This window comes from Solilutibacter silvestris (assembly GCF_050574925.1).
Classification (GTDB): domain Bacteria; phylum Pseudomonadota; class Gammaproteobacteria; order Xanthomonadales; family Xanthomonadaceae; genus Solilutibacter; species Solilutibacter silvestris_A.
In genome coordinates this window covers 972267-1026517 of record NZ_JBCMOO010000002.1, presented here as the reverse complement: position 1 = coordinate 1026517, position 54251 = coordinate 972267, and the positions used below count along the sequence as shown (strand labels likewise).

Genomic DNA, 54251 nt, shown 5'->3' with positions numbered 1-54251 from the left:
CCGGGTCGTTGCGATACAGCAGGATCGCCAGGCACGCACCGACGACCGCCAACGCCGACAGCCCCCACGCGCGTCGCGCGGAGGGCTGTTTGAACAGCGTGGCCGCAGTGGCGGTCACTTGCCGCTGGCCGCCTGCATCGCCTGGATCTGCTGCATGTAGGCCTGCATGCCGCCGTGCGAGTAGAACCAGATATTGAGCAGCAGGCCGATCGCGCCCAGCACCGTGGCGACGATCGCCCAGGTCTTGGCGTTGCCGGAAGCGCTCTGCGCGGCGGCGACGTCATCGGCATTGGCGAGGCGATCGACCTTGGACGAATACACGATGCCGACGATGCCGAGCAGGCCCAGCGGACAGCACAGCAAGGTGCCGAGGACGGTCGAGATGATCGTCCACGCCAGATGGTTCGGGATGTTCCTGGAATTCGCCACGGTCTCGCCCTCACGTTGGATTTCGGGCGAGCATAACAGGCGAGGTTGGCCTCAGGCCGCGTCCCCGCGCAGTTCGCGCACCTTGGCTTCCAGCGTTTCGCTGGTCACGCCATGGCCGTCGATCGGCGCGTCTGCAACGACATCCACGTGGGCGCGAAAGCGGCGTGGCAGCCGCGCGCGATGCAGCTTGGAATCGCGACGGCTCCACATGCTCGACCACATTCCCCGCAGCGCCATCGGGATCACCGGGACCGGCCGTTGTTCGAGGATCTTCTCGACGCCGGATTTGAACGGCGCGATCTCGCCGTCCTTCGTCAATGCGCCTTCCGGGAAGATGCCGACCAGTTCGCCTTCGGCCAGCGCGGCGTCGATTTCCGCGAACGCACGCTTCATCAGTTCAGGATTTTCCCTGGCGCCGGCGATCGGGATCGCCTTGGAGATCCTGAAGATCCAGCGCAGCACCGGAATGTTGAAGATCTTGTAGTACATGACGAAGCGCACCGGGCGCGGGATCGATGCCGAAAGGATCAGCGCATCCATGAAGCTGACGTGGTTGCAGACGATCAGTGCCGCGCCTTCGTCCGGGATGTGGTCGATGCCGCGTGCGCGCAACCGGTACAAGGTGCGCACCAGCACCCAGCTGAGGAAGCGCATCAGGAATTCCGGCACGATCGTGAAGATCCAGATCGCGACCAGGGTGTTGGCGACAGCGAGTGCCAGGAAAATCTGCGGAATGGTCCAGTGCAGGTATTCGCGCAAGGCGAGGCAGATCAGCGACGCCGCGACCACGAAGCCCGAGTTCTGAATGTTCAGTGCACCAATCACCCGCGACAGCTCGTCCTTGGGCGTGCGACTCTGGATCAGCGCGAACAGCGGCACCACGAAGAAGCCGGTGAACAGGCCGATGCCGACAAGATCGATCGCGATGCGCCAGCTGCCGGGCTGGTGCATGAAGCCGAGGATGTCGAGGCCACCGACGGGTGCGGCGCCCGATCGCGCAAAGTAGAGATCGAACAGGAAGACGCTGATGCCGAAGGCACCGAGTGGCACCAGGCCGATTTCGACCGTGCGCGCCGAGAGTTTTTCGCACAACACGGCGCCGAGGCCGGTGCCGATCGAGAACAGTGCCAGCACGAAGACGTAAAGTGTGTTGCCGCCGCCAAGATTGAGCGGTGCGTAGTCCGGCAGTTCCGCCGCGAACACCGTACCGACGAACCAGAACCACGACACGCCCAGCACCGCATTGCGTACGGCCAGCTGCTTGCGCGCCAGCTTCATCACGCCGACGGTTTCGGTGACCGGATTCCAGTTGATGCGGAGATCCGGCGCGCTGGCGCCGACGACGGGGATGAGCTTGGCGGCGATCCAGGCTGCGGTCGCGATCGCCAGCACCGCGGCGGCGGCCAGCCACGGCGAATACGCGCCGCCGATGCTGAAGATCAGTCCGCCGACGATCATGCCGACCAGGATCGAGATCGACGTACCCATCTCGACCAGGCCATTGCCGCCGGTGAGTTCGCGCGGATGCAGCACCGCCGGCAGGATCGAATATTTCACCGGCCCGAACAGCGTCGAATGCACGCCGGTCGCGAACAACGCGATCAGCAGCAGCGGCAGGTGATGGGTGACGAAGCCGAGCGCCGCGACCAGCATGATCGCCACGCCGAGCAACATCGCGAGGCGGATCAGTTTCGCCTTCTCCATCTTCTCGGCGATCTGGCCCGCGGTGGCCGAGAACAGGAAGTAGGGAAGGATGAAGATGGCCGGCGCCAGCTGCGTGTAGAGGCCGCGCTCGGACTCCGGCACCTGCAGCCAGAACAGCAGGCCGATGATGCCCTGGCGGAACACGTTGTCGTTGAAGGCGTTGAGGCATTGCACCGTGAAGAACGGCGCGAAGCGGCGCTGGCGCAGCAGGGCGAATTGGGAATGGGACATGCGGGCTCCCCGGGGTTGGAGGGAGGGTAGCAGACGCAATCCGGCGTTTCGCTACCAGCCAGCTTCCCGCGATTACCCTGCAGGCGGAACCCCGTACAGGAGATCACCATGTCCGCGGATACCAAGACTCCGCTCGATCACGTCAACGACACGCTGGCGCAGCTCAAGGAGATGCGTCACTACTCGAAGAACAATGTCGAACGCCTGACGGCGCAATGGCTGTTGTTCGACGGCGAATTGAAGAAACTCAAGCAGGCGGATCAGATCGAGGCCCTGATGACGCGTCAGGGCGAATTGCACGACGCCTTGGAGGCAGAGATCGCCGAGCTGGAAGAGTTGACGGCGCAGTTGCAACCGGTGCCCGAAGAAGACGCATCGGGCACGATGCATTAGTTCCGTTCGATTGCGCGCCAGCCGATGTCGCCGCGATGGAATTCGCCATCCCAGTGGATGCGGTCGACTTCGGCGTAAGCCTTGCGCTGGGCATCGGCGACCGAATTGCCGAGCGCGCACACGCAGAGCACGCGACCGCCGGCGGTGACGGTGTTGCCGTCGGCGTCGAAGGCGGTGCCGGCCTGGAAGACCTTGCAGTCGGGATCGCTCGCGGCATCGAGCCCGTGGATGACGTCGCCGGTGCGCGGCGCATCCGGATAGCGTTCGGCGGCCATCACCACGCCCAGTGAGACCTGTGGATTCCAGTGCGCTTCGACTTCATCGAGACGGCCATCGATCGCGGCTTCGACCAGTTCGGGGAAGTCGGATTGCAGGCGCAGCATCACCGGCTGGGTTTCGGGATCGCCGAAGCGGACGTTGAATTCGATCACCTTGGGCGCGCCCGCAGCATCGATCATCAATCCGGCATAGAGGAAGCCGGTGAACGGAATGCCGTCCTTGATCATGCCGGCGACCGTCGGATTGACGATTTCGCGCATCACCCGCGCGTGCACGTCCGGCGTGACGACCGGCGCCGGCGAATACGCGCCCATGCCGCCGGTGTTCGGGCCGGTGTCGCCGTCGCCGACGCGCTTGTGGTCCTGCGAGGTGGCCATCGGCAATGCGGTTTTGCCGTCGACCATCGAGATGAAACTGGCTTCTTCGCCGGCGAGGAATTCCTCGATCACCACGCGCGAGCCGGCGCTGCCGAAGGCGTTGCCCTGCAGCATGTCGCGCACCGCGGTTTCGGCTTCATCCAGGGTCATGGCGACGATCACACCCTTGCCGGCGGCGAGACCGTCGGCCTTGATCACGATCGGCGCTCCCTTCTCGCGGACATAAGCGAGCGCCGCATCGACATCGGTATGCACGGCGTAGAACGCGGTCGGGATGCCGTGGCGCGCAAGGAAATCCTTGGCGTAGGCTTTGCTGCCTTCCAGCTGCGCGGCAGCGGCAGTGGGGCCGAAGATCTTCAACCCGGTTTCGCGGAAACGATCGACGACGCCGGCCACCAGCGGCGCTTCCGGACCGACCACGGTGAAGGCGATAGCCTCATTGCGCGCGAGCGCGATCAGGCCATCGAGATCGGTGGTGGCAACGGCGACGTTGCGGCATTTCGCTTCGCGCGCGCTGCCGGCATTGCCGGGCGCGACCAGCACTTCATCCACGCGCGGCGATTGCGCGAGGCGCCAGGCCAGCGCGTGTTCGCGACCGCCGGAACCGATGACGAGGAGTTTCATCGAGGCGTCCTCAGTGGCGGAAGTGGCGGATGCCGGTGAACACCATCGCCAGCCCGTGTTCGTCGGCGGCAGCGATCACTTCGTTGTCGCGCATCGAACCGCCGGGCTGGATCACCGCCTTGATGCCGGCTTCCGCCGCGGCGTCGATGCCGTCGCGAAACGGGAAGAAGGCATCACTGGCCATCACCGAACCGGGCACGACGAGTCCGGCGTCGACAGCCTTGATCCCGGCGATGCGCGCCGAGTACACGCGGCTCATCTGGCCGGCGCCGACGCCGACGGTCTGCTGATCCTTGGCATAGACGATGGCATTCGATTTGACGAACTTGGCGACCTTCCATGCGAACAACAGGTCGGCGAACTGCGCATCGGTCGGTGCGATCTTCGTGACGACCTTGAGTTCGTCGCGGGTAACGACGCGATCGTCGGCGGTCTGCATCAGCATTCCGGAACCGACGCGCTTGGTGTCGATGAAGCCCTTGGAGGCCGGTGCCAAAGGAATGCGCAGCACGCGGACGTTGGCCTTCTTCTTGGCGTAGGCCAATGCTTCGTCGTCGTAATCGGGTGCGATCAGCACTTCGACGAACTGGCGATCGAGGATGGTCTTGGCGGTGGCGCCATCGAGTTTGCCGTTGAAAGCGATGATGCCGCCGAAGGCCGAGGTCGGATCGGTGGCGTAGGCCTTTTCGTAGACGTCGGCCGGGCTGGTTCCAACGGCGACGCCGCAGGGATTGGCGTGCTTGACGATCACGCAGGCCGGCGCGTCGAACTGGCGCACGCATTCCCAGGCGGCATCGCTGTCGGCGATGTTGTTGTAGCTCAGCTCCTTGCCCTGCAGCTGGGTGAAGGTCGCCAGCGAACCCGGTGCCGGATACAGGTCGCGATAGAACGCGGCCTGCTGATGCGGGTTCTCGCCGTAGCGCAGATCCATCACCTTGACGAAGCTGCCGTTGGCTTGCGCGGAGAACGGCATTTGCGTGCCATCGGGGCCGATCGCCGAAAGATAGTTGCTGATCGCGGCGTCGTACTGGGCGACGCGGTTGAACGCGGCGACCGAAAGATCGAAGCGCGTCTTCGCCGACAGCGCGCCATGGCTGGCATCGAGTTCCGACAGCAGCGCGGCGTATTGGGCGGGATCGGTGGCGACGGCGACGCGCGCGAAATTCTTGGCCGCCGAACGCAGCATCGCCGGGCCGCCGATGTCGATGTTCTCGATGATGTCGGCAAAGCTGCTGTCCGGATTGGCGCTGACCTGTTCGAACGGATAGAGATTCAGTACCAGGAGGTCGATCGGATCGATGTCGTGTTCGGCCATCACCGCGTCGTCGGTGCCGGCGCGACCGAGCAAGCCGCCGTGCACGATCGGATGCAGCGTCTTGACGCGGCCGTCCATCATTTCCGGGAACCCGGTGACGTCGCTGACGTCCTGCACCGGCAGGCCAGCCTCGCGGATCGCCTTGGCGGTGCCGCCGGTCGAGAGCAATTCGACGCCGCGTGCGGCCAGCGCCTTGGCGAGATCGATCAACCCGGTCTTGTCGGAGACGGACAACAGGGCGCGGCGGATGGCGATGGCGTCGCCAGTCACGATATTCGTGGGCATGGTCGGAGGGTGGTGCGGGGAGCCCGTAATTATAGGGCTTCGGCCATGAAGGCCTCGATGGCGTCGGCGTCGCGGACCAGGGCATCGCTGAGAATGCGATGGCCGTTGGCGGTCATCACCACGTCGTCCTCGGTGCGGATGCCGATGCCGCGCCATTTCGCCGCCACGCTGCGGTCGTCGGGACCGACATAGAGGCCGGGTTCGACGGTGAAGGCCATGCCCTGTTCCAGCACGCGCGATTCGCCGTCGATGCGGTATTCGCCGACGTCGTGGACGTCGAGGCCGAGCCAGTGCCCGGTCTTGTGGCGGGTGAAACGCTTGTGGCTGTCGTCCTTCAGGTGCTGCTTGAGCGTGCCCTTGAGCAGGCCGAGCGACAGCAGGCCGTCGGTCAGGGTTTCGATCGCGGCCTCGTGCATCGCCGACCATGGACGCCCCGGTTGCGCCTGCGCCAGTGCCGCCCGCTGCGCCGCACCGACCAGGTCGTGGAGGGCGCGCTGTTCGGCGCTGAAGCGGCCATTGACCGGAAACGTGCGGGTGATGTCCGAGGCGTAGCCGCGATATTCGGCGCCGGCATCGATCAGGATCAGGTCGTTCTTGCCGGATTTGGCGCCGTTGTCGATGTAGTGCAGGACGCAGGCATTGGCGCCCGCGCCGACGATGCTGCCGTAGGCGGGGACGGCATCGCTGCGGCGGAACACGCGTTCGAGTTCGGCCTGCAATTCGTATTCGGCGATGCCCGGACGCGCCGCGCGCATCGCCGCCTGGTGCGCCTCGATGCTGATGTCGACCGCGCGCTGCATCACCCGCAATTCCTCGGCACTCTTGAACAGTCGCATCTCGTCGAGGAGATGGCCGAGTTCGATGAATTCGTTGGGCGACTGGCGATCGCGGCGTCCGTGCGTGCGTGCGCGATTGAGCCAGCCGATCAGTTTCAGGTCGAACTCGGTGTCGCGGCCGAGGTGGTAGTGGACGCGCGTGCGTCCTTCCAGCAGGCCGGGCAGGATTTCGTCGAGATCGTCGATGGGATAGGCGTCGTCGAAACCAAGCACGTGCACCGCGTCTTCCGGTCCCACCCGCGCGCCGTCCCAGCCTTCGCGTTCGGGGTCGCGTTCGCGGCAGAACAGGATCGATTCGGCGTGCGCGCGTCCGGGAATCAGCACCAGGACGGCGTGCGGCTCGGCAAATCCGGTCAGGTACCAGAGATCGGAATCGGGGCGATAGGGGTAGTGGGTGTCGCGGCTGCGGATGCGTTCCGGCGCGCTCGGGACGATGACGATGCCGTCATCGCCGACCTGCCGCATCAGTTGCCGGCGGCGGCGGGCATAGGTGGCCGCGGACAGGCCGGTGGGCATGACTCAGTGCAACTGGCGGCGACGGCGTGCGATGGCGACATCGCCATGCAGCAACAGCGCCGCGACCCGCACGAATTCCTCGATCTCGGCCAGCGCGGCTTCGTCTTCCTCGTCGCCGTCGGGTTCTGCGGTGGCGGTGGCCAGGCGCGCCAGGTCCTGCAGCGCTTCCTCGCCTTCGTCGGACAGCGGCGGTTCCGCGCCGGCGGCAAGGCCGAAGGCACCGAGGAAATGCCGGCACCAGTCGAACAGGGCGGCACTGCGCGCCTGCAGCGTGGCGTCCTCGTCGGGCAGCAGCAGCGTCAGGCCGAGGTCGTTGTCCTCGATCTGGGCCTGGGTGCCACGGCCGAAATGCTCGATCGCGCTGCCGTCCGCCAGCGCGGGCAGGGCGGGATCGGCCATCACCTTGCGCAGCCACTCGCGATCGGCATCGCCGCCGCCGGCGATCCAGCCGATCAGCGCGCCCTGCAATTCCCATGGGGTGGTCGCCAGTCCGAGCTGGTCGAGTTCGGCTTGCAGGGCGGGTGCGGCGGGCAGGGGTTCGGACATGGCAGCAGTGTAAAGCAGGCGGTGACGCCCGGCGTCGACCCCATGCTAATGTTTCGGCATGAACGGGCAGGACGCGATCGATCGACTTCAGGCGCTGGTGGAGCGCGCCGAAGGGCTGTCCGCGCGACTGCATCGCCTGAGCGACGAGAACCGCGCCTTGCGCGCCGAACAGCAGCAATTGATGAACGAACGCGCCGACCTGATCGCCCGCAACGAGCAGGCGCGCGTGCGCGTCGAGGCACTGATCCACCGCATCCGCTCGCTCGAGGACCAGCCGTGAGCGAAGTCGTCAACGTCCGGGTGATGGATCGCGATTACAGCGTCGGTTGCGAGCCGGAAGAACGCGACGACCTGATCGCCGCCGCACGCATGCTTGACCAGCGCATGCGCGACATCCGCGGCAACAACCGCATGGCGGCGATCGAGCGTGTCGCCGTGCTCGCCGCGCTCAATCTTGCCCACGAATTGCAGCAGACGCGCCACCAGGGCGGTGTGCTGGGCGATGAATTCGATCGCACGCTTGGCGATCTCGAGCGCAAGCTCAACGCACTGGCCGGAAATCCCGATCGGGAGCCGGACGCGCGCTGAATGCGCGAAGAAAATGATGTGCGCGCCGACCGTGGTTGGCTATACTGATCCCGCTTCCTCTGCTGTGTTCGACAGCGCGCAAACATTCGCCTTGTCCCTTAAGAACGACATCGGAAATGTGAAGCGACCGGGCGTGCATGTCCGCCACGTGCGGAAAGCCCGAAGGTCGCCAAGCGCTTCCACTTGAACCCTGGGTTCAAGGCCGTTCAGCCGCATCGGCACGGCGGAGGAACCTTTCTTTCCCGATCGCGGATAATGTGCGGATGCCCGCTGCCCGCGATCCTTCTCTCGATCTCCGCCGCCGCCTGCGCGATGCCCGCCGCAGCGTGAACGCCGGCGATCGCCTGGCCGCCGCCGACGCGGTGGCGCGTGGATTGCTGGCGCTGCCGTTCGCGCCGACGCAGGGTTACGTCGCCGGTTACTGGGCGGTCGATGGTGAAGTGCCGTTGCATGCTTGGCAGTTGCGATTGCCGCCGCAGTGCGTTTATTGCCTGCCGGTGCTGGACGAGGGCGACAACACCTTGCGCTTCGCGCCGTTCCGCGCTGGCGACGAGACGCGTCCCAACCGCTTCGGCATCCCCGAGCCGGTACTGGAGCCGTCATCACTGCTGCGGGTGACCGACATGGCGCTGATCGTGCTGCCGCTGACCGGATTCGATGCCAATGGCCATCGCCTCGGCATGGGTGGCGGCTGGTACGACCGCACCTTGCGCGATCATCGCGCCGCGCCTCCGCATCTCGTCGGCGTCGGTTTCGATCGCCAGCGCGTCGAGGCATTGCAGCCTCGCGACTGGGACGTGCCCTGCGACGCCATCGTCACCGAATCCACCACCTACCTGCGGGAGAAGCCATGAGCGCGCGCGCCCACTACTGGCTGATGAAGACCGAGCCGACCGATTTCTCCATCGACACCCTGCAGAAGGTCGGGCGCGAACCCTGGACCGGCGTGCGCAATTACCAGGCGCGCAATTTCATGCGCCAGATGCAGCCGGGCGACCAGGTCTTCGTCTACCACTCCAACTGCGAAGTGCCGGGCATTTACGGCATCGGCGAAGTGGTGGGCACGCCCTATCCCGATCCGACCCAGTTCAACAAGAAGTCGAAATACTTCGATCCCAAGTCGACGCAGGAACAGCCGCGCTGGGATCTGGTCGACATCGGCTACGTGCGCCATCTCAAGCGCCCCCTGTCGCTGACGGAAATCCGCGAGCATCGCGACGCGCTCGGCGAGGAATTCGCGTTGACGCGCACCGGTTCGCGGCTGTCGGTGCTGCCGGTCACCGCGGCGCAGTGGAAGCTGCTGCTCGGCCTCGAAAAGAAATAACCACCCTCTGGAACGCGAAACAATGAGCAACGAAGGCAAGCGACTGGCCGCGGAAAAGGCCATGGACTGGGTCGAGGACGGCATGATGGTCGGTGTCGGCACCGGCTCGACGGTGGCGTTCTTCATCGACGCGCTCGGTCGCGAGAAGCATCGCATCCGCGGCGCGGTGTCGAGTTCCGAGCAGAGCACGGAAAAGCTGCGCGCGCACGGCATCGAGGTGTTCGATCTCAACGCGGTCGGCGAACTCGAACTGTATGTCGATGGCGCCGACGAATGCGATCCGCGCAAGAACCTGATCAAGGGCGGCGGCGCGGCGCTGACACGCGAGAAAATCATCGCCCAGGCGAGCAAGAAGTTTGTCTGCATCATCGATCCCAGCAAGCAGGTCGACGTGCTCGGCAAGTTCCCGCTGCCGGTGGAAGTGGTGCCAATGGCGCGCAGCATGGTCGCACGCGAGCTGGTGGCGCTGACCGGCGGCCAGCCGGTGTTCCGCATGGACGCGATGGAGCGCCCGATCGTCACCGACAATGGCGGCCACATCCTTGATCTGCACAATCTGCGCATCACCGATCCGGTGGGCGTCGAGGAGCGACTGAACCAGATTCCCGGTGTGATCAGCGTCGGGCTGTTCGCACGTCGGCCGGCGGATGTGGTGATCGTCGGTGGCGAACCGCCGGTGGTGCTCTAGCACGCGCTGGCTTGGCGGGAAGCCAGTTCACGCCTGCGCCGTCCGCACCGGTGCACCTCCGCTTCCCGCGAACAGCACGTCCATGTGCTGGTCGCGGGCGCGCGACATCCTGTCGCGCTGTGCGCTCCGGTACACCAGTACGGACGACGCTTTGGACTTTGTCGCCCGCCTCTGCGCGTGCGCTGTAGCTTTCTGAGTAAAGAGCGAAAAGCCCGCCACCGGCGGCGCCTATGCGGTTCGTCTGTAGCGCCGACCGTACGCAGCATGGATGCTGCGTACGAGCCTACATGGACGTATTCACGGCGTGTCGGCGGCTGCAGACAACCGCGATAGGCGCACAGCCGGGCGAGCTTTGTCGCGAACCCTGCGACGCGCGTCGCGCAGCATCTTCCGTTAGTAGAACCGTGAAATTCGCAGCCGTCGCGGAGACGCGCGGCGCGGATACTGCGGAGCCAGACGGATGCTGTCATGACGCTGCGTTGCCTCTTCGTCGATTTCAATTCCTACTTCGCCTCCGTCGAACAGGAGGACGATGCGGATTTGCGTGGGCGGCCGGTCGCAGTGGCTCCGGTCATGACCGACAGCACCTGCTGCATCGCCGCCAGCAACGAGGCCAAGCAGTTCGGCATCCGTACCGGGACACTGGTGCGCGAGGCGCGCGAGCGCTGCCCGGAATTGCTGGTGGTGCCGGCGCGGCCGGCGCGTTACCTGCAGGTGCATACCCGGCTGATGGCCGCGATTGCCGATTGCATCCCGCATGGCACGCCGGGATCGATCGACGAAGTACCGTGCTGGCTGATCGGGCGCGAACGCCAGCGCGACAACGCGATCGCCATCGCGCAATCGATCAAGCGCCGCATCGCCGACGAATTCGCCGCAATCCGTTGCTCCATCGGCATCGCGCCGAACCAGTTCCTGGCCAAGACCGCGTCCGACATGCAGAAGCCGGATGGCCTGATCGTGCTGGAGAAGGAGGATCTTCCCCACGCCCTGCACGGATTGGAACTGCGCGACCTGTGCGGGATCGGTGCATCGATGGAGGCGCGCCTGCTCGCCGCCGGCATCGACAGCGTGGAAGAGTTGTGCGCGGCGCCGAAGGATCGCCTGCGCGCGGCCTGGGGCAGCGTCGAGGGCGAGCGCTTCTGGATGCAGTTGCGCGGCATCGAGGTCCCGGATCGCAAGACCCAGCGTGGCTCGATCGGTCATTCGCATGTGCTCGACCCGAAACTGCGCGATCTCGAAGGCATGCGCGCAGTGCTGTTCAAGTTGCTGGCGAAGGCGGCGATGCGCCTGCGCCACGAGGACGGCGGCTATCTCGCGCGCGGGCTGCAATTGCATGTCCGCTTCGTCGGCCTCGACGACCGCTTCAGCCCGTCGGTCGAATTCGCGCCGATCGACGACACGCCCAGCCTGCTGCACCAGCTGGCGAAGATGCTCGCGCCGCTGGAGCGCGCGGCGGCGAGCGGGCGCTGGAACGTCAAGCGCAATCCGCCGCTGTCGGTCGCGGCGACGCTGGTCGGGATCGAACTGCGCAGCAAGCGCAGCGGCGAACTGATCGCGACGACGCGCAGGCGGCAGTCGGTGACGGAAGTGCTGGACAAGGTCAATCGCCATTTCGGCAACAACGCGCTCTATGTCGCGGCGATGCAGACGGCGATCGAGCACGACGCGGCGCCGATGCGCATCCCGTTCTCGCACCTGCCTGACGCCCAGCTCGAGGAGGACGTGCGCACCCAGGCGCATGCCCACGCCGAAGAGCTGGTACGCCTGCGCGAACGCCAGTTCAAGGTGCTCGCCGAGTCTGCGCACAAACAGGCGCAGGCGAAACAACGCGCGCCGGCCATGTCCAGCCCTTCCGGCGCGACGCCACGGATCCGCGTTCCGACCCGCGCAGCAGCGCCGCCTTCTCCCCAGCTGGGACTGGGATTCTGAGCGCCTGCGGTATCCTTGCGCCTTTCCAACGGCGCCTCCCCACGTGAGCGTTTCCACGTCTTCGCCATTCGAGCAGGAAGAGGCGCGCATCGCGCCGTGGCTGATCCTGCTGGTGATCGGCACCCTGTTGTACCGCATCGGTTTCGTCTGGGCCCACGACTACAGTCTGTTCGTCGACGAGGCGCAGTATTGGCTGTGGTCGCGCGACCTCGCCTTCGGCTACTACTCCAAGCCGCCGCTGGTGGCTTGGCTGGTGCGCGCCAGCACGATGTTGCTCGGCGATGGCGAGCTCGGCGTCAAATTGCCGGCATTGCTCGGTTACCCGATGGCTGCGCTCGGCCTGTATCGACTCGGTACGGCGATGAAGAACGCACGTACCGGCCTGATCGCCGCGGCGCTGTTCCTCGGCATGCCGGGGCAGGCGCTGGGCGGCTGGGTGTTGTCGCCGGATGCGTTGCTGCTGGTCGCATGGTCGTGGGCGTTGTGGCTGTTGTGGATGGCGCGCACGCAAGGGCAGCTGAAGTGGTGGATCGGGCTGGGCGTGGCGATCGGCCTCGGCGCGCTGGCGAAATACACCATGCTGGTCTTCGTGCCGATGGCGGCGTGGGTGCTGTGGCGCGGTCGCGATGCCGTCCCGGTACGCGGCAAGGGGCCATGGATCGCGCTGGCGATCGTGCTGGTATTGATCGCACCGAACATCGCCTGGAACATCCAGCATCATTTCGAGACGGTGCGCCACACCGCCGATCTCACCAATGCCAGCAAGGCCGGCCTGCACTTCGGCCACTTCGGCCAATTCCTCGGCGCGCAATGGGGCATCTTCGGCCTGCTGTCGTTTCCGCTGCTGGCGATGCTGATGTTCCGCGATCGTGGCGACAACGCGCGCTTCCTCGCGCCGTTCACCATTCCCTATCTGCTGGTGATGCTCACCCTGTCGCTGGTGACAGCGGCCAATGCCAACTGGGCAGTCACTGCCTACGCCGCCGGCAGCGTGTGGCTGGCGTTGTGGCTGGACGGACGCAAGCCGGCATGGGCATGGAGCGTGATCCTGCTCAACTTCGTGCTGCAGCTCGGCATCCTCCATTACCGCGATATCGGCGCCAGGCTCGGCCATCCGCCATCGCGCAGCGGCAACGACCTCTACGCGCGCGTGCTCGGCTGGCGCGAACTCGGTCGCGCGCTGCAACCGGTGACGCAGGAGCAGGGCGGCTTGCCGATCCTGTCGTCGGACCGCATGTTGTTGGCGGAACTGACTTACTACGTGCAGCCGCATCCCTATCCGGTGGCGGCGCTCGATGTCGATGGCCGCATCACCAACCAGTTCGAGATGGATACCGCGCGCCGCGGCCTGCCGCAGGAAGCGCTGTGGGTGGAATTCGTCGGCGGCCAGGATGGGTCGCATGCTTCGGCGAACGACAGCGTTGTCGCCGAACCGGCGGCATTGAGCAAGGCCTATGAGCGTGTCGCCGAACTCGGCGTGATCCGCGTGCAGCGCATGGATGCACCACCGCGCATGGTGCAAGTCGTTCGCGTGCGCCGCCACGTCACCACGGAGCCACTGCCATGACGAGTCCACGGTTGCGGGCATGGTTGCCGTGGATCCTCCTGGCGATCGCCGCAGTGGCATGCACCGTGCCGTTCTGGATGAGCGATCTCGACATCCGCGCCGCCGCGCACTTCCATCATCAAGCGCCCTTCGAGCTCGGTTACGACGCTTCGTGGCCGATGGGCAACAAACAACCGTACAAGGCGCTGTATGCCTTCGGTTCGGCGCTGTCGTGGCTGATCGTGCTGGCGTCGATCCTCGCGTTCGCGGTGCCGCGCTGGCGCAAGCATCCTCTGGTACGCAAGATGGCGCTGACCTCGCTGGCGACGGTCGCGCTCGGCACCGGCCTGCTGGTGAACGGCATCGGCAAGGACTACACCGGACGCCCGCGTCCGCGCACGCTGCAGGAATTCGGCGGCCAGGCGCAATATCGTCCGCCGCTCGACCTCGGCACGCCCGGCGTCGGCAAGTCGTTCCCGTGCGGACATTGCTCGGTCGGCTTCGCGGTCGGTGCGATCGGTCTCACGGTGATGGCCGCGCGGCCCACGCTCGGCGTCGCGATCATCGTCGGTTCGTTCCTGCTGGGTGGCGCCATCGGCAGTGCGCGCATGGCCGCCGGCGCACATTTCCTTTCCGACGTGCTGTGGTCGGGCATCCTCACCTGGGCCGCGGCGCTGACATCGCATGCATTGATCTCGGGGCAACGCGCGCGTGCCTGGGTATCGCGCTGGCCACCGTGGCTGGGCTATGCCTTGCTCGGCGTGTTGATCGTCGTGGTCATGGCCGGATTGCTGTTTGTGCGGCCGTTCCACAAGCGCATCGACGTACGCATGCCGTTGGCGGCGGATTCCAGCTACGTGCTCAAGCTGGAAAGCGCCGCGCTCGACGTGCGGGTCGATCCCGCGCAGGCCGATGCCGTGCACCTCCAGGGCGAGGTCAAGGGCGTCGGCTTCCCCAATGTGCGCGTGCGCGAGGATGACAGCAGCGATGCGACGTCACGCGTGCATGCGATCCGTCATACGGGGCAGGCACGCGAAATCTTCGCGCCGATGGTGCTGAGCGTGCGTCCGGAAGCGGTGCCGCATCTGCGGGTGGAGATCGATCGCGGCTCGGTGCGACTGATCGATCCCGCGGCCTTGCGCGCGGCGCAGATCCACGTCCAGGTCGAAGACGCGGCGGAATAACGGCAGAATAACGGCATGCCCTGGCTCGAACTCACATTGCCCTGCACGCTGGCCGAACAGCCGCGTTGCGAACGCGCGCTGGAAGATCTCGGCGCACTCTCGGTGACGATGCAGGACGCCGATGCCGAAACCGCCGACGAACAGGCGATTTTCGAGCCCGGCGTCGGCGAGACGCCGCTGTGGAAGCAGATGACGCTGACCGCGTTGTTCGACGCCGACACCGACGCGCTGGCCCTGCTCGCCGCGCTCGAGAGTTTCGATCCCGGCCTGCACTGGGACCAGGCAGCCTTCCGCAAGATCGAGGACCAGGACTGGGAACGCGCCTGGCTCGACCAGTTCAAGCCGATGCGTTTCGGCGGGCGCACCTGGGTGGTGCCGTGGAATCACGACGTTCCCGCCGACGCCGGCGCGGACGCCGCGATCATCCGCCTCGATCCCGGCCTCGCTTTCGGTTCCGGCACCCATCCGACCACCGCGCTGTGTCTGGAATGGCTGGATACGCTTGCCGCGCAAGGCCTGTTGCAGGGTCGCGACGTCCTCGACTTCGGCTGCGGCAGCGGCATCCTCGCATTGGCGGCGATCAAGCTCGGGGCCGCGCGCGCCGACGGGATCGACAATGATCCCCAGGCGATCATCGCCAGCCATGACAACGCCGAACGCAATGGCGTCGCCGCGCAGTTGCAGGCGGTATTGCCGGATCAGGCGTCGGCACGCCGCTATCCGGTGGTGGTCGCGAACATCCTGGCTTCGGCGCTCGATGCATTGGCGGAAACGCTGGTCGGCCATTGCGAGCCCGGGACGCGCATCGCGTTGTCCGGCATTCTCGCGGGACAGGAAGATGAATTGCTGCAGCGTTATGCCGCATGGTTCGATGAACTGCAGGTGGCGCGCCAGGACGACTGGATCCGCATCGACGGCGTGCGTCGCGCACAATGACGGACATGTCCGATTCCGCAACCCCGCGTTTCGCGCGCGACGTCGTCGCCGAAGCAGCGCCGCAGTACCTGCCGACGCCGCGCTGGGCATGGCCGGTGGCGTTCGCGTTGTTCGTCCTGCTGCTGGTGCAGATTCTGGTGGGGGGACGCGCCGCGTTGGCGAACGATGCCTCGACGCGGCCGTTGGCCGTCACCGCATGCCGGGTGCTCGCCTGCACCGTGCCGGCATGGAGCGATACCTCGAGCCTGAAGATCGTCGACCATCGCATCCATGCGGCGCCAGACCGTCCCGGCGTGCTGGTGGTGGAGGCGAGTTTCCGCAACGATGCGAACTGGCCGCAGGCGTGGCCATTGCTGCAGCTCACGCTATCCGACATCAACGGCGTGCCCGTGGCGCAAGGACGGTATGCCGCGACGCAATACCTGGCAGGCACGCACGGCGCGACGATCGGCAGCGGCCAGACCGCCACCGTCCAGCTGAATGTGACGGATGCGCCGCAAAAAGCGGTGTCGTTCGATTTTGCCCTGTTGCCGCCGGCAGACGGCACAAACACGCGCTAGACTCATCAGCCGCTGGTGCAGCGTGCGCGCCTGATTCGACAACCCCCGTGTCCGACCGCCAAGACCAACTCCGTCATCCGCGTACGCCGCTGCGCGATCATGTCGCTTCCTCCATCAGTCGCTACCTGCGCGACCTGGACGGGTCCGGCGTGAGCGACCTGCACGCGGTCGTGATGCGCGAGGTCGAAGTGCCGTTGTTCGTGGAAGTGTTGAGTCATTGCGACGGCAACCAGAGCCGCGCCGCCGAGATGCTCGGCATCCATCGCGCGACCCTGCGTAAGAAGCTGCGCGAATACGGCATCGACAACGGCTGAGGAGATTTCGCATGACCACCCGAGCCTACGGCGTCCACGCCGCGGACAAGTCTTTCGAAGCGATGGACATCGCGCGCCGCGAACCCGGTTCGCACGACGTGCAGATCGAGATCGCATATTGCGGCATCTGCCATTCCGACCTGCACACCGCGCGTTCGGAATGGGGCGGCACGCGTTACCCCTGCGTACCCGGCCACGAAATCGTCGGCACGGTCAGCGCGGTCGGTGGCGATGTCACCAAATTCAAGGTCGGCGATACCGTCGGCGTGGGCTGCATGGTCGACAGCTGCCAGCATTGCGCGGCCTGCGACGAAGGTCTTGAGCAGTATTGCGAGAACGGTTTCGTCGGCACCTACAACGGGCCGACCCGCGACGCGCCCGGCCATACCCTCGGCGGTTATTCGCAACAGATCGTCGTCGACGAGAAGTTCGTGCTGCAGATCCGCCATCCGCAGGAACAGCTCGCCGCGGTCGCGCCGCTGCTGTGCGCCGGCATCACCACGTATTCGCCGCTGCGCCACTGGAAGGTCGGGCCGGGCAGCAAGGTCGGGATCGTCGGCATCGGCGGGCTCGGCCACATGGGCGTCAAGCTGGCGCACGCGATGGGCGCGCATGTCGTGGCGTTCACCACCTCGGAAAGCAAGCGCGCGGATGCCAAGGCGCTGGGCGCCGACGAAGTGGTGGTGTCGCGCAACGCCGACGAGATGAAGGCGCACGCCAACAGCTTCGATTTCATCCTCAATACCGTCGCCGCCAGCCACGATCTCGACGCGTTCACCGCGTTGCTCAAGCGCGATGGCACGATGGTGCTGGTCGGCGTGCCCGAACATCCGCATCCGTCGCCGAACATCGGCAACCTGATCTTCAAGCGACGCGCGATCGCGGGCTCGTTGATCGGCGGCATCGCCGAGACGCAGGAAATGCTGGATTTCTGCGCCGAGCACGGTGTGGTTTCGGATATCGAGATGGTCAGCGCCCAGGACATCGACAAGGCCTACGAGCGCATGCTGAAGAGCGACGTGAAGTATCGCTTCGTGATCGACAACGCGACTATGGGTTGACCAGGAACACCACGTAACCGCGAAAGTTCGGATTCGCAGCCAGTTCGGACGGCGCGCGCCATTCACCGCCTTGCACCAGCCCGACACGAAACGGGATCGGGAAGCCGCGCATGCGTTCGAGATATTTCCCGTAGCCGGGAATGGTGGCGCGGCCCTGGTAGGTCTGCACCACGACTTCATCGACGACACCGGCCAGTTGCGCGAGTTGCGCGGGATCGCCGTTGGCGCTCCAGTCCATCAGCCCGGTGATGCCGAGTTTGGTGTCGCGAGGCAGCCGCGCGCGCAGGTCGCGCAGGAAACCGGCGTAGCGATCGAGGTGGCGGGTACGCGCGTCGAAATCCAGCTGCACGCCGACGACGCGATTGCCGTTGCCGCGCCAGCGTGCGATGTCGCCGCGGATGGCGGGAATGACCTCATCCGACCATGACAGGGTGTCGGCGCGATAGACGAGCCAGGCATCGGCGTGCGCGATCCGCGGGGTCGCCGCAAGACGCCGCTGCAGATGCGCAGGTTCCCCACCGATGATCTCGGCTTCAAGCAAATAGAGCGTGCGGGCATGGTCGAGCACCGGCTGCGGCTGCACACCGGCCCACAGCCAGAACGCATCGAAGTCCTCTGCACGCACCACGGCATCGGGCGTACGTGCGCAGCCAATCAATGCAAGGCACAGCGCGCAGGCAGCGATTGCTGCAGCCAGTGCGCGAGGCTTCATTGTCTTCGTTACCAGTAATGCTCCACCGTAGACGCCCAGTGCGAGGTCTTGTAGGTGGTCTTGAGCAGGGTGAACCAGCGCTTGCGTTCCGCGGTCGGGACATCGTCGCCACCGCAGTCGTTGTTGCCGCTGGGCGCGTAGCAGCGGATCGCGCGCACCAATGCATAAGCGCGATCGTCGCTGGCTGCGTTGGCATCGGCCATCACCCGGCGGTAGATCGACTGGCGATCATTCTGGTTCCCAGGGAACAGCAATGGCGTGGTGCCGAGTTGCTGCTGCGAAGTCGACAAGGATTTGCGCCACTCGCGCTCCTGCTTTTTGGGTGCGGCCAGCGGAATGTGATCGAAGCCGTTGAGTCGCAGGAATTCGCCGAGGCACAAGCCGGCGCGCGGGTCGGCAGGCGTGCGGGCGAGCGTCGTCGTGATCGCGGACAGCGCCGGGCAGGTGTAGCCCTTGTCGTTGCCGGCCCAGCGGAACACGCCGAGCGACGGTGCCGGATACAACAGCTGGTAGCTGTCGGCGAGCGGCTTGGTGTCCGCGGGAACGCGCGGCAGCCATTCGTTGAATTGCGCATAACGCCCGCCGATCAGATCGCGATAGAGCAGCACGAACAGCGCGACACTGCGTTCGCTGGACGGAATCTTGGTGTTCGCGGCCTGTTGCTGCAGCAACTCCGGTCCGGCGACGTTTTCCAGCAGGATGCGGCGAATCGCGGGATCGTGCACCTGGCTGTCGGCGGCGAACACCTTGTCCAATGCCTGATGGCGTTCGTCGTGGAGCGCCAGCGCCAGTTCCAGCGTCTGTCGCTGGTAGGCGCGGGTCGCGACCGGCAGCAGCTTCATCAGGCCCTCGCGCACGCCGGGCTGGCCGAGATCATCCATCGCCATCAGGCGCAGCAGTTGCGTGCTGAATTCGACATAGCCCATGCCCTTGCGCGGTTCGCCGGCAGGCAGCAGCTTCAAGACCTGCGTCGGCTGGTTCTGCACGTGATAGACATGCACGGCTTGCAGGTAACGGAACAGCGCCGGGTCATTGGAAAACACCGCTTGTTGCGCGGCCAGTTCATCCGCCGGCAGGTACAGCTTGGGATCGGTCTTGCGCTCAAGGCGCATGCGCCAGAGATCGTCGATGGCGAGCAGCAGCGGATCGCGTGTGGCGAGCGGCTTGGTCGCGCCGTTCTGCGTGGTCGGCAACAAGCGGATATCGATTTCGTTGAGCAGGTCGACGAAGGCCGCACCATTCCCGCGTTGCGCCAGTGCCGCGGCATAGACGTTCGCGGCAGTGGCGTCGTTGCCGCCCAGCCATTCGACACGGCGCATCAGCCCGATGGCGGACACGGCATAGGCGCCGTTCGGATACGACTTCAGATAACGCTGCATGCCATCTCGGGCGCGCGCCAACGCGGTTCGATCCACTTTTGCAGTGTCGAAATTTCCGTAGTCGCCGAAGACATTCAGCTGGGCGATGTTGAGGTCGGTGCGCGCCAGCATGTAGGTCGCGGCTTCACGCACCCACGGCTGCTTCACTTCGGACAGCGACTGGAAGGCGGGACGCGCGGCGCCGGGATCGGGGCCGTAGAAGACCGCCGCACTCATCAGGTAGGCGGCGAAGGTCTTGCCGCTCGCGCCCTGCATCTTGCCGAGTACGCCATCGAGCAGCGCCGCGGTCTTGCCGGGATCGCCGCAAGCAGCGGAGACCTGGGCGCGTGCATCGCCGAGCGATTTGCGCTCGTCGCCACTCAGCCCGGTGTCGGCCTGTAGTGCCTGCCGGAAGCGGTCGGCGCCGACGCTGTTGCTGACGCAGCGACCGCTGGAGTTGTCGGTCGTGCCGGAACCCGTCGAACTGTCGTCATTGGCTTTGACCGCATCGTTGCCGGTCGCGCTGGACAGCGCCGACCACGACAGCATCGCCGCGGGAACCGGAGTCCCGGAATCCGACGCCTCGTTCTTGATCATCGCCGGTTGCACGCGACCGCGATCGGCGAGCAGCAGCAACATGTTGAGGCGGGTGTCGTTGCCCGGGCTGATCAGCACCAGGTCGCTGCAAGCTTCATAACCGCGGTGGTGCAGCGCCGGTTGCGCGTTGCAGCCGCTGTCTCCGCTGGCATGCGCCTGCGTGCTTGCTGCAAGCAGACCGAGGGCCAGCAAACTGCCGGCACAAGCGTGTTTCGACATCGTTGGCTCTCCCCATTGCCCAGGCCGCAAGTCTACTGCGCACATGGGCAATGGGAATGCCCTTCCAACGTGTTTCGATCAGTGCATCTGGCCGAACTTGCCGGTGTTGAAATCGCGGATGGCTTCGGCGATCTGCGCTTCGGTGTTCATCACGAACGGACCGTAGCCAACCACCGGTTCGTCGATCGGTTCGCCGGCGAGCAACAACACCTTGGCGTCGCTGTTGGCTTCGATCGTCAGGCCGCTGCCTTCGGTCGACAGCGTCGCCATCTGCGCTTCGCGCAACACCGATTCGCCGTTCACCTGCACGGTACCGGCCAGCACCACGATCAGCGTGGTCCAGCCTTCCGGCTGCGGCAACTCGACCGTCTTGCCGGCGGCGATGCGCAGGTCCCAGACATTCATCGGGGTGAAGGTGCGCGACGGCCCCTTCGATCCTTCGTAATCGCCGGCGATCACGCGCACGGTCCCTGCGTCGTTCGGCAATGCGCGCGCGGGAATCTGCGCATCAGTGATGGCCTGGTAACCGCCGGGCGCCATCTTGTCGCGCGCGGGAAGGTTCACCCACAGCTGCACCATCTCGAACGGGCCGCCGGTGCGGCTGTATTCGTGCGAATGGAATTCCTCGTGGAGGATGCCGCCGCCGGCGGTCATCCACTGGACGTCGCCACGGCCGATCACGCCGCCCTGTCCGGTGGAGTCGCGATGCTCGACTTCGCCGTCATAGACGATCGTGACGGTTTCGAAGCCGCGATGTGGATGCTGGCCGACGCCACGGCGATAACCGGTGTTGGGCGGGAATTCGGTGGGCGCGGCGTAGTCCAGCATCAGGAACGGACTGCGCTGGGCGACGCCCGGACCGCTGTAGCCGAACATGCCGTGGACGGGGAAGCCGTCGCCGACCCAATGCCGGCCGGGGGCGCTGGTGGTGCCGAGGATCTTCTTCATGTTCATGGAATGCTCTCTTGTGGATTCGGTGGAATCACCGATTGCGCACAGGCTAATCCCGCAACGATCCGGCGAATAGTCGCCATAATTCGCCCATATCGTCCTATGATTGGAACGATGCAGGACCTCAACGACCTCTACTACTTCGTCCAGGTGGTCGACCACGGCGGCTTTGCCCCGGCCGGGCGGGCGCTGGGCATCCCCAAGTCCAAGCTGAGCCGGCGCATCGCCCTGCTGGAATCGCGGCTGGGCGTGCGCCTGATCCAGCGTTCCAGCCGCAAGTTCGCGGTGACCGAGCCGGGCCAGACCTATTACGGCCATGCCCGCGCGGCGCTGGTGGAAGCGCGCGCCGCCGAGGAAGCGATCCAGCGCGACCAGGCCGAGCCGCGTGGTGTGGTGCGGATGAGTTGTCCGACCACGCTGCTCGATGCCCAGGTCGGCGCGATGGTCTCCGATTTCCTGCGCCTGTATCCGCAGGTCGAGTTGCATCTCGATGCCACCAATCGCCGTGTCGACGTGATCGGCGAGGGCGTCGACATCGCGATTCGCGTACGACCGCCGCCCCTGGAGGATTCCGATCTGGTGCTGCGCGTGCTGGCGACGCGCACGCAGTGCCTGGTCGCGAGTCCGGTCTTGCTGGCGCGACTCGGCCAGCCGTCAGCGCCCGGCGAATTGATGAACTACCCGAGCATGGATCTCGGGCTGCCGCAGAACCTGCACGTCTGGGACCTGCATGGTCCCGATGGCGAGCATGTCGCCATCCACCATCAGCCGCGCTTCGTCACCCGCGGGATGCTAGCGCTGCGCGATGCCGCGGTCGCCGGCGTCGGCGTGGTGCAGTTGCCGAAGATGGTGACGCAGGAACTGGTGGCGCAGGGCCGCCTGCAACACGTGCTGGAAGGCTGGGCGCCGCGCGCGGAAATCGTGCACGCGGTATTCCCGTCGCGCCGCGGCTTGCTGCCGTCGGTGCGCGCGCTGATCGATTTCCTGGTCGAACGCTTCGCCGCGATCGAAGCGGATTGAGTGGTCCGGGCGTTCTCAGCCCGGATCCTCCAGCGAGAACATGTCGGCTTCATCGTCGTAGGCGAAGTATTCGGCGTAACGCCCCCAGCTCGTGATCGCTTTCAGCGTCGCCTCGGCGTATTCGTCCGACATCGAATCTTCCAGTTCGTCGCGGAAGCGCAAGGCCGATGCGCGATGGCTGGGGCGTTCGTCCAAGACCCGGCGGATGTGCGCGGCCAGCGGAACATGCGCGGCCAGTTGCTGGGCGAACATGCGCTTGCGTTCGTCCACTTCGCTCTCGGCAAACCGCAGGCCCGCGGCAGTCAGGCGGATGTCGCCGCCTTCCAGCTCGGCGAACCGCAGCAGTTGCAGGGTTTCCGCGATCGGGAACAATTCGTCGATCTCGAGTTGCAGGCTGGCCGCCAGCGGTGGCAGGTCGGCATGGCCGTGGTAGGGCTCGGCGGCGACCGCTTCGATCAGGCCGGCCAGCACGTTGCTCGACACGTGCGGCAATTCCATGGCGATGCCGACGCCGGGGAAGATGCCGTCGCGCGTCGGTGTCGTCCGCGCCGTCATGCGCGCGTAGATGTCCTCAACCAGGGCACGGAATGCGGGATCGAGGCGATTGCGCGGCTGCGGCAGGTTGACGCGGATTTCGCCGATGACGCGGCCGGGGTTGGAGCCGAAGATCACGATGCGATCGCACATCAGCACCGCTTCCTCGATATTGTGCGTCACCATCAGGATGGCATCGATCGGCATGCGTCCTTCCGACCACAGGTCGAGAAGATCGGTGCGCAGGTTTTCGGCGGTGAGCACGTCGAGCGCGGAGAACGGCTCGTCCATCAGCAGGACCTTGGGATGCACCACCAATGCGCGGGCGAGGCCGACGCGTTGGCGCATGCCGCCGGACAATTCCTTCGGATAGGCATTTTCGTAACCGTCGAGGCCGATCAGGTCGATGGCGGCGAGTGCACGCGTGCGGCGCTCGGCCACCACCATGCCGCGCGCTTCCAGCCCGATCTCCACGTTTTCCTGCACGGTGAGCCAGGGGAACAGGGCGAAACTCTGGAACACCATCGCGATGTCGCCGGCCGCGCCTTCGAATTCGATCACGCCTTCGCTGGGCTGGACCAGTCCCGCGATCGAGCGCAACAACGTGGACTTGCCCGAACCGGAACGCCCGAGCAGGCCGACGATTTCGCCGCGATGCAGTTCGAGATCGACCTTGTCGAGCACCAGCAGGGCTTCCGGGCCGCCCTTGTCGTAGAGCTTGCGCACGCCGCGCACGGACACCAGGGGAGCAGTTTGGAGGGATGCGTTCATGGGATTCTCCGGATCAGGCCAGCCGCAAGCGGCGTTCGGCGAAGACGTACAGGCGACGCCACAGGACTCGATTGAGCAGGGTGACGAACAGGGACATCACCGCGATGCCCAGCACCACCCGCGGGTAGTTGCCTGCCTGCGTTGCCCTGGCGATGTAGGAACCAAGCCCGAAGGCTTCGACGCGCGTGTCGCCCCAATTGGCCAGTTCGGCCACGATGCTGGCATTCCACGAGCCGCCGGATGCGGTCAATGCCCCGGTGACGTAATAGGGGAACACGCCCGGCAGGATCACCTTGCGCCACCACGTCCATGAGCGCAGGCGATAGACCATTGCGACTTCGCGCAGATCGCCCGGGAATGCGCTGGCGCCGGCGATGACGTTGAACAGGATGTACCACTGCGTGCCCAGCACCATCAACGGCGACAGCCAGATGTTCGGGTTGGCGTGCGTGGCCACGATCGCCACCACCGCGACCGGAAACAGCACGTTTGCGGGGAAGGCGGCGAGGAATTGCGCCAGCGGTTGCACGCGTTGCGCCACGTTCGGGCGCAGGCCGATCCAGACGCCGATCGGCACCCAGATCACGCTGGCGAGTGCGATCAGGACGACGACGCGAACCAGTGTCGCGAGGCCCGCGGCGAGCGCGTGCCCCACGTCGCTCCAGTCCAGCGATTGCCGCATGTAGTTGACGGCCAGCCATCCGCCGCCGAGTGCCGCAAGGATCACGATCGCGAGCCACAGGCGATCGCCGAGGATCGGTCGCCGCGGTGCAGCTTGGCTTCTTGTCGCAGGCGCGATCGAAGGCAGACGCACTGCCATCATCCGCTGCGACAGCCATTCGATCGGCTGGTAGAGGCGCTTGAGCACGCGCGTGCGACGCATCAGTTCGTACATCCACGAATGCGGCTGGCTCTTGCCCGCGGTCTGCTCGAAGCGGAATTTGTCGGCCCACGCCACGATCGGGCGGAACAGCAGCTGGTCGTAGAGGCCGATCAGCACCGCCATCGCCAGCACCGCCCAGGCGACCGCGACGAAATTCTTGTGGTCGATGGCATGGGCCAGGTAGGAGCCGATGCCCGGGAGTTCGACGGTGGTGTCGCCGACGGTGATGGCTTCCGACGCCACCACGAAGAACCAGCTGCCGGACATCGACATCATCATGTTCCAGATCAGGCCGGGCGCCGCGAACGGCGCTTCCAACCGCCAGAACCGCTGCCACGCCGAGAAGCGGAAGCCACGGCTCACTTCATCCAGGTCCTGCGGAACCGTGCGCAGCGACTGGTAGAACGAGAACGCCATGTTCCACGCCTGCGCGGTGAAGATCGCGAAGATCGACGCGCACTCCGCGCCGAGCTGGCTGCCCGGGAACAGGCGCATGAAGAAGGCGACGGTGAAGGTGAGGAAGCCGAGCACCGGCACCGACTGCAGGATGTCGAGCGCCGGAACGATCACCAGTTCGGCGCGTTTGTTTTTTGCCGCCAGCGTGGCGACGGTGAAAGTGAACAGCAGCGACGCCAGCATCGCGGCGAACATCCGCAAGGTGGTGCGCAAACCGTATTCGGGCAGTCGCGACGGATCGAGGGTAATCGGCGTCTGCGCAAGCACGTTCAGCGGTGCGTGCATCTCGCCGACGCCGTGGGCGATCACTGCGATCAACCCGATGATCAGGACGAATGCGAGGACGTCGTAGGCATTGGGTGCATGGCGCCCCGTGGCGAGCGCGGCCAGCGCATTGCGTTCGGACATCTTGCGGGGGAAGAACACCATGGCGAATTCCGTTGAGCGGAGGGTGGACGATTCGGCGGCAATCGCCGCAGTCAGTTTGCGAGCACGATGTTGAAGCCCAATGTCAGCCAGGACGAAGGCGTCGCCCCGCTCTGGCGACCGCCGAGCAGGTCGAGGCTGGCGTTGTCGCCGATGGCGCGGCGCAAGCCGATCTGCGCGATCGTTGCGTGATCGGCATAGGCCTCGCCCAGCAAGGTCCAGTGCGCGTCCAGGCGTTGTTCGACGCCGATGCCGCGCGTCAGCCGGCCACGCGCGTGGCGCGGTTTGCTCCAACCGAGATTGGCGTGGACGAGCGTGTGGTGATCGCCATCGAGCGCGATGCTGACAGGCATGTTGGCGTTCCAGCCATTGAACTGGCCGTGGGCGTTGTTCCAGCTGGCGCCGATCGATGCGGCGATGCCCCAGCGCTGCGTATCGGCATCACGGAACGCGCGCTTCACGCCGAGATTGACGATCGGCCCGCGCGCGAGATGGGAGAACGTGTTCACGCCCAGGCCGAATTCCGTGCCGCGGATGTTGCACGCGGGCACGCCGGCGAATTCATTGCCAGGCGCGTATCCGCGCACCCAGGACTCGACCTGGCAGTGGCCACGCGGCGTCACCGAGGCGTCGTCGACATAGAGGCTCGCTCCGGCACGTGCCAGCGATGGCGCAATGGACGCGGCCGCGCCCAGCACAACGAAGGTCAGCTTGAATGACACTGGCAATCTCCAGACATGCACGGAAACGCCAGAGACCGATTTTCTCGGGGTCTAGGGGATGTGATCGGGTGATGCGAAGCTCATGCGTGAAGCCAGTTCACGCACCGCGGCCTCGCCCTGAACGGGCAGAGACCGACCTTGGGGGTCAGGATCCGCCGGCTCAGGTGCCGTAACGCAATCGACTATGACTGTCCAAGGAAGCGGGTCTCCGGAGGGAGGAAGGATGACGTGGCGCGAATGGTAGTGACCATGATCGATCGGGTCAACACGTTATGTTGTACTCAGAAGTGATAGACGAAAGCGATGCCTTCGCTCAATTGATTCCGTTGCCCGAACGATTTCACCAACGGGCTGCGCGCAGGTTCGCCGAGCAGTCGCGCGTACTCGATGTTGGCCGCGATGCCGGTGTGCTGGCTGGTCGGCACGAAGATCTGGTATTGCAGCGATGCTTGCTGCCAGCTGGCGCCGGGGCGCGTCGGCGACAGGTTCAATTGTGACGCTTGTGTTGCATCCAACCCGAAGCGTTCGCGATTCGATGCCGCGTTGGCGGCGCGCACGGAAAACTCGAAGCCGTGCTCGACGACCTTGAACATCTTCGGAAGGGTGATGTCGGTGTAGAGATCGGCATAGGCGCCATTGCCGCCGATTTCGCGCATCGCGCGACCGCCGATCGTCACCGTCTTGTTGATTTCGTTCTCGAGATAGCCGCCGGCAGCCAGGCGATCGTTGATGCGCTTGACCGTCGGCGAGAGTTGCGGGCCGAGATCGCCGCGCGAACGACCCCAGACGATGTCGGCATAGACACCACCGTGCCAATGCTTGCCGCGCACGATATCGACGGTAAGTCCATCGACCGATGACAGCTCGGCCTTGCCGGGCAATTCGATATCGAAGAACGGCACGGCCTGCGTACGCTGGTGCTTCGCGCCCAGCCACGCCGGCAGGCGTTGCACGCCGGCGCCGACGGCGTAGACCGGCGCATCCGATGCCTGTGGCGACTCCTGCGCCTGTGCGGTCAGGCTGCAGCCGGCAAGCGTGATGGCGAGCAAGAAGGGGCGGGGAAACCGGTTCATGGCAATGCGTTGTCGAGGTCCGCAAACTCTAGCCCAGGCGTGCGTCGCTGAACATTAAATCGCCGAAATCAGGCTTGAAAGGCGTGCGAAAGGCGCGCTGACGATGCTGGCCGCGTGATTCAGGGTCAAAGGTCATCGCTGTGAGCAACTGGACCGTGCTGTGTGACTTCGACGGCACCATCAGCGTCGAAGACGTGATCGATTCATTGCTGGTGCGTTTCGGCGAACCCGGATGGGAAACGCTGGAGCGCGACTGGCGCGCGGGCCGCATCGGTTCGCGCGAATGCATGCAGGGACAAACCCGGCTGCTGCAGATGAGTCGCGATCAACTTGATGCGCATCTCGCCGAACTGTGGATCGATCCCGCGTTCCCGGCCTTCCACGCCGCGCTGCGCGCACAGGGCATTCCGATCCGAGTGGTCAGCGACGGACTCGATTACGCGATCCACAACATCCTCGCGCGTTTCGGCATGGACGATCTCGATGTCGTCGCCAATGCGCTGCAGCCGACCGCCGATCCGAAACACTGGTGGCTGGAATCGCCGTTCAGCGCCGAAGGCTGCGCCAGCGGCACCTGCAAGTGCGCGGTTGCGCGGATGGCGCGCGAGCAGGGCCGCAAGACCCTGCTGATCGGCGATGGCGTCTCCGATTTCTGCGTCGCCGATCGTGCCGATTTCGTGTTCGCCAAGCACCGCCTGATCGAACACTGCCGCGCCGCTGGCATCCCCTATGTCCCGATCACCGGTTTCGCCGAGGCGCTGGAATGGCTGCCGCGGTTGTTGCGCGGCGATCTCGAATCCATCACCGAATACCTGGAGATCTCACATGTCGGCTAATCTCGCCGCGATCCAGTCCACCCGTCCCGGCGACGGTTACGACGATGCCCAGCTTCTCGCCGACGAAGAGCTCTATAGCTCGCATGGCGATACCGTCCACTACGTCGATCCGCCGAAGATCTTCCACGGCTGCAACGGCAGCTACATGTACGACGGCGAGGGCATCCCATACCTCGACCTGCAGATGTGGTATTCGGCCTGCAATTTCGGCTACGCCAATCCGCGCCTCAACGACGCATTGAAGCGCCAGATCGACACCTTGCCGCAGGTCGCCAGCCAGTACCTGCATCCGACCCGCATCGAACTCGCCAAGACCATCGCGCTCGATGCGCAGGCCAAGTTCGGCCGCAAGGGTCGCGTCCATTTCAACGTCGGTGGCGCGCAGGCGATCGAGGATTCGCTGAAGATCGTCCGCAATGCCAGCAACGGCAAGAGCCTGATGTTCGCCTTCGAGGGCGGCTATCACGGTCGCACGCTCGGTGCGTCGTCGATTACCTCGAGCTATCGCTATCGCCGCCGCTTCGGCCACTTCGGCGAACGCGCGATGTTCATTCCGTTCCCGTATCCGTTCCGTCGCCCCAAGGGCATGACCGCGGACGAGTATTCCGATGCCTGCGTGCAGCGTTTCGAGCGCCTGTTCGAAACCGAATACAACGGCGTGTGGGATCCCAAGGTCAACCAGGCCGAATACGCCGCCTTCTACGTCGAGCCGATCCAGGGCACCGGCGGCTACGTGATTCCGCCGCGCCACTTCTTCCGCGACCTGAAGAAGGTGCTCGACAAGTACGGCATCCTGCTGGTGGTCGATGAAATCCAGATGGGGTTCTGGCGCACCGGCAAGCTGTGGTCGATCGAACACTTCGGCGTCGAGCCCGACGTGCTGGTGTTCGGCAAGGCGCTGACCAACGGCCTCAATCCGCTGTCGGGCCTGTGGGCGCGCGAGGAGTTGATCAATCCGACGATCTTCCCAGCGGGCTCGACCCACTCGACGTTCAACTCCAATCCGCTGGGCACCGCGCTCGGACTGGAAGTGATGCGCCTTGGCAAGGACATGGATTACGAACGCACGGTGCCGCTGAAGGGCGCGCATTTCCTCGACGGCCTGCGCGACCTGCAGAAGCGCCATCCGGAAATCGGTGATGTCGACGGCCTCGGCCTGGCCCTGCGCGCGGAAATCTGCGAAGCCGACGGCTTCACGCCGAATCGCGCGCTGCTTGATCGCATGGTCGACATCGGCCTGGCCGGCGACCTGCGCCACAATGGCAAGCCGATCGGTCTCGTACTCGACGTCGGCGGCTGGTACAAGAACGTGATCACGCTGGCGCCGTCGCTCGACATCACGCACGAGGAGATCGATCTCGCGATCGCGCTGCTCGACCAGTTGCTGACCAGGGCCAAGGCGAGCGCCTGACACCGACCCATTGAGGGAGGAACCATGAGCGACACACCGGACGAGAAGGCGATCTTCGACGAGATCGCGTCACAGATCGCGGTCAAGGCCAAGATCGATCTCGCGACCATCCATCCCGAGTCGACGCTGAAGGACATCGGCGTCAGTTCGCTGGACGCGATCGAGCTGCTGTTCGACATCGAAGAACATTACGGCATCACGTTCCCCGACCAGGGACCGAACTTCGGCAGCGACACCGTGCAGCAACTGGTGAGCGTGGTGAAGGACGCGCTGGCGGCAAAGGCCCAGGGCTGATTCCATGAACAGGCGGCGGGTCGTCATCACCGGCATGGGCGCGGTGAGTCCCTTTGGCGTGGGCATCGCTCCGCTGTGGCAGGGACTGCGGGAAGGGCGCTCGGCGATCGCGCCGTTGCGCCATCCCGAATCGGCGCGCGTGCGGATGAAAGTCGCCGCGCAGTTGCCGGAAGGCATCGATCTCGCCGCGATGATGAGCGAATCGATGTTGCCGCTGCTCGATCGCTGCTCGCAATTCGTCGTCGCCGCTTCGAACGAAGCCGTCAGCCAATGTGGTCTCGACCTACGTGCAGAAGGCGACCGCATCGGCGCGATCATCGGTACCGGCATCGGCGGCGTGACCTCGCACGACGAACAGAGCAAGCGCCTGTACGGCGAAGGTGCCGAGCGCATGCATCCACTCACTATCGTCCGCACCATGGTCAACGCACCGGCCAGCCACGTCAGCATGGTGCATGGCCTGCGCGGCCCGGTGTTCTCGGTGTCGAGCGCCTGCGCGTCCGCCAACCACGCGGTGGCGCAGGCGCTGGCGGCGATCCGTTCCGGCGCGGCCGACGTGATGCTGACCGGCGGTACCGAAGCCTGCCTCACCTTCGGCCTGCTGAAAGCCTGGGATGCGATGCGGGTGGTGGCCGACGATACCTGCCGTCCCTTCAGCGCCAATCGCCGCGGCCTGGTGCTGGGCGAAGGCGCGGCGGTGTTCGTGCTGGAAGACATGGAGCACGCGAAAGCGCGCGGCGCGACCATCCTCGCCGAACTCGCCGGCGCCGGGATGAGCGCGGATGCCGGCGACATCGTCGCGCCATCGGCGGAAGGCGCAGCGCTCTCGATCACCCGTGCGCTGCAGGATGCCGAACTGGAAGCCGCGGATATCGGCTACATCAACGCGCACGGGACCGGAACGCTGGCCAATGACGCCACCGAGACCAGGGCGATCCGCATCGCCCTCGGCGCGCACGCGCAGGGCATCCCGGTGACGTCGACCAAGTCGATGCACGGGCATGCGCTGGGTGCGGCGGGGGCGCTGGAACTTGCGGCGATGGTGTCGGCGCTGAACGACCAGTTCGTACCGCCGACCGCCAATTATGAGCAGGCCGATCCCGCCTGCGATCTCGACATCGTGCCGAACGTCGGACGTCCGGCGAAAATCCGCGCGGCGCTCAGCAATTCGTTCGCATTCGGCGGGTTGAACGCGGTGCTGGCGGTGCGCCAGGCGTGAACGCGGCGGTGCGCGCGATCGATGCCGACGCGCGCTGGATCGCCCAGCTCGAACCGGAAGCGCTGGTCCGTGCGTGGCTCGCGCATCCGCCGAGGGATTTCGTCGCCGGGACCGTCGTCGGCGTGCCGCGCTTCCGCGCCAGGTTCGATGTCCTCACCACGCTTGAGCCGCCCTTGCTGCGCAAGTTGCAGCGCTGGCCGGGCTTCAAGCGGTGGTCGCGCTGGCTGCGCTGGAACACCGAATTCGTTGGCTGCACGTCCAGCGAATATGCCTTGCTGCCGGCCGGCGTCGATGCGCGGGAATTCGCCGACACCATCGTGCGCGATGCCGATCCGGACGCGCGGCTGCTGATCGTCAAGGATCTGGCGCGCAATTCGCCATTGCTGAGCGATGGCGAGAATGCTGCTTGCGATTCGTTGATCGCCGAGCTGGAAGCGCGTGGCTTCGTGTTGCTGGAAGGCATGCCGCTGGCGTGGGTGCCGCTGGACCACGCCAACGAGGACGATTACCTGTCGCGACTGTCATCGTCGCGACGCAAGGACATTCGCCGCAAGCTGCGCTCGCGCAAGGACGTGGAGATCGAGGAGATCGCCTGTGGCGATCCCTGTTTCGCCGACGAGGCAACGATCGATGCCTTCCACCAGCTGTTCGCCAACGTCCATGCACAGAGCGAGGTGCATTTCGATGAACTGACGCGCGACTTCCTCGCGCAGCTGCTGCGCCAGCCCGAAGGCGATGGCGTCGTGTTCGTCTACCGGCGCGATGACCGGATGATCGGCTGGAACCTGTGCTATCTCTGGCATGACATGCTGGTCGACAAATATGTCGGCTTCGCCTACCCGCAGGCGCGCGAGAACAATCTCTATGCACTCAGCTGGATGCACAACCTGGAGTTCGCGCGCTTGCTGGGCTTGAAGCGTTACGTCGCCGGCTGGACCGACGCCGAGGCCAAGCGCCAGCTGGGCGCGCGCTTCACGATGACCTGGCATGCGGTGCGTCCGCGGGGTTCCGCCCTGCGTTGGCTGCTCGGACGCATGCGCCGCCTGTTCGAAAGCGCGCCGGCATGAGCGTCCCGCTGATTCTCGATCTCGACGATTCGGTAGGCGATATCGGCCTCTCCGATCGTCTGCCGCTGCAGCAGTGGCAGGAGCGCCTGCGTTTTTCCTGCAGTCGGCGCGATTTGCAGCGCTTCGCCGAGGCCGTCGCGCCGGTGTTGATGGCGACGCACGGTACGGTGTTGATGGGCAGCGGCGACTTCCATCATCTCAGCCTGCCTCTGGTCGAGCTGGAGGCCCGTCGCCGACCATTGCGCGTGGTCGTGCTCGACAATCATCCCGACAACATGCGCTTCCCGTTCGGTGTGCATTGCGGGTCGTGGGTCGGGCGCGCGGCGGCATTGCCGGGCGTGGTCGACGTCCACGTGCTCGGCATTTCGTCCGCCGACGCCGGCAGCAAACACGCCTGGGAAAACCAGCTCGGTGCGCTGCGCGATGGCCGCGTGCATTACTGGTGCGTCGGCGTCGACACGACGTGGGCCGGGAAGCGCGGAATCACCACGCTGCGCAGTTTCGATTCGCCGCAACAGCTGCTCGCCGAATTCATTCCCGCCATGACGAACGATCCGACGCCGGTCTATTTCTCGATCGACAAGGACGTGTTCGCGCCGGAAGTGGTGCATACCAACTGGGATCAGGGGCGGTTCCTGCTCGACGATGCGCTCGCGGTCATCGCGGCATTGAAGTCGAACATCGTCGCCAGCGACATCACCGGCGAGGTGTCGATGTATCGCTATCGCAGCCCGTTCAAGCGGCTGCTGAGCCGGCTCGACCAGCAACCGGATCCGTCTGCGGACGAGATCGATGCATGGCAGCGCGAGCAGGCGGGAGTGAATCGCCAGCTGATCGCGGCGTTGGGTTAACTCGCCTCGATCACCCGGCAGATCGCCTCGAAATCGCCATCGCCGAGCCACGGGCTGTTGCTGATGGTGAGGCTGCGTGCGGCGAGATCAGTCGCGTTCGGACACGGCTGGCGCGGGACGATGCCGTGCAGTTCGGCGTAATCGGGCAGGGCATGGATGAACATCCGGCTCACGCCAAGGCCGGAGGTCCACAGGCGTTCGAGCACGGCGTCGCGTCGATGCTCGCTGTCCAATCGCACCAGCAAGGTCGGCCAGACGCCGCGTTCGCCATCCCGATCCGTGTAGACGTGAGCGCCGGGAATCGTGCGCAGTCGTTCGACGCGTGACAGCGCGCAAGCACGGCGTTCGTCCAGGAATCGCGGCAGACGCGCTGTCGCGCTCGCGCCGATGCCTTGCCGCCATTCGCCCATGCGGTGCAACGGCACCTGCAAGGGAAAGCGATCGCCGATCGCGCCGACGGGGTCATGACGCTTCAGGGCGCGACGCAAAGGCAGACCATAGGCCCAGCGCATCGGCAGCGGACGATAGAACAATGTGTAGCCGATCAGTTCGATGCAACGGCGACGTTCGAACGCCGCCTGCTCCGGCAAGTCGTCCTGCAGCGTCTGCATCGCGTCCAGCCATTCGGGATCGCGTGCAATGACCACGCCACCTTCGTAAGTGGACAGGCCCTTGCCGGCAGCCAGGCTGAAGAACCCGATGTCGCCCGCCAGTCCGATGCTGCGGCCATCGATCGTCGCGCCCAGCGATTGCGCCGCATCTTCGATTACCGTGATGCCGGAGTCGGCAACGATGTGGTTGATGGCAGCAACATCGGTGACGCGCCCGCCGAGATGCGTCGGAACCACCGCCAACACACGATCGTCCAGTTGCGCGCGCAAGGCATCGAGATCGAAATCGAGACTGTCGCGGGCGAGGTCGGCAATGCGCAGCCGCAGGCCCAGCGCATGCGCGGCGATCGCGACCAGTGGGCAGGTGAACGCTGGAACGACGACGACATCGCGGCGCGGTTGGCGCTGGTGCGCAACGCGCAACGCCAGCATCAGCGCGGCAGTGCCGGAGCAGGTGACAAGGGCGCGCGCAGTGCCGAGTTGCGCCGACAATTCGCCTGGGAGGTCACGCCGCGACGCCAACAGGTCGGACAGCCGTGGTGGCAGTCCGGCGGTCGGCGGGATTTCAGCCAGGCGTCGCATCAGTCGCGTCCGCGGTCTCCCGCGATTCCGATATCGCCAGCAATCCTATCCCGAGCACGATGACCAGTGCGCCAAGCAGTTGCAGCGGAGTAATGCGTTCGTGCAACCACCACGCGGACACCAACAGCACGCTCACGACTTCCAGGTGCGATGCCGCGAAGGCGGGGCCGATCGGGGCGTCGCGCAACAACCGCATCCAGGTCAGGAAGGCGCCGAGATAGCCACACAGCGCGACCCAGGTCCACGGCTGCTCGGCGACGCGCAGGATCCACGAGAAGTCCGCCGCGAACGGCAGGGCATGGTTGCCGGCGATCTTGAAGCAGGTCTGCGCCAGCGTGTCGAAGGCCATCAGCGTGGGAAATCCGATTGCGTAGAGCTTCCTCATGCGCCGATCCCCACCAGCGCCACGCCGATGCAGACCAGCAGGATGCCGCCGACACGCAACGGCGTGAGCTTTTCGCGGAAGAACAAGCGCCCGCAGATCATCACGACCACGATGTTGATCGAGCCCAGCAGCACACCGAGCGACAGCGGCACCTGCGACAGGAAGGCGATCCACACCAGGAATTCGCCGAGATAACACAGCAGGCCGAGCCACAGCATGGGTTGCCGGGCCAGCGTGCGCCAGCCGCTATCGCCGTGATGGGCGGCGGTCTTGAAGCAGAGTTGTCCGCCGGTATCGAGCGCGGCATTGGCGAGCCAGAGGACGGTGGCCAGTGGCGTCATGCGCTGCGTTGCGGATTGGCGGCAATGCGATCGAAGAAGCTGGCGCTGCGATCGATCAGCAGGCGATGTTCGCGATCGATGGTGATCATGTGGTAGCTGTTGTCGAGCAGCAGCAATTCGGTCGGGCCGGACACGCTGCGCAGCACGACTTCGGCATTGTCGAGGCTGGCGATGTCGTCGTCGCTGGCATGCGCGACCAGGCACGGCGCGCTGACCTGCGACAACTGACGGCGCACGCGTTTCGCCAGCTGATGGAGTTCCGCCAGCGAATGCCAGGGATTGCCGGGCAATCCTGCGATGCTGCTGTCGCTGCCCTGCATGGCCATGCTGATCTGCGCGCGCAGGCGTTCGTCGCGGATGCCGTAGGGCGGCTGTTCCATGAAAACGCGATCGCGACCGATGTTGAATTTCTTGAGCAACGGCAACAGTCCGGACAACCGTGCGATGCGCGGCACGCTCCAGCCGTCGTAGCGGAAGGTCGCGCCATAGACGCCGACGCCATCGACCAGGTCGGGGCGATCGGCGGCGAGGTTGAGCGCGAGCAGCGCGCCCATCGACAGGCCGCCGACGAACAGGCGATCGCAATGCCCGCGCAGGCGTTCCGCCGCGGTCTGCACGCTCGCCGCCCAGTCCTGCCAGCGCGTCGCCAACAAGTCGTCCATGTCGCCGCAATGCCCGGCCAGTTGCACGCCGAACACGGTGAAGCCGCGCCGGTTGAGGCCACGCGCCAGCAGGCGCATTTCGTTGGGCGTGCCGGTGAGGCCGTGGGTCAGCAGGACGGCGTTGGGGCCGCCTTCGTAGAAGAATTCGGCCGTCTGCAGCGGGAAGGGTGCTTCGTTCACGCCGCCAGCTTCTCAGCCAGCGGTTTCACCGACCTTTCCGGAAGCATCTGCCGCAGGCAACAAAAGCTCCACCCGCAGGCCGCCTGCGCTGCCGCGCGCATAGCGCACGCGTCCGCCATAGCGCGACAACACCTCCTCGACGATCGCCAGGCCCAGGCCGCTGCCGCCATTGCCGCCGGCCACCTGGAAGAAGCGTTCGCCGAGCCGGGCCAGCGCGGCATCGTCGACGCCGGGGCCGTCGTCTTCCATCGCCAGTTCGATGGTGCCGTCGTCGTGTTGCGACAGGCTCACCGTCGCGACATGGCCGCGACCGGCATGGTGCAGGGCATTGTCGATCAGGTTGTCGAGCGCTTCCTGCAACGCGGCTGCATCGATCATCGCGAACAGCGCGCGTTGCTGCGATGCTTCGTAACCGAGATCGACGCCGGCGCGCAATGCATCGGGCACGCGTTCGCCGACCATCTCGGGGACGATGGCGGACAGATCGGTGCGTTGCGGCAGCGTCGCCTGCACCGATTGCACGCGTGCCAGCGACAGCAGCTGTTCGGCGATGCGCGAGGTGCGATCGGTCAATCGCGCGACATGGCCGAGGGCGTCCTCCAGCACCTCCGGTCGCGGATCGGCGAGCGCGCGTTCGGAATGCAGGCGCAGGCCGGCCAGCGGCGTGCGCAGCTGGTGGGCGGCGTCGGCGATGAAGCGCGATTGCACCGCCAGCGCTTCGCGCAGGTTGGAGACCAGGGTGTCGATGGTGCTGGCCAGCGGCGCGACTTCCGAGGGCACATCGGCATCAAGCAATGGTTTGTGCAGGGCATCGCCGCGACGCAGGCGCGCGATCAGCGGATCCAGTTGTTTCAAGCCGGTATCGATGCCGCTGCGGATCACGAAGACCAGGCCGACCACCATCAGCAGCAGGGTCGGAATGGTCAGCAGCAGGATGCGCTGCGCCCAGCGTCGGCGATCGGTGAAGCTTTCGGCGACCGTGACCATCACGGTGTCGCTGGGATCGACCTTGGGATGGAACGATCGCGATGCCAGGCGCAGATGGCGTTCGGCGCGAATCGTCGACAGCTTGACCGGCTCGTTGACCGTGGTTGTCAGCGATGCCACGGGCGGCTTGAAGTTGGCCGCGATCACGCCCTTGTGGACGCTGGTGATGGAATAGAACTGGAAGCCGTCGGGGTCGTACTGGATCAGGAACAGGGCCTGCGGCGAGAACGCGCGGAAGGTTTCCGGCTGCGTGTCCATCAGGTTGACGACGGAATCGACCTGCTCGACCAGTTCGGCGTCGTGGGCGCGATTGGCGTAGTAACGCGCCATTTCGTAGGTCACCAGGCCGGCGATCAACGCCAGCACGGTCAACGGCACGCTGAGGTACACCAGCAGGCTGCGATACAGGCTGGTGCGCCGCGGCGCGCGGTCATTCATCGCCAAGGGGTTCCAGCAGGTAACCGAGGCCACGGACGGTGCGCAGGCGCACGCCGCAATCCTGGATCTTGCGGCGCAGGCGATGCAGCGCGATGTCGAGGCCGTTGTCGGTGAGCTCGTTGTCCCAGGCGCAGATCGTTTCCATCATCTGGGCGCGGCTGACGATGCGGCCGGCGCGCGCGGCGAGCAGCGAGACCAGGGCGAATTCGCGGGCGGTGAGTTCGATCGGCCCATTCGGCCCGCGCGCGCGCTGGTCGCCGGGATCGATCGCCAGTCCGCCGACCTCCAGTTCGGTCGCGCCCTGCGCCGAACCGCGCCGCAGATGGGCGCGCACTCGGGCGTCGAATTCGGCGATCGCGAATGGCTTGACCAGGTAGTCGTCGGCGCCGAGATCGAGGATGCGCACGCGCTCGTTCAAGGCTTCGCCGGCGCTGACCACCAGGATTGGGGTATCGATGCGCGCCGCGCGCAAGCGGCGGATCACTTCGCCGCCTTCCAGCGAAGGCAGGCCGATGTCGAGGATCAGCAATTGATAGACGCCGCTTTTGCCGGCCTGTTCGGCCTGCTTGCCGTCGCCCACGCAATCGACCGCATGGCCGCGCGCGACCAGCAGGTTCTGCATGCCGGCGGCGATGTGGGCGTCGTCTTCCGCGATGAGGATGCGCATGGCGCTACTTTAGTACCTGGACCCCGAGATAGAACACGGGGGTGGCGTGCGGTCGTTCACCCGAGATTTGCCGACCCAGCGAAGCCAGGAAAACCAGGTGCTCGCTCATCGGGTGACGGGTGCCGAGATTGATGATGGTCTGCGTCGTGCCGTGGTCGTCGCGGCTGCTGTTGATCTCGGCCAGGCATTGCCAGTCGCGCGGGCACGGACGCGCCCAGAACATTCCGGCCTGCCAGGCGTCGTTTCCCTTCTCGACGAAGTGGCGCACCACCTCGACACCCAGCGACGACTTGCCGAAGGTCTTGACGACCTGCAACGGCAACTGGAATTCCTGCGTCGCCGGGCTCAGGTCCTTGCGTCGTGCCGCGGGTGGACCCGGCAGGATCCAGTGCGGCTGGATCGCCATGCTCACGCCGGCCTTGTCCTCGTCGAGGAAACGCCAGCGCATGGCGAGCTCGGTTCCGCCGATGCCGGAAGCAAAGGTCGAACCTGGTCCGATGCGATGCGCCCACGCCGGATGCACGGTCAGCTGGATGCGTTCGCCCAACCCGTAATTGATGTCGGCATCAGGCGCGATGACATTCCATGTATCGCCGGTGCGGTCGCCGGTCGCGGCGAGATTGATTTCCCAATGGCCATCGCCGGGCGAGCCGGTGTCGTTGGTGATCAGCGGCGGGCCCGCCTGCGCGAATGCGGTGTGCGGAAGGCAGGTGCAGGCGATCAGGACGAGCGCGAACCATCCCCGGTGAACGCGATGAAGCGCCATCATCGATATCAATGTGCCTTGGTCGCGGGCCGTTGCGGGAAGATCAGGATGCCCAGCACGATCGCGGCGAGCAATACCAGCGAGCCACCATAACGGCTCAATTCGAGCCCTCCCTGCGCCTGCGGCTTGTCGAGGAGGTCGCCGACCACGGCGCCCAGCGGACGCGTGAGCACGAATGCGGCCCAGAACAGCGCGGTGCGCGAGACCTTGGTCGTGAAGTACAGGAACGTCACCAACAGCAGCAAGCCACCGAAGATCATGATGCTGCCGGTATAGCCATCGCTTTGGCTCTCGGACACCCAGTCGCCCAGCGCGGTGCCCAGCGTCTGCGAGAAGGTGATGGTGAGCCAGTAGAACAGTTCCGAGCGGCCGTCGCGCACGCTCTCGACCGCGATCGTGCCAGTGCTGCGATACCACGTGAACAATGTCGCCAGCAGCAATGCCAGCAGCAGCAGCGAGCCACCGGGGTAGCCGATCCCCAGCGAGCGATCGGCGAAATCCGCCAGCGTGGTGCCGACGGTGGTGCTGGCGATGATGGCGAACCAGTACAGCCACTTGTTGAAGCGCGGTGCGCGGATCTGCAACGCCACCGCAGCCGCGAACACCAGCGCGAAGATGGCCGTGCCGATCAGATAGCCGGGATGCCAGGCGATGGCGCTGGCTTCCGGGGTGGTTTCGCCCAGCCACGACATGGTGACGGCATCGCCGCCGATTTCGCCGAAAGTGGTCGCCAGGATCTTGATGATCCAGAAGCCGAGGGTGATCGCGGGAACCTTGGCCACCCAGTCGGCCGGGCTGTTGTCTCGGGAAAGATCGTTCATGCAGGCATCGTGCGGCGGAAAGCCCGTATGGTGGCCGGGCCTTCCCGATGGCGTGTTAAACGAAGCTTTCAGGCGCTGGGGTTTCGTCAGAAGGCGTGATCGAAACCGACTTCTCCCGTCACCCCGAGCTGGTAGGCGCTGACGCGGCGCTCGAAGAAGTTGGTCAGTTCCTGCACGTCCTGCAGTTCCATGAACGGCAGCGGATTGCGCACGTTGTAGCGCTTCTCCATCCCCAGCTTGGCGAAGTGATTGTCGGCGCAGTGCTGCAGGTACTGGCGCATGTCGCGTTCGGAAATGCCGGCGACGCCGCCCGACAAGACGTCTGAGGCGAACTGCATCTCGCATTCGATCGCTTCTTCCAGCATGGCGTAGACCTGTTGCTTCATCTCGTCGTCGAACAGGTCGGGCTCTTCCTCGCGTACGGTGCGCACCGCCTCGAAGGCGAATTCCATGTGGCAGGACTCGTCGCGGAACACCCAGTTGGTGCCCGAGGCCAGGCCCGGCAGCAGGCCGCGCGAACGGAAGTGGTAGACGTAGGCGAATGCCGCGAAGAAGAACAGACCTTCGATGCAGGCGGCGAAGCAGATCTGGTTGAGCAGGAACTGGCGGCGCTGTTCGCGTGTTTCGATGCGGTCGAGGGCCTGGATCGAATCGATCCACTTGAAGCAGAACTCGGCCTTCTTGCGGATCGACGGGATGTTCTCGATCGCTGCGAAGGCGCGCACGCGTTCCGCCGGGTCGGGCAGGTAGTTGTCGAGCAGCGTGAGGTAGAACTGCACGTGCAGCGCTTCCTCGTACAGCTGGCGCGACAGGTACATGCGCGCTTCCGGTGCGTTGAGGTGCTTGTAGAGATTGAGCACCAGGTTGTTGGCGACGATCGAATCGCCGGTGGCGAAGAACGCCACCAGCCGGTGGATGAGATGGCGATCGGCCGGCGACATCTTGGCGTGGAGGTCGGCGATGTCGATCTGGAAATCGATCTCCTCCACCGTCCAGGTGTTGCGCACGGCGTTGCGATACATCTCGTAGAACTGCGGATAGCGCATCGGCCGCAGGGTAAGTTCGAAGCCGGGGTCAAGCAGGCGGGTGACGATCGCGTTCATTGGCAGGCTCCGCAGCTTTCCGGATTCTCGAGCGAGCAGGCGACCGCTTCGGCTGGCGTGTAGCTGGCGACCGTGGTCTTGGCAATGCGCGTGGCCGGGCGCGAGCGCAGGTAATAGGTGGTCTTGATGCCGCGCCGCCACGCGTGCATGTACATCGACGAAAGCGCGCCGATGTTCGGGCTTTCCATGAACAGGTTGAGCGATGCCGACTGGTCGATGAAGGCGCCGCGATCGGCGGCCATGTCGATCAGGCTGCGCATCGGCAGTTCCCACGCGGTGCGATAGACCTGACGCAATGTCTCCGGAATCGCGGCGATGCCCTGGATCGACCCTTCCGCCAGTTTGATGGTGTCGCGCATTTCCGGCGTCCACATCCCGAGTTTCTTCAGTTCGTCGACGAGGTAACGATTCACCTGCAGGAAATCGCCGGACAGCGTCTCGCGCTTGAACAGGTTGCTGACCTGCGGCTCCACGCATTCGTAGCAACCGGCGATCGAGGCGATCGTCGCGGTCGGCGCGATCGCGATCAGCAGTGAATTGCGCAGGCCGTGCTCGCGGATGCGGGCGCGCAGGGCGTCCCAGCGTTCCATCTGTTCCGGCTTCATGTCCCAGGCGTCGAATTGCAGTTCGCCCAGCGATGCGCGGGTGTCGGCGAACGACGCATGCGCGCCCTTGGCCATCGCCAGTTCACATGAGGCGTCCAGCGCGTGGAAGTAGATCGTCTCGGCGATCTCGCGAGACAGCTTGCGTGCTTCCTCGCTGTCGAAGGGCAGGCGCTTGCGGAAGAACACGTCCTGCAAGCCCATGCAGCCGAGGCCGACCGGACGCCAGCGCAAGTTGCCGCGACGCGCCGGTTCGATCGGATAGAAGTTGAGGTCGATCACGCGGTCGAGCTGCGCAACCGCCTGGCGCACGGTTTCGCCGAGCTTGGCGAAATCGAATTCGCCGTCGGCATCGAAATGCCGCGCCAGATTGATCGAGCCGAGGTTGCACACCGCGGTTTCCTCGGCGGACGTCACTTCGAGGATCTCGGTGCACAGGTTGGACAGATGGATCACGTTGCGCTCGCGCAGCGTCTGGTTGCTGGCGCGGTTGCACTTGTCCTTGAAGGTCATCCAGCCGTTTCCGGTCTCGGCCAGCGTGCGCATCATCCGCGCGTAGAGCTTGCGCGCCGGGATCGTCTTCGCGGCCTTGCCCTGGGCTTCCGCCTGCAGGTAAGCGGTGTTGAATGCGTCGTTGTGCAGATCGACCAGCTCCGGCACCGTGCCGGGATCGAACAGCGACCATTCCTGGTCGGCTTCGACGCGCTGCATGAAGAGATCCGGCACCCAGTTCGCCAGGTTGAGGTTGTGCGTGCGTCGCGCTTCGTCGCCGGTGTTGTCGCGCAACTCGAGGAAGTCCTCGATGTCGGCGTGCCAGGTTTCGAGATAGACGCAGGCCGCGCCCTTGCGCTTGCCGCCCTGATTCACCGCCATCACCGAGGAGTCCAGCGTCTTCAACCACGGCACGATGCCGTTGGAGTGGCCGTTGGTGGAGCGGATCAGCGCGCCGCGCGCACGCACGCGGCTGTAGCTCACGCCGATGCCGCCACTGAACTTCGACAGCTGGGCGATCTCGCCGTAGCGCGCATAGATCGATTCCAGCGTGTCCTGCGGCGAGTCGAGCAGGAAGCACGACGACAGCTGTTCGTGGCGCGTGCCGGAATTGAACAAGGTCGGTGAGCTTGGGAGATATTCCAGTGCGCTCATCGTCGTGTACAGGGCGAGCGCTTCGGTCACGTCCTCGCTCAGCGCACAGGCGATGCGCAGGAAGAACTGCTGCGGCGTCTCGATCACCTTGCGGCTGTGCGGATGGCGCAGCAGGTAGCGGTCGTAGAGCGTGCGCAGCCCGAAATAATCGAAATGGCGGTCCTGCGCCGGGTCGATGGCATCGTTGAGCTTGCGCGCGTTGGCCTGCACGAAATCGAGCAGGCGATCGTTGATCAATCCGACTTCATGTCCGCGCGCCACCGACTGCGAGAACGCGTGGATTTCCTGTCCCGTCACTTCCTTGGCGATCGCCCCGGCGAGCAGTCGCGCTGCCAGCTTGCCGTACTCGGGCTCTTCGCCGGTCAGCAGCGCCGCGGTGCGGATCGAGAGTTCGTCGAGCTCGCGCGTGGTCGCGCCGTCGTACAGGCCGGAAATCGTGCGCGTCGCCACCCGCATCGGGTCGATTGCGTAGAGACCTTCGCTGCAACGCTGGATCGCAAACACGATCTTGTTGAGATCGACCGATTGGCGTACGCCGTTGCGCTTGGTCACCATCATCGCCAGCGCGTTGTGTGGCGGCGTCAGTGCGAATTGCGGATCGTGGGACTGCAGGGATGTGGACATGGCGTCGTCTCGCATGGACGCACGGATCGCATGGCTGTCCCGCGCAGCCAGGCGGCGAAAGGGATCGACGGAACGTGGGCCACGGATAGGACGGCGCCACCATTCGCGGCGACGCCCCCTCGGGCGGCGGATTGCTCCGCATGCCGGCACCGCGCGTGCGTGCAAAGCGCGCGGCTGTCGGCAGGTCTTCGGACTTATGGGCGCGAAGGACGGAGCCTTCTCCTAACCGCCGCTTCCCGGATCGCTCCAGTGCATGTGGCGGGTTCGTTCCCGATTACCGCTGCGGGGCAGTGCCGGAATAGGCCTCGTAAGGCCGCACCGGCTTCCCTTTTCATCCGGCGATTGAACCAACCGCCGGAACCGACGACCACAACATATTGGGTCGCATGGACTCTGTCAACACGAATTATGGTGTCAGTGGGTTTCTGCGGCGATTTGGCGCAATGCCTGCTCGAACACTTCCACCGGCTGTCCGCCGGAGATCAGGTGCTTGCGATCGACGATGACCGCCGGCACGCCCTGGATGCCGTTGCCGGTCCAGAACCGTTCCGCTTCGCGCACCACGGCCGCGTATTCGTTCGAGGCGAGGATCGCCCGTGCCTGCGCACCCGGCAGGCTGACGCTTTCGGCGACGCCCGCCAACACTTCGTGGTCGGAGATGTTCTTGCCTTCGCTGAAATAGGCGCGGAACAACGCGCGTTCGAGTTCGGGCTGATGCCCCGCGGTTTCCGCCCAGCGCACCAGGCGGTGCGCGTCGAAGGTGTTGTAGATGCGGCTGCGTGCGCCCATGTCGAAGGTGAAGCCGAGCGCCGCGCCGCGCTGGCGGATGGCTTCCTGGCTTTCGGCGAATTGCGCGCGCGACATCCCGTACTTCTGTTGCAGGTGCTCGAAGATGTCCTGGCCTTCCGGGCCGAGTTGGGGATTGAGCTCGAACGGCTCGAAATGCAGTTCCGCCTGCACCACGCCATCGAGCCGCGCCAGCGCCTGCGACAGCGATGCCAGGCCGATTGCGCACCACGGGCAGACCACATCGGCGACGAAATCGATGCGGAGGGGAGTGGGGGCGTTGGTCATGGGGCTTGGCTCGCTGCGGATTTCCGCATCCTACGCCGACGCGGGAAGCCGTGTCGGAATCCCGGATCCGATTCGACCGCAAGAATCGGAGTTCGCGCCAACGAATCGATGACTAACCTCGTGTCCGGGTCATCGGACGGCTTCGATGATCTTGTCGAAACTGTCGTGAGGCCCCCCATGGACAACGAATTGCCGGAAACGAAGCGCAGCGAAAGCCTCAGCGACGGTGCCTTCGCGATCATCATCACCTTGCTGGTGCTGGAGATCCATCGTCCGGTCGCGGCACCCGGGACGTTGGGGCGCGAACTGGTCGCGGAATGGTCCTCGTACGTGGCGTATGTCGTTGCATTCCTCTACGTCGGGATCATCTGGCTCAACCACCATTACATGTTCGAACGGCTAGGCCGGATCGACCTGACGTTCAACTGGATCAATCTCGGCATCATCGCGACCGCGTCGTTGATCCCGTTTCCCACGGGTGTGCTTGCCGGCGCCTTCCGTGACGGAAACCTGGCGGACCAGAAAGCGGCCATCGTCCTGTATGCCGTGATTGCAGCGCTCATGTCCGTGGCATGGATCCCGGCGTTCTCGCATCTCGATCGGCATCCGGAGCTGGTGAAGCCGCATTTGCCGCCCGGCGTATTCGCCGCACAGGTACTCAGGCCAGGGATCGGCATCCTCCTGTACGGCATCGCCGCGTTGCTGGGCTGGTTCGTCCATCCCCTGCTGGCGGTCGGCATCTTCATCTGCGTCGTCGGCTACTACGCATGGACCAGCCAGGGCATCACCAGGAGCAAGTCGTGAAACTCGAAACGCGCGATTGGACCGACATCGAAGATGCGCTCGACGCCCGCGGGCATGCCGTATTGCACGGTGTGTTGACGGAAAGCCAGTGCGACGAACTCGCAGCACTCTATCCGCTGAAGACGGGCTATCGCTCGCGGGTAGTGATGGCACGCCATGGATTCGGGCGCGGCGAATACAAGTATTTCGCGTATCCGTTACCGCCATTGCTCGATCGGCTGCGCCATGCACTGTATCCGCGGCTCGCGCCGATCGCCAATCGCTGGAATCGCCAGTTGGGCATCGACACGAAATACCCGGATGACCTGGCGACATTCCTGCAACGCTGCCATCAGGCGGGCCAGAGGCGGCCCACACCGCTGATCCTTGAATATGGCGAAGGCGACTACAACTGCCTGCATCAGGATCTGTACGGCGAGCATGTCTTCCCGCTGCAAGTCGCCATCCTGCTGTCGGAACCGGGCCGGGATTTCAGCGGTGGCGAATTCGTGATGACGGAAGTATCCGGCAAGAGCCAGCGCGCCGATGTCGTTCCGCTGCGCCAGGGCGATGCCGTCGTGTTCACCGTCAACCAACGGCCGACGATGGGGCGGCGTGGATTCCGCAAGGCCGCCATGCGGCATGGCGTCAGCCGCATCCGCAGCGGTCGGCGACACACCGTTGGCTTGATCTTTCACGACGCGAGATGAGCGTGGCCCCCATGCGCCTGCCAATGACGCCAACCGAAGCGCGTTGCCTCATCGAATCCTGTTGCCAGGTGTTTGTCGATGCAGGTGCGGCGGAATGGGATGCCGCCGAAAACGGCGATGCCGAATTACATATGGAGTCGGGGGAAATCTTCCGGTTCGGCGGATCGGGCGTGACACGGCTGGAACGATCGACCAATGCATTTCACCCATCGACGAGGAATGAACCATGAAACTGTTTCTGAGCCACCTGGATTCACCGCTGGGCGAGATGCTGCTGGTGACGGACGCCGACCAGGTCGTGCGTGCGCTAGATTTTTCCGATCACGAGGCCCGTATGCAGCGCGGCTTGCGCGATCACTACGGTGCGGCCGAGTTGACGGAAATTCCGGCCCCCTCCGGAATTTCGGATGCGCTGTCCCGGTACTTCGATGGCGAACTGGATGCCGTGAACGCATTGAAGACGCGGACTTCGGGCTCGGAATTCCAGCGCCGGGTGTGGGAGGCATTGCGCCGGATTCCGGCAGGGACCACCACGACATACGGAAAGCTGGCCAAGGAGCTGGGTTGCGATGATCCGCGTGCCGCCATCGACGTGGGGGCAGCGAATGGCGCCAACCCGATCGCGATCATCGTGCCCTGCCATCGGGTCATCGCCAGTAATGGCGATTTGAAAGGCTATGCCTGGGGCCTGCATCGCAAGCGTTGGCTGCTGGAACACGAGAAGGCGATGACTTTCGCGGACGAACAGCCGCGTACCGCCACATTGCCGGGGTTCTGATGGATCGCCTGGACTGGACAAGCATCGCCACCCAACTCGACTCGGAAGGGTATGCACTGCTTCCCGGGTTGTTGGACGCGGGTCGTGCGCGCAACGTCGCCAGACGCATCACGACTGCAGGCGGCGACTTTTCCTCGCCGCTGGAGACATGGCACGCGGAGCTCCATCGCCGTCTGCCCGTCATCGCCAATCGCTGGAATGAAATCCTGGGCAGGGATGAGCGCTATTCGGTGGATCGGATGCGGGAACAGTGCCATCCGAGCCGGTTGGGTGAGGGAGATCACATTCCGCTGCATCAGCACGAGGGGGAACGCGTATTCCCGCTGCAGATCGTCACGCTGTTGTCCGAGCCCGGGCACGATTTCCAGGGTGGGGAGTTCGTGATGACAGAACGGCGCCCGCGAATGCAATCGCGCCCGATGGTATTGCCGCTGAAACTGGGTGATGCGGCCATCATCGCCACAGCCGAGCGCCCTTTCAAAGGTTCAGGTGGTTATTACCGTGTCAATCTCAAGCACGCCATCAGTCGAGTGCTTGGAGGTGAACGCATCGGCCTTGAGTTGTCATTCCACGATGCACTGTAGCCGATCAAATGCCTCCTCGGTGCCTCGCATCCGCTCTGCGCGGTCTTCGTGCCCATCGAGATAGGCGAGTTGTTCGCTATAGGCCATACGCGTGCCGCGCTTGGACGGGAAGAACTCGACCGTCACCAGCGATACCGACAGACGTTTTGAGCCGAAACGGATGTCGTAGGCGAAGACGATCCGCTGGCCCTCGACGATATCGAAGAAGAAACTGTCGACTCGCTCGACGTCGCCATTCGCCGCGGTAGCTTCGTAAATCTCGTGTCCATGCACGCGAAAATCCAGGCGATGCTCCCGAGTGTTGTCGGGGTGACAATTCGACCACTTCATCCGCGCATCGGGATCGGCCCAGGCCGCAAACACTTCATCGGGTGTGGCCGAGAACTCGCGTTCGATCACGAAGTCGGTATGCAGCGTCGGGATGGCGGTCATGGGCCTTGCCTCTTCGATTTCGCGGCGAGATGCAGTTCCAGTCGGTCGAATTGCGTATTCAGCATCTTCTTGTGACGTGCCAGCCATGCGTCCATCGCGCGAATCGCCTTTGGCTCGACCGCGTACATGCGCACGCGCCCGGTTTTCTCCGAGACCACGAATCCGCTTTGTTCCAGCACGGCGAGATGCTTGACTGCGGAAGGCAGGGCGATGCCGAGCGGTTCCGCCAGTTCCGATGCCGATGCGGTTCCGCGACCGAGGCGGTCGAGCATGCTGCGGCGATGACCATCCGACAGCGCGAAGAACATGCGATCGAGACGCTCCGATTGCGCGCTGGTCTGCATCTCAAACCTCGGCCGGATCGAAATAACGGCGCGACAATCCGGCACGGCCCGGATAGAACTTGAACCAGTCGCGGGACTGGTCGATGGTCGCAGCCACCGCAGGATGATCCATCAATCGTTCCAGGTACGCCGACAGATGGGCATGTTCCGGGGATAGCGGGACATAGGTGACGGCATAGAACAAGGCAGGCGCCGCCGAGCAATCGGCCATGCTGAAAGCGTCTCCAGCCATCCATGTGCGCCCGGCGAGGTGGCGTTCAAGGATCGCGTAGCTGCGCTCGAGCAGGTCGCGGGCCCGGGCAATGGCGTCGGGGTCGCGCTTGTCTTCCGGTTTCAGCAGGTTGGCGGTATGTACCTGCATCGGCGTCATCACGTATTGATCGAAGAAGCGATCCCATAGCCGCACGTCGAGCGCGGAATCGAAATCGTCGGGAATGAGTCGTGCACCCTGTTGCGCGTGATGGCGCTGCAGGTATTCGATGATGATGCTGGTCTCCGGGACCGTGTGGCCGCCATCCACGAGCAGTGGCATCTTGCCGATCGGCCAGAGGGCGTAATAGGCGCTGCGCTGGGTGGAGTCCGCAAGATCGAGCAGCTGCTTGCGGACGTCGATTCCGAGCGCATCGATCGCGATCGTGGCCTTCCAGCAATAGGACGAGAGCGGGTGGTAGTGCAGGACGAGCTCGGACATGGCGGCTTCAATACTTTCCGTATTGGGAAAGTATTATCTTGAGCCAGATGGATTGTCAAGCGTGGATGGGCTGGGCTTCAGCCATCGGGCCATCCGTGTCGCGGTCCCATTCCGGTTCTTCACCGAAACGCTCGACCAGGAAATCCAGGAACATCCGCACCGACAGCGGCATCTGCTTGCGCGAGAGATACACGCCGTGGATTCCCATTTCATCCAGCGTGTAATCCGGCAATACCGCGACCAATTCTCCGCTGCGTAACATCGGGGCGACCAGGTATGTCGGCAGGAAGCCGATGCCGGCGCCTTCGCGCACGGCCTGTGCGAGCAGTGTCGCGTCGTTGCCGCTGATCGGTCCCTTGACCGCCACGCTGGTCGCCTGCCCATCCTTGTAGAGCTGCCACAGGCTGCGGCCGACATAGTGGTGGCTCAGGCAGGCGTGTGCGGCGAGATCCTGCGGCTCGCGCGGTGTGCCGCGTCGCGCCAGATACCCGGGAGATGCGCAGATCACCGATCGGCACACGCTGATGCGTCGCGAGATCAGGCCCGGTTCAAGCGCGCGTGCAATGCGGATGGCGACATCGACACGCTCTTCCACCAGGTTCATGGCGCGATCGGCGAGCACCACGTCGATCGATATGCCGGGATAGCGATGCACGAAATCGACGACCGCCGATGCCAGGTGGCTCAAGCCGAACGATGTGCTGCAGGTGACGCGGATCTGCCCGTGCGGCATGCCGTCGCTGTCCAGCGAATGCTGCAATTCCTGGCCGATCGCAAGCATCCGTCGGCAATGTTCGAGTGCCTGTTCGCCGGCGGGCGTGAGGCTGATGCGGCGTGTCGTGCGGTGCAGGACGCGTGCGCCCAGCCATTCCTCGAGTGCGGAGAGATAGCGGGTCACCATGGCCCGGGACATGTCGAGGGCGTCCGCCGCGGAGGTCAGGCTGCCACGCTCGGCCACCTCCACGAACACCGTCATTGCAGTCATTCGATCCATTTGTTCGATCTGAGCAACAATTATTTGCAATATACGCGGTTTTTCGGACTGATTCGCTCAATTATCGTGTCGGCACAGAAGTTCCCGATATCGCCATGGAGATCGTCATGTCCCGTTCCTTGCTCACCATCGCCTGTTCCGCCGCGCTGGCTTTCGGCCTCACGGCTTGCGAGCGCAATTCCTCGGCGCCTGTTTCCGCATCCGCGCCACAGCCAGTCGCAGCCACCCTGCAGACGCAGGTCTACAACCCGGGCGCGCAAGGCATCTTCCCGGTGACATCCGTGCTGGTCACGGGCCCGCGTGATGCGGTGCTCGTCGATGCGCAGTTTTCCACGGCCGATGCCGCCAAGCTGGTCGACATGATCAAGGCTTCGAGCAAGTACCTGACCACGATCTACATCAGCCACGGCGATCCCGACTACTACTTCGGCCTGGAAACGTTGAAGGCGGCTTTCCCGGATGCCAGGATCGTCGCGACGCCGCAAACGGTCGCGCATATCGAGCAAACGCGCGCAGGCAAGCTCGCTTATTGGTCGAAGCCGCTAGGCGCAGGTGCGCCGAAGCAGACGATCGTGCCGGATGTGTTGCAGGGCGATCACATCGATCTGGATGGGCAGTCGTTGCAGATCATCGGACTGGATGGCGCGACGCCGGATCGCACGTTCGTCTGGATTCCGTCGACCCGCACGGCATTGGGTGGCATTCCGGTGATGGCTGGCGAGCATGTGTGGATGGCCGATACGCAGACGCCGCAATCGCACGCCGACTGGCTGGCGACCCTGGATCGCATCGCCGCATTGAAGCCGCAGGCCGTGATTCCGGGTCATTTCGCGCCCGGCGCCCCGCAGAATCTTGAGGCGGTGAAATTCACCGGGGATTACATTCGCGCCTATGACGAGGAAGCGGCAAAGGCGAAGAATTCCGCCGAACTCATCGCGGCGATGCAAAAGCGCTACCCCAACCTGGCCGGCGAACAATCCCTGCAAATGAGCGCGAAAGTCAGCAAGGGCGAAATGAAATGGCCGTGACGGTCGCGCGATGATCCGATCGTGGATGTCGGTGCGCCGGATGCCGCGATGATCGATCTTTACTTTGCGCCGTCTTCTTTTTGCGTGGTGCGGCGATGAATCCGAGGACCGGAAGGCGCTGCTGCTTCCGGTTCCGGTTTCGGAACCGGTATCGGCTCGATTGAAGGCGGTGCCGGGTCGGGATTCGTGCGCGCCCTGTGTTTGCGCGCGTCTTTCTCTTCCTGCTTGCGCTTTTTCTCCAGCTCGCGGAGGCGCTTTTCGAAGGGATAGTTGGGCTTGGCCAAAGCGGGGATCTCCGTCCGGTTACGAGCGATGACGCGATGGAGTGGGCCTGGCGGGCGCGGGGGACGAAGCTGTCGGGTCGATGTTGATCCGTTGCAGGGAACGGGTCGTGCCCAATACTTCGATCTTGCCGCCAGCGTTGCGGAAGGCTTCCAGGTCTTTCGCGATCATCTCGTGGGTCAGCGGAGTGCGATCGCTGGCCTTGCGCGTAGTGAACAAGACATCGGTCGTTCTGCCCGCAGGGGGTGTTTTATTGGTGCGAGGCATGGATGTCCTCATGCAAGTGCGGCGAGGAGGGTTTTGTCGTCACGTGCTGCCGTGCAAACGCTCCCGGAAGGGGGCGTCACTCTCGACAAAAAAAGATGGTGGTGCGTGGAAGGGCCAGACAGGCGACGATCGAATGTGTCGGGCTGGGCGTGGTAGACGCACGATGCGTGGGAACATCCTACGCGCATTTGCCCTGCCTTGCCGGGTTCCACTTCACCCCGCCCAAGTCTCCGTTCGTCCCAGCAACAGCATCGATGGCTTGCGGTGTGGCTACACTCGGTCGCGATGAACGCGACACCCCGCCCAGATTCGGCAGACATCCACATGAAGGATGAAGCGGCGTTCCTTCCAAGAACGTTGGCGGCGCTGTGGGCGGTGTTCTGGCTGCTGATGATCTGCGTGGCGCTTCAGGATGCGCTTCGCAATTCGGGCGTCCGTTGGTGGGAACCCGTCCTGTGGGAAGGGAGTTCCGCACTCGTCGCCACAGGGTGGATGCTGTTCGCGGTGCGGACGCGTGCGCGCCATGCGCGCTATCTCGATCGGCCGCTGCTTTGGTTCGGCACTTATCTGCTCTGGTTGCCGTTGATCATCCTCACCTGGCTGGCGGTGGTGTATCCGATCAGGCATGCGGTCTATGCCGCCGCGGGGCTCACCTATGCGCACCCGGGCTGGGGCCTGGTCGTGGCGTACGAGAGCGTCAAGCTGACGATTTTCACCGGCTTGTGGCTCGGCATCCTGTTCGGCATCGATTCCCATGGGCAATGGCAACTCCAGCGCCAGCGCCTGTTGCGGATGCACAAGGCGCTGGCCGAGGCGCAACTCGCGCAACTGCAGGGACAGTTGCGACCGCACTTCCTGTTCAATGCGCTCAATACCGTCTCCGCCCTGATGCATACCGACGTTGATCGGGCCGATCGCATGATCGCGACGCTTGGGGACCTGCTGCGGATCAGCCTGCGCACGAACGGCAACGAAATGACGCCGCTTGCCGAAGAACTCCGCACGCTCGCACTGTATGCGGACATCATGCGCGAGCGGTTCCGGGATCGCGTCACGGTCAGTTGGCACACGGACGCGGCGCTTGCGGAGATTCCTGTTCCGGCGTTGTTGCTGCAGCCCCTGCTTGAAAACGCGTTCAGGCACGGGGTCGAGCCCAACGTGGCAAGGGTGCATATCGAGATCCGCGCCCGGCGCGACAACGATGCGCTGGAAGTCGTCGTGCACAACACCGGATCCATGCTTGCGCCGGAACATCATGAGGGCATCGGGTTGCGCAATTGCCGCGAACGGCTGGGCATCATCTATGGCGATGCGGCATCGCTGTCGGTCCGCAACGAGGGCGATGGTGTTGCCGCATGCGTGCGGATACCGCTGTCGGAGACTGCCCGATGATTCGCGTCGTCATTGCCGACGATGAAGCCCCGGCGCGCGAGAAGCTCGAGCGCTGGCTGGCGGAGCAGCCAGACATGACGGTCGTCGCTTCGGTCGAGGATGGGTTGTCCGCGGCGCAGGACATCGAACGACTCCATCCGGATGTCGCCTTCCTCGATGTGCAAATGTCGGCGCTGTCCGGGCTCCAGGTGGCCGCGCAGCTTGAGCCGTCGAGTGCGCCGCTCATTGTCTTCGTCACCGCCTTCGACGCGCATGCAGTGAAGGCCTTCGACCTCAATGCCGTCGACTACCTGCTCAAGCCCTATGACCGCGAACGGTTCGCGAGCGCCGTGCAGCGCGTGCGCGAGCGCCTGCGTTCGCATGAGACCGGCGCGGCGGCGGTGGCGGTCGGACGTGCGCGATCGCCGGGTTGCGAGCGCTTGCTGGTGCCGGATCGCGAACGCCTTCAGCTGATCGAAACCGCATCCATCGAATGGCTGGAAGCCGACGGCAACTACGTCCATGTGCACACTGCCGGACGCGCCTATCTGTTGCGGCGGACGTTGCAGGACCTGTTGACCCAGCTCGGCGACCAGCGCTTCATGCGGATACACAGGTCGACAGCGGTCAATCTCGGCTCCATCGCATCCTTGGCCCCGCTCTTCAAGGGCGACTACGAAATCCATCTGCACAATGGCCGCGCGCTGCGGCTCAGCCGTCGCTTTCGCGAGGCCCTGTTCGCCCGCATGGGCCAGTAACGCCCGACTCGCCACGGCCTGGACTCCATCCGTCACAAACCTGCTGGCTGCCGACTCTTGTTGGGCCAGGCTTCCGGTCATTGCCGGAGCAGGAGACGGGAAGCATGCAGGTTGCCGACGAACGAAAGGAGCGCTACGACTTCCTGGACTGGTTGCGGGTCATCGCGATTTTCGTCCTGTTCTTTTTCCACACGGGAATGATCTTCGTCGGCTGGGGTTGGCATGTCGTCAACCAGCAGACCATTCCCTCCTTGCAATGGCCGATGGATATCGCGCATCGGCTGCGCATGCCGTTGCTGTTCGTCATCACCGGTGCGGGCATGTGGTTCGCATTGCAGCGGCGCAGTGTCGTGCGATTCCTCAAGGAGCGCACGGTCAAGCTGCTGCTGCCGTTGGTGGTCGGCATGTTCCTGGTGGTGCCACCGCAGATCTATTACGAGCGACTGCAGCGCGGACAGTGGAGCGGGGGTTATGCGGACTTCTACGCGACGCACGTGCTGCAGTTCATCCCGTATCCGACAGGTGATGTCAGCTGGCATCACCTGTGGTTCATCCTGTATCTCTATGTGTACGTCCTGTTGCTGCTGCCGGCGATGCTGTGGTGGAAGCGGGCCCGGCCGAACATCGCGCCGGGGGCGTGGCTATGCCTGCTCGGGCTTCCCCTCGGCATCAACGAGGCGCTGCTGAAATCCGTATTCCCGGAAACGCATAACTTCGTCAACGACTGGTACATCTTCAACCACTATCTGCTGCTGACGATCTACGGATATCTGCTGGCGTCCATGCCTGGCGTCTGGAAATGGATGGCCGGGTTCCGCCGCTGGTCCCTGCTCGCAGGGCTCGCGTCCATCGTCCTGTTGATCACGATGTTCAATACCGGCGTTGTCGCGCACGACTCGGTGGCCGATGCCGTCGGGGCCAATATCTTCACCTGGCTGTCGATGATGGCGTTCCTGGGCTACGGATATCGCTACCTGTCATTCGCGAATCCACTACTGGTCTGGGCGAGGGAAGCCAGCTACCCGTTCTACATCCTGCACCAGACGGTGATCGTCGCGATCGGGTACTACATCGTCCAGACCGCCTGGACGCCGTGGACGAAGTATTTCGTCGTCCTCGTGCTCAGCATGGGCGCGTGCCTGGTCCTCTACGAAGGATGCATACGGAGGTTC

At 64.8% G+C, this 54251-nt stretch carries 60 protein-coding genes, 1 other RNA gene and 1 riboswitch (2 of these 62 cut by a window edge); of the genes, 30 read left to right on the top strand and 31 right to left on the bottom strand.

The features are described 5' to 3' along the window. The 3 genes in view from ABE093_RS05400 to ABE093_RS05390 are tightly spaced (at most 51 nt apart) and all read right to left on the bottom strand, a layout consistent with a single transcriptional unit that may run on beyond the window. On the bottom strand, positions 1-118 hold the 5' end (the start) of the coding sequence (locus ABE093_RS05400) for a DUF2752 domain-containing protein (protein ID WP_430759807.1). 332 nt of this gene lie to the left of the window's left edge; the window shows 118 of its 450 coding nt (coding positions 1-118); its start codon is at positions 116-118; the stop codon falls past the left edge of the window. Further along, the gene (locus ABE093_RS05395) at positions 115-429 is read right to left on the bottom strand and encodes a CD225/dispanin family protein (RefSeq protein WP_430759806.1); all 315 of its coding nucleotides are present in this window, start codon (positions 427-429) and stop codon (positions 115-117) included. The genes ABE093_RS05400 and ABE093_RS05395 overlap by 4 nt, the downstream gene beginning before the upstream one ends. A gap of 51 nt (positions 430-480) precedes the next feature. Continuing rightward, the gene (locus tag ABE093_RS05390) at positions 481-2364 is read right to left on the bottom strand and encodes an MFS transporter (RefSeq protein ID WP_430759805.1); all 1884 of its coding nucleotides are present in this window, start codon (positions 2362-2364) and stop codon (positions 481-483) included. Between the two features lie 108 nt (positions 2365-2472). On the opposite strand from ABE093_RS05390, the gene ABE093_RS05385 reads away from it, so the two are divergent. Continuing rightward, a complete protein-coding gene (locus tag ABE093_RS05385; protein ID WP_430759804.1) occupies positions 2473-2757 on the top strand; it encodes a hypothetical protein in 285 nt (94 codons plus the stop codon). Here ABE093_RS05385 and purD read toward each other — a convergent pair. Genes purD through ABE093_RS05365 form a run of 4 tightly spaced genes read right to left on the bottom strand, consistent with a single transcriptional unit; the run spans position 2754 to position 7535 of the window. Next, on the bottom strand, positions 2754-4037 hold the full coding sequence (gene purD, locus ABE093_RS05380; RefSeq protein ID WP_430759803.1) for a phosphoribosylamine--glycine ligase: 1284 nt from the start codon (positions 4035-4037) through the stop codon (positions 2754-2756). The two genes, ABE093_RS05385 and purD, sit on opposite strands and share 4 nt — an antisense overlap. 10 nt (positions 4038-4047) lie before the next feature. Next, a complete protein-coding gene (purH, locus tag ABE093_RS05375) occupies positions 4048-5637 on the bottom strand; it encodes a bifunctional phosphoribosylaminoimidazolecarboxamide formyltransferase/IMP cyclohydrolase (RefSeq protein WP_430759802.1) in 1590 nt (529 codons plus the stop codon). A 29-nt stretch (positions 5638-5666) separates the two neighbouring features. Further along, positions 5667-6989, bottom strand: a complete 1323-nt coding sequence (locus ABE093_RS05370) for an aminopeptidase P N-terminal domain-containing protein (protein WP_430759801.1) — start codon at positions 6987-6989, stop codon at positions 5667-5669. 3 nt (positions 6990-6992) lie between these two features. Then, positions 6993-7535: a UPF0149 family protein gene (locus ABE093_RS05365; protein ID WP_430759800.1), complete on the bottom strand. Its 543-nt coding sequence runs from the start codon at positions 7533-7535 to the stop codon at positions 6993-6995. 58 nt (positions 7536-7593) lie between these two features. On the opposite strand from ABE093_RS05365, the gene ABE093_RS05360 reads away from it, so the two are divergent. The 13 genes from ABE093_RS05360 (at position 7594) to ABE093_RS05300 (ending at position 17668) form a co-directional block, all read left to right on the top strand. Next, positions 7594-7815, top strand: coding sequence for a TIGR02449 family protein (locus ABE093_RS05360; protein ID WP_430759799.1), 222 nt, complete (start codon positions 7594-7596; stop codon positions 7813-7815). Between the two features lie 23 nt (positions 7816-7838). Next, the gene (locus tag ABE093_RS05355; RefSeq protein ID WP_430760093.1) at positions 7839-8123 is read left to right on the top strand and encodes a cell division protein ZapA; all 285 of its coding nucleotides are present in this window, start codon (positions 7839-7841) and stop codon (positions 8121-8123) included. Between the two features lie 53 nt (positions 8124-8176). After that, positions 8177-8357: non-coding RNA, 6S RNA (gene ssrS, locus ABE093_RS05350), on the top strand. A 29-nt stretch (positions 8358-8386) separates the two neighbouring features. Further along, positions 8387-8977 carry a 5-formyltetrahydrofolate cyclo-ligase gene (locus ABE093_RS05345; RefSeq protein ID WP_430759798.1) on the top strand — a complete coding sequence of 197 codons (591 nt, stop codon included), beginning with the start codon at positions 8387-8389 and terminating at the stop codon, positions 8975-8977. Further along, positions 8974-9447 carry an EVE domain-containing protein gene (locus ABE093_RS05340; RefSeq protein WP_430759797.1) on the top strand — a complete coding sequence of 158 codons (474 nt, stop codon included), beginning with the start codon at positions 8974-8976 and terminating at the stop codon, positions 9445-9447. The genes ABE093_RS05345 and ABE093_RS05340 overlap by 4 nt, the downstream gene beginning before the upstream one ends. 22 nt (positions 9448-9469) lie before the next feature. Continuing rightward, the gene (gene rpiA, locus ABE093_RS05335; protein ID WP_430759796.1) at positions 9470-10135 is read left to right on the top strand and encodes a ribose-5-phosphate isomerase RpiA; all 666 of its coding nucleotides are present in this window, start codon (positions 9470-9472) and stop codon (positions 10133-10135) included. Between the two features lie 468 nt (positions 10136-10603). Next, on the top strand, positions 10604-12067 hold the full coding sequence (locus ABE093_RS05330; RefSeq protein ID WP_430759795.1) for a DNA polymerase Y family protein: 1464 nt from the start codon (positions 10604-10606) through the stop codon (positions 12065-12067). A gap of 43 nt (positions 12068-12110) precedes the next feature. Then, positions 12111-13634 carry an ArnT family glycosyltransferase gene (locus ABE093_RS05325; protein WP_430759794.1) on the top strand — a complete coding sequence of 508 codons (1524 nt, stop codon included), beginning with the start codon at positions 12111-12113 and terminating at the stop codon, positions 13632-13634. Beyond that, positions 13631-14797 carry a phosphatase PAP2 family protein gene (locus ABE093_RS05320; protein WP_430759793.1) on the top strand — a complete coding sequence of 389 codons (1167 nt, stop codon included), beginning with the start codon at positions 13631-13633 and terminating at the stop codon, positions 14795-14797. The genes ABE093_RS05325 and ABE093_RS05320 overlap by 4 nt, the downstream gene beginning before the upstream one ends. A gap of 15 nt (positions 14798-14812) precedes the next feature. After that, complete coding sequence (gene prmA / locus ABE093_RS05315; protein ID WP_430759792.1) at positions 14813-15733, top strand: 50S ribosomal protein L11 methyltransferase; 921 nt, start codon at positions 14813-14815, stop codon at positions 15731-15733. Between the two features lie 5 nt (positions 15734-15738). Continuing rightward, positions 15739-16293: a DUF3426 domain-containing protein gene (locus ABE093_RS05310; protein ID WP_430759791.1), complete on the top strand. Its 555-nt coding sequence runs from the start codon at positions 15739-15741 to the stop codon at positions 16291-16293. 47 nt (positions 16294-16340) lie between these two features. Beyond that, positions 16341-16607 (top strand): DNA-binding transcriptional regulator Fis, encoded by a 267-nt coding sequence (gene fis, locus ABE093_RS05305; protein ID WP_430759790.1) that lies wholly within the window; start codon positions 16341-16343, stop codon positions 16605-16607. A gap of 11 nt (positions 16608-16618) precedes the next feature. After that, complete coding sequence (locus tag ABE093_RS05300) at positions 16619-17668, top strand: NAD(P)-dependent alcohol dehydrogenase (RefSeq protein WP_430759789.1); 1050 nt, start codon at positions 16619-16621, stop codon at positions 17666-17668. Here the strand turns inward: ABE093_RS05300 and ABE093_RS05295 are convergent. The 3 genes from ABE093_RS05295 to ABE093_RS05285 form a co-directional block, all read right to left on the bottom strand. Then, positions 17658-18380: a DUF3142 domain-containing protein gene (locus ABE093_RS05295; protein WP_430759788.1), complete on the bottom strand. Its 723-nt coding sequence runs from the start codon at positions 18378-18380 to the stop codon at positions 17658-17660. The genes ABE093_RS05300 and ABE093_RS05295 overlap by 11 nt on opposite strands. A gap of 8 nt (positions 18381-18388) precedes the next feature. Next, positions 18389-20554, bottom strand: coding sequence for a hypothetical protein (locus ABE093_RS05290; protein ID WP_430759787.1), 2166 nt, complete (start codon positions 20552-20554; stop codon positions 18389-18391). Between the two features lie 78 nt (positions 20555-20632). Continuing rightward, positions 20633-21508: a pirin family protein gene (locus ABE093_RS05285; RefSeq protein WP_430759786.1), complete on the bottom strand. Its 876-nt coding sequence runs from the start codon at positions 21506-21508 to the stop codon at positions 20633-20635. A gap of 111 nt (positions 21509-21619) precedes the next feature. On the opposite strand from ABE093_RS05285, the gene ABE093_RS05280 reads away from it, so the two are divergent. After that, the gene (locus ABE093_RS05280; RefSeq protein ID WP_430759785.1) at positions 21620-22525 is read left to right on the top strand and encodes a LysR family transcriptional regulator; all 906 of its coding nucleotides are present in this window, start codon (positions 21620-21622) and stop codon (positions 22523-22525) included. A 15-nt stretch (positions 22526-22540) separates the two neighbouring features. On the opposite strand, the gene ABE093_RS05275 is transcribed toward ABE093_RS05280, so the two are convergent. From ABE093_RS05275 to ABE093_RS05260, 4 genes are all read right to left on the bottom strand, one after another. Continuing rightward, complete coding sequence (locus ABE093_RS05275) at positions 22541-23830, bottom strand: AAA-associated domain-containing protein (RefSeq protein WP_430759784.1); 1290 nt, start codon at positions 23828-23830, stop codon at positions 22541-22543. 13 nt (positions 23831-23843) lie between these two features. Then, on the bottom strand, positions 23844-25598 hold the full coding sequence (locus ABE093_RS05270) for an ABC transporter permease (protein ID WP_430759783.1): 1755 nt from the start codon (positions 25596-25598) through the stop codon (positions 23844-23846). Positions 25599-25648: 50 nt separating this feature from the next. After that, positions 25649-26317, bottom strand: coding sequence for a hypothetical protein (locus ABE093_RS05265; protein WP_430759782.1), 669 nt, complete (start codon positions 26315-26317; stop codon positions 25649-25651). Positions 26318-26598: 281 nt separating this feature from the next. After that, a complete protein-coding gene (locus tag ABE093_RS05260; RefSeq protein ID WP_430759781.1) occupies positions 26599-27390 on the bottom strand; it encodes a MipA/OmpV family protein in 792 nt (263 codons plus the stop codon). 134 nt (positions 27391-27524) lie between these two features. On the opposite strand from ABE093_RS05260, the gene ABE093_RS05255 reads away from it, so the two are divergent. The 6 genes from ABE093_RS05255 to ABE093_RS05230 are packed head-to-tail and all read left to right on the top strand — an operon-like array spanning position 27525 to position 33068. Then, the gene (locus tag ABE093_RS05255) at positions 27525-28226 is read left to right on the top strand and encodes an MtnX-like HAD-IB family phosphatase (RefSeq protein ID WP_430760092.1); all 702 of its coding nucleotides are present in this window, start codon (positions 27525-27527) and stop codon (positions 28224-28226) included. Beyond that, on the top strand, positions 28216-29637 hold the full coding sequence (locus ABE093_RS05250; protein ID WP_430759780.1) for an aspartate aminotransferase family protein: 1422 nt from the start codon (positions 28216-28218) through the stop codon (positions 29635-29637). The genes ABE093_RS05255 and ABE093_RS05250 overlap by 11 nt, the downstream gene beginning before the upstream one ends. A gap of 24 nt (positions 29638-29661) precedes the next feature. After that, positions 29662-29931, top strand: a complete 270-nt coding sequence (locus tag ABE093_RS05245; protein ID WP_430759779.1) for an acyl carrier protein — start codon at positions 29662-29664, stop codon at positions 29929-29931. A gap of 4 nt (positions 29932-29935) precedes the next feature. Continuing rightward, on the top strand, positions 29936-31150 hold the full coding sequence (locus ABE093_RS05240) for a beta-ketoacyl-[acyl-carrier-protein] synthase family protein (protein WP_430759778.1): 1215 nt from the start codon (positions 29936-29938) through the stop codon (positions 31148-31150). Next, positions 31147-32217, top strand: coding sequence for a GNAT family N-acetyltransferase (locus ABE093_RS05235; protein WP_430759777.1), 1071 nt, complete (start codon positions 31147-31149; stop codon positions 32215-32217). The genes ABE093_RS05240 and ABE093_RS05235 overlap by 4 nt, the downstream gene beginning before the upstream one ends. Then, complete coding sequence (locus ABE093_RS05230; RefSeq protein WP_430759776.1) at positions 32214-33068, top strand: arginase family protein; 855 nt, start codon at positions 32214-32216, stop codon at positions 33066-33068. Before ABE093_RS05235 ends, ABE093_RS05230 begins: the two co-directional genes overlap by 4 nt. On the opposite strand, the gene ABE093_RS05225 is transcribed toward ABE093_RS05230, so the two are convergent. From ABE093_RS05225 to ABE093_RS05175, 11 genes are all read right to left on the bottom strand, one after another. Further along, positions 33065-34261, bottom strand: coding sequence for a DegT/DnrJ/EryC1/StrS family aminotransferase (locus tag ABE093_RS05225; protein ID WP_430759775.1), 1197 nt, complete (start codon positions 34259-34261; stop codon positions 33065-33067). The two genes, ABE093_RS05230 and ABE093_RS05225, sit on opposite strands and share 4 nt — an antisense overlap. Next, positions 34245-34646, bottom strand: a complete 402-nt coding sequence (locus tag ABE093_RS05220) for an EamA family transporter (protein WP_430759774.1) — start codon at positions 34644-34646, stop codon at positions 34245-34247. The genes ABE093_RS05225 and ABE093_RS05220 overlap by 17 nt, the downstream gene beginning before the upstream one ends. Then, positions 34643-34987, bottom strand: a complete 345-nt coding sequence (locus ABE093_RS05215; RefSeq protein WP_430759773.1) for an EamA family transporter — start codon at positions 34985-34987, stop codon at positions 34643-34645. Before ABE093_RS05215 ends, ABE093_RS05220 begins: the two co-directional genes overlap by 4 nt. Beyond that, the gene (locus tag ABE093_RS05210) at positions 34984-35829 is read right to left on the bottom strand and encodes an alpha/beta hydrolase (protein ID WP_430759772.1); all 846 of its coding nucleotides are present in this window, start codon (positions 35827-35829) and stop codon (positions 34984-34986) included. The genes ABE093_RS05215 and ABE093_RS05210 overlap by 4 nt, the downstream gene beginning before the upstream one ends. Positions 35830-35841: 12 nt before the next feature. After that, a complete protein-coding gene (locus ABE093_RS05205) occupies positions 35842-37254 on the bottom strand; it encodes a sensor histidine kinase (protein WP_430759771.1) in 1413 nt (470 codons plus the stop codon). Continuing rightward, positions 37247-37921: a response regulator gene (locus tag ABE093_RS05200; RefSeq protein ID WP_430759770.1), complete on the bottom strand. Its 675-nt coding sequence runs from the start codon at positions 37919-37921 to the stop codon at positions 37247-37249. The genes ABE093_RS05205 and ABE093_RS05200 overlap by 8 nt, the downstream gene beginning before the upstream one ends. A 4-nt stretch (positions 37922-37925) precedes the next feature. Next, positions 37926-38690, bottom strand: a complete 765-nt coding sequence (locus ABE093_RS05195) for a hypothetical protein (protein ID WP_430759769.1) — start codon at positions 38688-38690, stop codon at positions 37926-37928. Between the two features lie 5 nt (positions 38691-38695). After that, positions 38696-39508, bottom strand: a complete 813-nt coding sequence (locus tag ABE093_RS05190; RefSeq protein ID WP_430759768.1) for a COG4705 family protein — start codon at positions 39506-39508, stop codon at positions 38696-38698. 86 nt (positions 39509-39594) lie between these two features. Continuing rightward, a complete protein-coding gene (locus tag ABE093_RS05185) occupies positions 39595-40611 on the bottom strand; it encodes a ribonucleotide-diphosphate reductase subunit beta (RefSeq protein ID WP_430759767.1) in 1017 nt (338 codons plus the stop codon). Continuing rightward, positions 40608-42983, bottom strand: coding sequence for a ribonucleoside-diphosphate reductase subunit alpha (locus ABE093_RS05180; RefSeq protein WP_430759766.1), 2376 nt, complete (start codon positions 42981-42983; stop codon positions 40608-40610). Before ABE093_RS05180 ends, ABE093_RS05185 begins: the two co-directional genes overlap by 4 nt. A gap of 162 nt (positions 42984-43145) precedes the next feature. Further along, positions 43146-43363: riboswitch (cobalamin riboswitch) on the bottom strand. Between the two features lie 34 nt (positions 43364-43397). After that, positions 43398-44057 (bottom strand): DsbA family oxidoreductase, encoded by a 660-nt coding sequence (locus ABE093_RS05175; protein WP_430759765.1) that lies wholly within the window; start codon positions 44055-44057, stop codon positions 43398-43400. A 177-nt stretch (positions 44058-44234) separates the two neighbouring features. Between ABE093_RS05175 and ABE093_RS05170 the strand changes: the two genes are divergently transcribed. The 5 genes from ABE093_RS05170 to ABE093_RS05150 are packed head-to-tail and all read left to right on the top strand — an operon-like array spanning position 44235 to position 46912. After that, positions 44235-44861, top strand: a complete 627-nt coding sequence (locus ABE093_RS05170; protein WP_430759764.1) for a TMEM175 family protein — start codon at positions 44235-44237, stop codon at positions 44859-44861. Continuing rightward, the gene (locus ABE093_RS05165) at positions 44858-45550 is read left to right on the top strand and encodes a 2OG-Fe(II) oxygenase (RefSeq protein WP_430759763.1); all 693 of its coding nucleotides are present in this window, start codon (positions 44858-44860) and stop codon (positions 45548-45550) included. The genes ABE093_RS05170 and ABE093_RS05165 overlap by 4 nt, the downstream gene beginning before the upstream one ends. An 11-nt stretch (positions 45551-45561) precedes the next feature. Continuing rightward, the gene (locus ABE093_RS05160) at positions 45562-45780 is read left to right on the top strand and encodes a hypothetical protein (protein ID WP_430759762.1); all 219 of its coding nucleotides are present in this window, start codon (positions 45562-45564) and stop codon (positions 45778-45780) included. Next, entirely contained in the window at positions 45777-46328 is a 552-nt protein-coding gene (locus ABE093_RS05155; protein ID WP_430759761.1) for a methylated-DNA--[protein]-cysteine S-methyltransferase, read from the top strand. Before ABE093_RS05160 ends, ABE093_RS05155 begins: the two co-directional genes overlap by 4 nt. Then, positions 46328-46912, top strand: a complete 585-nt coding sequence (locus tag ABE093_RS05150; protein WP_430759760.1) for a 2OG-Fe(II) oxygenase — start codon at positions 46328-46330, stop codon at positions 46910-46912. The genes ABE093_RS05155 and ABE093_RS05150 overlap by 1 nt, the downstream gene beginning before the upstream one ends. Here the strand turns inward: ABE093_RS05150 and ABE093_RS05145 are convergent. Genes ABE093_RS05145 through ABE093_RS05130 form a run of 4 tightly spaced genes read right to left on the bottom strand, consistent with a single transcriptional unit; the run spans position 46892 to position 49355 of the window. Continuing rightward, positions 46892-47344, bottom strand: a complete 453-nt coding sequence (locus tag ABE093_RS05145; protein WP_430759759.1) for an SRPBCC domain-containing protein — start codon at positions 47342-47344, stop codon at positions 46892-46894. The two genes, ABE093_RS05150 and ABE093_RS05145, sit on opposite strands and share 21 nt — an antisense overlap. Beyond that, positions 47341-47688 carry an ArsR/SmtB family transcription factor gene (locus tag ABE093_RS05140; protein ID WP_430759758.1) on the bottom strand — a complete coding sequence of 116 codons (348 nt, stop codon included), beginning with the start codon at positions 47686-47688 and terminating at the stop codon, positions 47341-47343. Before ABE093_RS05140 ends, ABE093_RS05145 begins: the two co-directional genes overlap by 4 nt. A gap of 1 nt (position 47689) precedes the next feature. After that, positions 47690-48379 (bottom strand): glutathione S-transferase family protein, encoded by a 690-nt coding sequence (locus ABE093_RS05135; protein WP_430759757.1) that lies wholly within the window; start codon positions 48377-48379, stop codon positions 47690-47692. Positions 48380-48434: 55 nt separating this feature from the next. After that, positions 48435-49355, bottom strand: coding sequence for a LysR family transcriptional regulator (locus tag ABE093_RS05130; RefSeq protein ID WP_430759756.1), 921 nt, complete (start codon positions 49353-49355; stop codon positions 48435-48437). 125 nt (positions 49356-49480) lie between these two features. Here ABE093_RS05130 and ABE093_RS05125 point away from each other — a divergent pair, with 125 nt between their 5' ends. Continuing rightward, on the top strand, positions 49481-50401 hold the full coding sequence (locus ABE093_RS05125; protein ID WP_430759755.1) for an MBL fold metallo-hydrolase: 921 nt from the start codon (positions 49481-49483) through the stop codon (positions 50399-50401). Positions 50402-50460: 59 nt separating this feature from the next. Here ABE093_RS05125 and ABE093_RS05120 read toward each other — a convergent pair whose 3' ends face one another. Both ABE093_RS05120 and ABE093_RS05115 read right to left on the bottom strand, forming a co-directional pair. Continuing rightward, a complete protein-coding gene (locus tag ABE093_RS05120; protein WP_430759754.1) occupies positions 50461-50685 on the bottom strand; it encodes a hypothetical protein in 225 nt (74 codons plus the stop codon). Positions 50686-50704: 19 nt separating this feature from the next. Further along, positions 50705-50950, bottom strand: a complete 246-nt coding sequence (locus ABE093_RS05115; protein WP_430759753.1) for a hypothetical protein — start codon at positions 50948-50950, stop codon at positions 50705-50707. A gap of 285 nt (positions 50951-51235) precedes the next feature. On the opposite strand from ABE093_RS05115, the gene ABE093_RS05110 reads away from it, so the two are divergent. From ABE093_RS05110 to ABE093_RS05100, 3 genes are all read left to right on the top strand, one after another. Next, a complete protein-coding gene (locus tag ABE093_RS05110) occupies positions 51236-52342 on the top strand; it encodes a sensor histidine kinase (protein WP_430759752.1) in 1107 nt (368 codons plus the stop codon). Beyond that, entirely contained in the window at positions 52339-53079 is a 741-nt protein-coding gene (locus ABE093_RS05105) for a LytR/AlgR family response regulator transcription factor (RefSeq protein WP_430759751.1), read from the top strand. Before ABE093_RS05110 ends, ABE093_RS05105 begins: the two co-directional genes overlap by 4 nt. A 104-nt stretch (positions 53080-53183) precedes the next feature. Further along, a protein-coding gene (locus ABE093_RS05100; RefSeq protein WP_430759750.1) for an acyltransferase family protein crosses the window boundary here: on the top strand, positions 53184-54251 show its 5' portion. The gene runs 99 nt beyond the window's last position; the window shows 1068 of its 1167 coding nt (coding positions 1-1068); the start codon lies at positions 53184-53186; the stop codon falls past the right edge of the window.

What these genes read in the sequence shown, in the direction of transcription:
- ABE093_RS05390 (WP_430759805.1), bottom strand. Translation starts at nt 2,364, where the DNA reads ATGTCCCATTCCCAATTCGCCCTGCTGCGCCAGCGCCGCTTCGCGCCG.
- ABE093_RS05385 (WP_430759804.1), top strand. Translation starts at nt 2,473, where the DNA reads ATGTCCGCGGATACCAAGACTCCGCTCGATCACGTCAACGACACGCTG.
- purD (WP_430759803.1), bottom strand. Translation starts at nt 4,037, where the DNA reads ATGAAACTCCTCGTCATCGGTTCCGGCGGTCGCGAACACGCGCTGGCC.
- purH (WP_430759802.1), bottom strand. Translation starts at nt 5,637, where the DNA reads ATGCCCACGAATATCGTGACTGGCGACGCCATCGCCATCCGCCGCGCC.
- ABE093_RS05370 (WP_430759801.1), bottom strand. Translation starts at nt 6,989, where the DNA reads ATGCCCACCGGCCTGTCCGCGGCCACCTATGCCCGCCGCCGCCGGCAA.
- ABE093_RS05365 (WP_430759800.1), bottom strand. Translation starts at nt 7,535, where the DNA reads ATGTCCGAACCCCTGCCCGCCGCACCCGCCCTGCAAGCCGAACTCGAC.
- ABE093_RS05360 (WP_430759799.1), top strand. Translation starts at nt 7,594, where the DNA reads ATGAACGGGCAGGACGCGATCGATCGACTTCAGGCGCTGGTGGAGCGC.
- ABE093_RS05355 (WP_430760093.1), top strand. Translation starts at nt 7,839, where the DNA reads ATGGATCGCGATTACAGCGTCGGTTGCGAGCCGGAAGAACGCGACGAC.
- ABE093_RS05345 (WP_430759798.1), top strand. Translation starts at nt 8,387, where the DNA reads ATGCCCGCTGCCCGCGATCCTTCTCTCGATCTCCGCCGCCGCCTGCGC.
- ABE093_RS05340 (WP_430759797.1), top strand. Translation starts at nt 8,974, where the DNA reads ATGAGCGCGCGCGCCCACTACTGGCTGATGAAGACCGAGCCGACCGAT.
- rpiA (WP_430759796.1), top strand. Translation starts at nt 9,470, where the DNA reads ATGAGCAACGAAGGCAAGCGACTGGCCGCGGAAAAGGCCATGGACTGG.
- ABE093_RS05330 (WP_430759795.1), top strand. Translation starts at nt 10,604, where the DNA reads ATGACGCTGCGTTGCCTCTTCGTCGATTTCAATTCCTACTTCGCCTCC.
- ABE093_RS05320 (WP_430759793.1), top strand. Translation starts at nt 13,631, where the DNA reads ATGACGAGTCCACGGTTGCGGGCATGGTTGCCGTGGATCCTCCTGGCG.
- prmA (WP_430759792.1), top strand. Translation starts at nt 14,813, where the DNA reads ATGCCCTGGCTCGAACTCACATTGCCCTGCACGCTGGCCGAACAGCCG.
- ABE093_RS05310 (WP_430759791.1), top strand. Translation starts at nt 15,739, where the DNA reads ATGTCCGATTCCGCAACCCCGCGTTTCGCGCGCGACGTCGTCGCCGAA.
- ABE093_RS05300 (WP_430759789.1), top strand. Translation starts at nt 16,619, where the DNA reads ATGACCACCCGAGCCTACGGCGTCCACGCCGCGGACAAGTCTTTCGAA.
- ABE093_RS05295 (WP_430759788.1), bottom strand. Translation starts at nt 18,380, where the DNA reads ATGAAGCCTCGCGCACTGGCTGCAGCAATCGCTGCCTGCGCGCTGTGC.
- ABE093_RS05290 (WP_430759787.1), bottom strand. Translation starts at nt 20,554, where the DNA reads ATGTCGAAACACGCTTGTGCCGGCAGTTTGCTGGCCCTCGGTCTGCTT.
- ABE093_RS05285 (WP_430759786.1), bottom strand. Translation starts at nt 21,508, where the DNA reads ATGAACATGAAGAAGATCCTCGGCACCACCAGCGCCCCCGGCCGGCAT.
- ABE093_RS05280 (WP_430759785.1), top strand. Translation starts at nt 21,620, where the DNA reads ATGCAGGACCTCAACGACCTCTACTACTTCGTCCAGGTGGTCGACCAC.
- ABE093_RS05275 (WP_430759784.1), bottom strand. Translation starts at nt 23,830, where the DNA reads ATGAACGCATCCCTCCAAACTGCTCCCCTGGTGTCCGTGCGCGGCGTG.
- ABE093_RS05270 (WP_430759783.1), bottom strand. Translation starts at nt 25,598, where the DNA reads ATGGTGTTCTTCCCCCGCAAGATGTCCGAACGCAATGCGCTGGCCGCG.
- ABE093_RS05260 (WP_430759781.1), bottom strand. Translation starts at nt 27,390, where the DNA reads ATGAACCGGTTTCCCCGCCCCTTCTTGCTCGCCATCACGCTTGCCGGC.
- ABE093_RS05250 (WP_430759780.1), top strand. Translation starts at nt 28,216, where the DNA reads ATGTCGGCTAATCTCGCCGCGATCCAGTCCACCCGTCCCGGCGACGGT.
- ABE093_RS05245 (WP_430759779.1), top strand. Translation starts at nt 29,662, where the DNA reads ATGAGCGACACACCGGACGAGAAGGCGATCTTCGACGAGATCGCGTCA.
- ABE093_RS05240 (WP_430759778.1), top strand. Translation starts at nt 29,936, where the DNA reads ATGAACAGGCGGCGGGTCGTCATCACCGGCATGGGCGCGGTGAGTCCC.
- ABE093_RS05230 (WP_430759776.1), top strand. Translation starts at nt 32,214, where the DNA reads ATGAGCGTCCCGCTGATTCTCGATCTCGACGATTCGGTAGGCGATATC.
- ABE093_RS05225 (WP_430759775.1), bottom strand. Translation starts at nt 34,261, where the DNA reads ATGCGACGCCTGGCTGAAATCCCGCCGACCGCCGGACTGCCACCACGG.
- ABE093_RS05220 (WP_430759774.1), bottom strand. Translation starts at nt 34,646, where the DNA reads ATGAGGAAGCTCTACGCAATCGGATTTCCCACGCTGATGGCCTTCGAC.
- ABE093_RS05215 (WP_430759773.1), bottom strand. Translation starts at nt 34,987, where the DNA reads ATGACGCCACTGGCCACCGTCCTCTGGCTCGCCAATGCCGCGCTCGAT.
- ABE093_RS05205 (WP_430759771.1), bottom strand. Translation starts at nt 37,254, where the DNA reads ATGAATGACCGCGCGCCGCGGCGCACCAGCCTGTATCGCAGCCTGCTG.
- ABE093_RS05200 (WP_430759770.1), bottom strand. Translation starts at nt 37,921, where the DNA reads ATGCGCATCCTCATCGCGGAAGACGACGCCCACATCGCCGCCGGCATG.
- ABE093_RS05195 (WP_430759769.1), bottom strand. Translation starts at nt 38,690, where the DNA reads ATGATGGCGCTTCATCGCGTTCACCGGGGATGGTTCGCGCTCGTCCTG.
- ABE093_RS05190 (WP_430759768.1), bottom strand. Translation starts at nt 39,508, where the DNA reads ATGAACGATCTTTCCCGAGACAACAGCCCGGCCGACTGGGTGGCCAAG.
- ABE093_RS05185 (WP_430759767.1), bottom strand. Translation starts at nt 40,611, where the DNA reads ATGAACGCGATCGTCACCCGCCTGCTTGACCCCGGCTTCGAACTTACC.
- ABE093_RS05180 (WP_430759766.1), bottom strand. Translation starts at nt 42,983, where the DNA reads ATGTCCACATCCCTGCAGTCCCACGATCCGCAATTCGCACTGACGCCG.
- ABE093_RS05175 (WP_430759765.1), bottom strand. Translation starts at nt 44,057, where the DNA reads ATGACCAACGCCCCCACTCCCCTCCGCATCGATTTCGTCGCCGATGTG.
- ABE093_RS05170 (WP_430759764.1), top strand. Translation starts at nt 44,235, where the DNA reads ATGGACAACGAATTGCCGGAAACGAAGCGCAGCGAAAGCCTCAGCGAC.
- ABE093_RS05160 (WP_430759762.1), top strand. Translation starts at nt 45,562, where the DNA reads ATGCGCCTGCCAATGACGCCAACCGAAGCGCGTTGCCTCATCGAATCC.
- ABE093_RS05155 (WP_430759761.1), top strand. Translation starts at nt 45,777, where the DNA reads ATGAAACTGTTTCTGAGCCACCTGGATTCACCGCTGGGCGAGATGCTG.
- ABE093_RS05150 (WP_430759760.1), top strand. Translation starts at nt 46,328, where the DNA reads ATGGATCGCCTGGACTGGACAAGCATCGCCACCCAACTCGACTCGGAA.
- ABE093_RS05145 (WP_430759759.1), bottom strand. Translation starts at nt 47,344, where the DNA reads ATGACCGCCATCCCGACGCTGCATACCGACTTCGTGATCGAACGCGAG.
- ABE093_RS05140 (WP_430759758.1), bottom strand. Translation starts at nt 47,688, where the DNA reads ATGCAGACCAGCGCGCAATCGGAGCGTCTCGATCGCATGTTCTTCGCG.
- ABE093_RS05135 (WP_430759757.1), bottom strand. Translation starts at nt 48,379, where the DNA reads ATGTCCGAGCTCGTCCTGCACTACCACCCGCTCTCGTCCTATTGCTGG.
- ABE093_RS05130 (WP_430759756.1), bottom strand. Translation starts at nt 49,355, where the DNA reads ATGACGGTGTTCGTGGAGGTGGCCGAGCGTGGCAGCCTGACCTCCGCG.
- ABE093_RS05125 (WP_430759755.1), top strand. Translation starts at nt 49,481, where the DNA reads ATGTCCCGTTCCTTGCTCACCATCGCCTGTTCCGCCGCGCTGGCTTTC.
- ABE093_RS05115 (WP_430759753.1), bottom strand. Translation starts at nt 50,950, where the DNA reads ATGCCTCGCACCAATAAAACACCCCCTGCGGGCAGAACGACCGATGTC.
- ABE093_RS05110 (WP_430759752.1), top strand. Translation starts at nt 51,236, where the DNA reads ATGAACGCGACACCCCGCCCAGATTCGGCAGACATCCACATGAAGGAT.
- ABE093_RS05105 (WP_430759751.1), top strand. Translation starts at nt 52,339, where the DNA reads ATGATTCGCGTCGTCATTGCCGACGATGAAGCCCCGGCGCGCGAGAAG.